The sequence below is a fragment of the Citrobacter sp. CRE-46 genome, from assembly GCF_059615875.1.
On sequence record NZ_JCAPUG010000002.1, the window covers coordinates 1 to 57,671 of the forward strand.

Sequence of the window (57,671 nt, forward strand, 5' to 3'; positions counted from 1 at the left end):
GTGGATAAGTCGTCCGGTGAGCTGGTGACACTGACACCAAACAATAACAACACCGTACAACCTGTGGCGCTGATGCGTCTGGGCGTCTTTGTACCGACCCTTAAATCACTGAAGAACAGTAAAAAAAATACACTGTCACGTACTGATGCCACGGAAGAGCTGACACGTCTTTCCCTGGCCCGTGCAGAGGGATTCGATAAGGTTGAGATCACCGGCCCCCGCCTAGATATGGATAACGATTTCAAGACCTGGGTGGGGATCATTCATTCCTTTGCCCGCCATAACGTGATTGGTGACAAAGTTGAACTGCCTTTTGTCGAGTTTGCAAAACTGTGTGGTATACCTTCAAGCCAGTCATCCCGCAGGCTGCGTGAGCGCATCAGCCCTTCCCTGAAGCGCATTGCCGGTACCGTGATTTCGTTTTCCCGTACCGATGAGAAGCACACCCGGGAATATATCACCCATCTGGTACAGTCAGCCTACTACGATACTGAGCGGGATATTGTGCAGTTACAGGCCGATCCCCGCCTGTTTGAACTGTACCAGTTTGACAGAAAAGTCCTTCTCCAGCTTAAGGCGATTAATGCCCTGAAGCGACGGGAGTCCGCCCAGGCACTCTACACCTTTATAGAGAGCCTGCCCCGGGATCCGGCACCGATATCGCTGGCGCGGCTGCGTGCACGCCTCAATCTGAAGTCTCCTGTATTTTCCCAGAACCAGACGGTCAGACGGGCAATGGAGCAGCTGCGCGGGATTGGATATCTTGATTACACGGAGATCCAGCGGGGGCGGACAAAATTCTTCTGTATTCACTACCGGCGTCCCCGGTTAAAAGCGCCGAATGATGAGAGTAAGGAAAATCCGTTGCCACCTTCACCTGCGGAAAAAGTCAGTCCGGAGATGGCGGAGAAGCTTGCCCTGCTTGAGAAACTGGGCATCACGATGGATGACCTGGAAAAACTCTTCAAATCCCGCTGAACATAAACTGTAGTCAGATAAGAGAGACTCTTTACTGACTGCAGTTTATATTAACAGGTGCAGTGAGTGATGTGCTCACTGTAGTTTATATTCAGTTTCCTGCTGTACTGTCTGTGGCTGAGCTGCCATCTGCCTGTTCCTTACATAAGTCGCCCCGTAACCCGATGCTGAGGCATTGCTTCCTTAATAAAACACGGCTTACTCACTACAGTTTATCTACCTGCTACAGCTTATGTTATGCCTGTTCTGCTTACCTCCGCTTATATAAGGAAGCGCGTATGCCGTCACTTCAGGGGGGGCAGTGTACGCAGGATCTCGGCAGCATCGCGCCCGTCACCTGTGAAAGGCACTGCCAGCGTGGCAGCCATATCCAGCGCACACACTCTGGTATAAACCTCCATCGAACGTGGATCCCTGTGACCAGCCAGTGCCTGGATGACTTTCCGGGGCTGGCGGTGATAGAGCATGTGATCCTACCCACGTAATATGGACACAGGCCTAAGCGAGGTTCTTGTTTTCAAATTGTTCCGGACTGAGGCCGCCACACCAACTGTGCCGCCGCCACCGATTGTAATCACATTCGATATAATTAAACACCGTTGCCCGCATTATTTCCCGGCTGATAAAGTGTTCTCCATGGATACATTCCACTTTCAGCGAATGAAAGAAGCTTTCCACGCAGGCATTATCGTAGCAGCAACCTTTTGCGCTCATACTTCCACGCAGATTATGCCGCTTCAGTTGCGCCTGATAATCTGCTGAACAGTACTGGCCTCCACGGTCCGTGTGAACGATAACGTTCCGGGGCCTCTTACGCCGCCACAGCGCCATCTGCAGGGCATCGCAGGCCAGTTGCGCCGTCATGCGTGGCGACATTGACCAGCCAATAACGGCACGTGACCACAGGTCAATGACCACTGCCAGATACAGCCAGCCTTCATCTGTACGTAAGTACGTGATGTCTCCTGCTCACTTCTGGTTCGGGCCACTGGCGTAAAAATCCTGCTCCAACAGATTTTCTGACACAGGCAGGCCGTGTGCGCGGTAGCTGACCGGGCTGAACTTCCGGGAGGCCTTTGCCCTCAGTCCCTGACGGCGCAGGCTTGCCGCCACGGTTTTTACGTTAAAGGGGTAACCCTGAGCACGCAGTTCATCCGTCAGGCGTGGGGCACCGTAACGCTGTTTTGACCGGGTAAAAGCCGCGAGGACAACGCTGTCGCAGTGTTGGCGGAACTGCTGACGCGTGCTTATCCTTGTCCGCCGCTGACACCACGTATACCAGCCGCTGCGGGCCACCCGGAGCACGCGGCACATTGCTTTGATGCTGAACTCAGCCTGATGTTTTTCAATAAAGACATACTTCATTTCAGGCGCTTCGCGAAGTATGTCGCGGCCTTTTGGAGGATAGCCAGCTCTTCATCCCGTTCTGCCAGCTGGCGTTTGAGACGTGCAATCTCGGTAGACATCTCCAGTTCACGTTCAGAAGACGTCTGCTGATTTTGCTGTTTACTGCGCCAGTTGTAGAGCTGTGATTCATACAGGCTGAGTTCACGGGCTGCGGCAGTAACACCGATGCGTTCAGCAAGCTTCAGGGCTTCACTGCGAAATTCAGGCGAATGCTGTTTACGGGGTTTTTTACTGGTTGATACTGTTTTTGTCATGTGAGTCACCTCTGACTGAGAGTTTACTCACTTAGCCGCGTGTCCACTATTGCTGGGTAAGATCAACTCTCCCGCAATTGCTCCATCAGCGCCCGGGCCTGCATGTGGCTGTAACTGGCCACACTGTATCGTCAGCGTACCGTTCAAACGGTACCTTTCCATGATGTCGTTGCATCCACATGTCAAAGGCATAGCGTGCACGATTTGATAAAAAAAACGCTCACGCTATACTATCATACACAGCAAATGATTATTTAGGATAATTTAATGGCTTATTTGTGACAATGCACACATTAAGTGATAAGTTTTTTGTGGAATAGTTATGGAGGGCGCTTACATGGAAGATGTTTTTATTAATAAAATAAATATAAAAATAAACCTATACAAATATACTATAGTATATGCAAAAAATAGTATCATTGTGCTAAATGACAAGATGAGAAATGAATCCGTCACAATCCCAAAAGGGAGTGTGGCCTTATTGGAACGTGGGCTGAAAATATATTTAAACATTAATAGGTTTTCAGAGAGTTCGCCATATGAAATCATTTCTTTAACGGATAATAAATTGCAGGATGTAATTAAGATATTTGATCTTTTTTATAGTGTAAGAGTAAATAAATGCAAGATGTCTCGGGGGCTTTATGATAAAGTATTTATAATAGATGGTAACTATATTAATAGACTATTATTTGATGAGGTAAGGTTTAAAGTAAAAGAAGGCGATGAACAGTATATATATGAGCTTGCTTGTCTTCTCTCTCGTGTAACTAACTTACAAAGTTTATATAATTCATTATATGTATCAGCCTCTAATTTTTTTACTGATAAAGTTAGAAAGATTATCGAAAAGGATTTATCAAAAAAGTGGAGGCTGTCTACAATATCTGATGAGCTTAATATATCTGAAGTTGCAATAAGAAAAAAATTAGACTCAGAGGGAATTAATTTTAATCAAGTATTACTGGATGCAAGAATGCAAGCAGCTGTACGTTTGATATTAAATGGGGAGTACCATGTCAATAAAATATCGACCCTAATAGGAATGTCGAGCACATCATACTTTATAAAAATATTTTCAAGTTACTACGGTACAACTCCAAAGCAGTTTTATTTATATCACAAAACTAAAAAATAATATAAGTATTATTGTTAAATCATATATGATTAATTGAGTTTATTTTTCTGACATTCTTTTGCAAAAATTAGCTCTCTTAGTTACCCAATAAATATTATCTGAATTTTGACTCAGCAGGCCTGCTTTTAACCATAGTTGGCCTGCTCGTTTATATTGAGTAAGTTTTTCTGCTTTTGATGCTAAAATAGCAACTTCTTTAAAGTTTTTCCCCATTTTATACCTTTTTCTTATGTGCTAGGTTTTTCTTATTTACCTAATAAAAATCATACTTGCTTAACTTCCACTTTGAACATTATATCTCAACAGTCAAAAAATGCTCCTTTTTCGATCTGTTAAATATGTCCCGATTTATAGACCAGTCATTATATATGACAGTTGTCCCGCCATAATTTTGAACATTAATTAGCACTCTATTAATTGATACTGAAAACTTTGAGAGTATGGAGCCGTTGAATACTGTTTTATAATAATCAGGGCCTTTATTTAATTGTGAGTAATCTGATTGAATAATTGTTAGATTGGATTGGTGTCGAATATTTTGTGGAAACAACGATTCATAACAAATAAAAGTTGAAATATCTAAATCTTTAATCGAAAAAAAAGAACTAAAGTGATGTTTTTTATCAATATTCAAATATTCTGATGTTGTTTTTTCAGGTTTGTCAAAAAAGCCTCTTTTTTCAACGAATGGTATTAGAATGTTTTTTTGTCTAATTTTAACTGAATTTTCATTTACAAAAACAGATGTAATATTATTTATATCCTTATAGCCATAAAAATTAAAAATGATAGGTTTTTTTATTTCTTTTTTTTCAAGTTGTTGAAGTAAATTTAGTGTATTTTCTTTTATGTAATCATTCTTATAACCAAAAAATATATTTTCAGAAAATACAACAAGGTCTACATTTTTTTTCATAAGGAAAGATTTGAGATCATTGTAGAATTTATCTGGTGTACCTCCATTTTTAAAGCTGCACGTTATCAGCAAGCGTTACACTCAGCGCATTGAGCGACATAATCTGAATCTGAGACAACATCTGGCAAGGCTGGGACGGAAGTCACTGTCGTTCTCAAAATCGGTGGAGCTGCATGACAAGGTCATCGGGCATTATCTGAACATAAAACACTATCAGTAAGTTGGAGTCATTACCAAATGCTCCTATCATGCTTGAGTCTTCATTCTTCTTAAAATATCAATATAATATGATTAATAGAAAGTTAACGCAAAAAACAGAAAATAAAGTCCTGCTTTTAAGTACATGCTGGTATGAGGCTTTGGGTATAAGTGAAATAATAAAAAGTCTTGGGTATGACGTTTTCTTTTCCGATAGCAATGAAAAGAAATTCGAATTTGGATTTCATTGTGATTTCTTTAAGTGCGGAAAGACTATCCGGATGGGCAAGGCATATTAAAATGATCGAGGAAATATGTAAAGATGTTTCAGGGAGTGTTCTTATACTCACCCCCGAGTACTTAAGTCAATACACTCTATTAAAAAAAGTAGGATCTCGGATACAGCCGAATGCTGTACATCGAATTCACTGACAATATGCGTTATGACACGCTGGGGACCTGCCATCGTAATGTGTTCCGCTTCTTTGGTGGTGTGCCGCGCGAAGTGTTGTATGACAATATGAAAACTGTGGTTCTGCAACGTGACGCATATCAGACCGGTCAGCACCGGTTCCATCCTTCACTGTGGCAGTTCGGCAAGGAGATGGGCTTCTCTCCCCGACTGTGTCGCCCCTTCAGGGCACAGACTAAAGGTAAGGTGGAACGGATGGTGCAGTACACCCGTAACAGTTTTTACATCCCACTAATGACTCGCCTGCGCCCGATGGGGATCACTGTCGATGTTGAAACAGCCAACCGCCACGGTCTGCGCTGGCTGCACGATGTCGCTAACCAACGAAAGCATGAAACAATCCAGGCACGTCCCTGCGATCGATGGCTCGAAGAGCAGCAGTCCATGCTGGCACTGCCTCCGGAGAAAAAAGAGTATGACGTGCATCTTGATGAAAATCTGGTGAACTTCGACAAACACCCCCTGCATCATCCACTCTCCATCTACGACTCATTCTGCAGAGGAGTGGCGTGATGATGGAACTGCAACATCAACGACTGATGGCGCTCGCCGGGCAGTTGCAACTGGAAAGCCTTATAAGCGCAGCGCCTGCGCTGTCACAACAGGCAGTAGACCAGGAATGGAGTTATATGGACTTCCTGGAGCATCTGCCTCATGAAGAAAAACTGGCACGTCATCAACGTAAACAGGCGATGTATACCCGAATGTCAGCCTTCCCGGCGGTGAAAACGTTCGAAGAGTATGACTTCACATTCGCCACCGGAGCACCGCAGAAGCAACTCCAGTCGTTACGCTCACTCAGCTTCATAGAACGTAATGAAAATATCGTATTACTGGGGTCATCAGGTGTGGGGAAAACCCATCTGGCAATAGCGATGGGCTATGAAGCAGTCCGTGCAGGTATCAAAGTTCGCTTCACAACAGCAGCAGATCTGTTACTTCAGTGATCTACGGCACAACGTCAGGGCCGTTATAAAACGACGCTTCAGCGTGGAGTAATGGCCCCCCGCCTACTCATCATTGATGAAATAGGCTATCTGCCGTTCAGTCAGGAAGAAGCAAAGCTGTTCTTCCAGGTCATCGCTAAACGTTACGAAAAGAGCGCAATGATCCTGACATCCAATCTGCCGTTCGGGCAGTGGGATCAAACGTTCGCCGATGATGCAGCGCTGACCTCAGCGATGCTGGACCGTATCTTACACCACTCACATATCGTTCAAATCAAAGGAGAAAGCTATCGACTCAGACAGAAACGAAAGGCCGGGGTTATAACAGAAGCTAATCCTGAGTAAAACGGTGGATCAATATTGGGCCGTTGGTGGAGATATAAGTGGATCACTTTTCATCCGTCGTTGACATATATTTTAAGAGAGAAAAAAATTGCAATATGTGGTGGCCCCATACACCCTCGACGAGCCTCCATCCTTTGCAGCCAAATACTCAGACTGTCAGTGCGCTTTTTCACACAGCGCATTACAGACTGCGCACCATGAATAATGAGAGTTCTCAGACTCCGATTGCCATTTTTCGTCACAGAAGACAGGCGCTGTTTTCCGCTCGAACAGTGCTGGCGGGAACCAGTCCACACCACGCCGATAATTCTCGCCCACTCGAGAACTGTGTAGCATCAACTTCGCTGAGAAACACTGCTGCAATCAGGGAACCGACGCCCGAGATTGTTAATAGATGGCGGTACGCGATTTGTTGTGATGACAGCGCTGCAATTTCGCTATCCAGACTGGTAATTCGTTCATTTAATGCCTGCATATCTTCCCGAAGCGAAGACAACAGTCGACGAAGGGTGCATGTCAGGCTGTTTGAGGCATCTTCAATCAGCTCCGGTAGCTGTTGTTAGAGACGCTGGATTCCTACAGGAATAGTGAAACCATATTCAGAGAGCAGAGAACGAACCTGGTTGGCCAGCTTCGCTCTCTGCTCAACTATCAGTTGGCGCGTGTTCCGAAGCTCCTTGATATCCTGCTGTTCTGTGGTTTTTACAGAAACAAAGTGAATATCCGGGCGAAATGCTGTCTCACAAATTGTCAACACATCATTGGCATCATTTTTCTGGCTACGGACAAAAGCTTTTACGTGTTGTGCGTGGATGAGTCTGACGCAATAAGCCCATAGATGTGAAGGTTCGTCCCCAAAGATGCGAAGTGACGCAGATTTCCATAGCAACAAGAGTTCCAGGTTCAAACTGTCGGATAGGATCCAGCAATTTAGAACGAGAGATTTTTTTGTTCTATGCGACGGAGCCATCGACCATCCAGATGCAGACCTAGGCAATATCAATACCAATAACTCTGACCGTGCTCATGTGATTTACTCCCGTAGCAAACACAGACAGTAAAAGTATGGCACTGTCTGCTTAGGGAAGGGCGTCCATCACATCACTACTGTGCGTAATCCCTCGCCACTGGCCATGCCGGCAGCGTTGAATCAGAGTGGGCTGTTGATTGTATGCATGATGCCCTGATCTGTGGTCGTCGTTATACTATCTATCGACAAATTAATGTGAGCCTAGATGCTTTTTTATTCTTTTCTGCTAAGTCAAATGGAGCATTACAATAACGTTGATTATCATCACCCCATTTTACTATTAATGTTCCTTTCTCAGGCAAACCACTCATCCAGACTAGTCCATTTTCAGAAACAATATTGCTAATAATATTTTCAGAGTCTCCTGATGAAACTGAAACAACTCCCCCAAAAGGAACAAAATCGCCATTATCACGAATCAAACTAATAAGAGCCTTATGTCCGGATACAACATTAAACTTAGATGTTACTAATGCCCCTCTTGAGGGAGTAACAACAGTATCAGAGCTGATAATTTCAGTTTTATCATCTACTCTATTAACATCTAAGGATATAGAGTTCTTTCTATATGGTGATAAATTTGGAACAATTGCCAAACCGTTACTATCAGTATATATGCCAACTCCTCTTTTGACTTTAATTTTTCCAACTCCACTTGTGTCTACTAATGCATTAGCTCCGTCAAGAGATAACAATTGAGAAAAAGTCACGCCCTTAGAATGTAGCACCAATCCACCATTTGCACTTAGCTGCAATTGATGCCCTTCATTTTGGTGTGACCAAGTTGATTGTATTTCACCCTTAGATGTTCGGTATCGTAAAGTAGCATTTCCTGCTTTTGCATTACTATTCCCTCTTTGTAAGCCCTCTGCGATACTATAATATATAGTTTGATCTGCAAGTGAACCATTTAAACCAACTTGAGATGTCGTGTTGCTCCCTGAATTATATATACTTGTATACATAGAGGTATTATTATATTTAGAAAAAACACTAAATGGAATCGATATAGAACCATAAACAGATTTATCTGCATTTTTATATTGTTGTTGCTTGTTGTAATTTAAGGACAGACTAGACGATATACCTTTAAAAGGTAAAGAGTAACTAGCTCTGTACTGATACCCTAGATCATCGTTTTTATATACTCCCCAATCTGCCATCAAATTGACTTGCCCTAAACTCCCGATATTTTGTAAGAGTTGAAGAGAGTACTTGCTACTTAACCCATACTGAAATGATTGATGATCATAAATTTTGTTCTGTTGATATTCATTAAATGAGTAATAATTATCTGAATTGTACCAACTGCCATTAAAATTGATGTATGTGTCTGTAGAGTCGAAATTTGTCGAATACATAAATCGAATTAAATTACCATCGATAATTTCAGATTTTTTTGAAAAATCATCTGCTCTAGAATAACTTGTATCAAAAGAAAATGCGCCTAATGAGCTTATATATTTACCGATACCAAAGGTCCCTGCATGATAATCTTCTGCAGCGATCAGCCCACCATATAATGTCGTATCCCAGCCAATCCCCCATGCAGTAGAGTAATATATAAACGACGGCATATCGGTGTTTGAAGTTCCAACTGTACGATACTGACCAAGAGCTGCGTGGTAACGAATACGGCCTTTTCGTTGAAGGACTGGTAATGTCGAAGACGATTGCGTGTATCTCCTGACATCTCCATTAGACTCATGTATCTCTACTTCCATATTTCCGCCATACAGAGGAAACACATCTTGCAACTCAAATGGACCTGCAGGAACATCTCCTTGCCATATGATTATATCATTTTGCCTGATAATTACCTGAGAAGGGGTATAAGCAACTCCCTGAACAACAGGACTATAGGTACTCATCCATGGTGCAATCATTCCGTCATCTGATGCTACAGAAATACCTTCGAATGGAAAAGAATCCAATATTCCATCATTTATAGATGTCTGACCAATTGTAAATTGCCCACCCTGTCCCGTACTGAAGTCATGCTGAGCAAATGTATTTAAATTTGTCCACCCATTTTCTTTAGAGTTCCAATAACCATTATGCCTTACTCGCCAACCACCAATATTAAATCCAGTGTTAATTGAAAGAGACTGATTATCATAATTTGAAAAATCATATTTTTGTTGCAAGTTAGAATAGCGATAGTTAATTAACAAAGCTGTTTCACCATCGTCCCATGATTGAGGCGGAATATCAGACCACTCAGGTCTATAAAGTGATGCTTGTGGTATATTCAAATAAAGAGATTGCTTGTTTTTATCAAACTTACTTTTAAACCCTATAATTTCACTTTCAAGTAAATCTGAACTTAACTTATCTTTTGATGTACCTATTTTTTCAATATTAACCCCCCATTTCTTAAGATAAGAAATGGGAAATACTGGAATTACCTTTTCGAGTTTATTAGGTATAAAGCTGAGTTTTTCTCTTCCCATAAAATCATTATTAATAAATATATCAACCTCATACTCACCAGGAAGAAAACCATCTGCTCGAGAAAAATACTTCAAGTTTGGAGCTGTTTTTTTGTCATTATTACTATCACCGAAATGGATAAATGCTGGATCAAAATCATATGTAGTTAATTGTTCTGAATGCACTGAATGTGTTGTAAAAAAAACAAACAAGGCTACTGGGGAAAATTTCATATTTATAGTCATTTTTATAAGCTCTATAATTAAAATATTACTTTTTTCTCATTACTCATTCCACCAAAGTCATTTATCAATGAGTACGATATTGAACTTGCATTTTTTTCAGTAATTGATTCATTAGAAAAAGGCTTAATCATTACCGTCTTGTTTGATGGAATGTTATTAATCACCATTCTACCTATCGTTGCAAAATAAGGTGTTGGATTATAAAATGTGATATCCTCCCCATTTTTTACTATTGATATCCTATCAATAATCCTTCCTACTTCTTTTTGATTATTAATTTCTTTTGGCCTATATATCAATTTTATTTTTGTATTAAGAGCCATTTGAATATATACACCCTTTTTCTTGGGGGGAATAGCAAGTACATTAATCGAAAAAATACTTTCCCGGTCTTTTGGTAGCAATTCAACCTCATCAAGCTTATTAATACGGAATTGAACGCTACTCTCAGGATCTATTCTATTCAAAGGAGGCGTTATAAAGAACGGTACTTTTTCTTCACTATCTGTATAATAGTTGCTAACATAGGCCTTTAATAACAAAACCATATCTTCTGAGGTATTTTTCGCGGTAATTGAAATACTATTGTTGGCTTCATCAAAAATAGCCCTAGAAACATCTAAGCTAATACCTTTGGAGTTTGAAAAGGCACTATTAGAAAAAATAAAAATGAAAATAAAAATAACGTTCCGTATCATCCTCCCCCTCCTTAAATTTATACAGGTACAATATTTATAAAAATATGATAAAGGCATATAAATATGCCTTTATCATCTACTATGATATCTCTGCTATATAATTAGTCGTAGCTAACGGTATATCTAATAATAGTATTAAATGCGCCACCATTCCATTGTTTCCCGTCCGCCATTAGAGGACCTCCTCGTTTAACTAACGCGACATAAGCGGGAACAGTTAAACCTCCTTGATCGTTGGTTGAACCTAAATTAGCTTCACGCCCATCCAAATACCACTCAGTGGCAAAATTCTCAGTGGCGGAGAAGCTAATCCCCATCCCTTGAATTAATTTACCATCGGCAGTGCGAGCCAAGGCTTGGAGTGGATTACCTTGTGCCAAGTCATCTGCTGTTACTGTATATTTCATTTGAGTTTGAGCTGGACAATTAGCTAATACAAAGTTCCCCTGTCCTTTTACTTGGTATTTTTGACTGTGACTATAACTGTTCCAATCTGACATACTAATAGGATCAAAATTGATATCTGATGGCCATTGTGTAACCGTACAAGTTGATGCTACGAATGAACCACTAATATTTGCTTGGGATGAACCTACCTGATTAGCTGCAGCCATGGATGAGGTTGATACACCCATCATGCATGCCAAGAAAACAACGCGAGCGATTGTTTTTTTATTCACAATAAACTCCTAGAATCTAGAACTAGATTAAATTTAATTATGCCGAAGCCATTTCATTTTATTTCCTTTTGTCTTTGTGTCAAATCCTCAACTTATAACTAACAAAACCATTTAGTGGACGATCGCCATACACAAAAAGCATTATTTGTTTAACAAAGCATTATTTAAACCAATGCAGAACTATAAATATATCTCATCCCTACACACACACATCTATCCCGCTCGAATAGAAGATATCACAATGTTATTTTTTTACCCCAAAATCATACCATTATTGAGTAAATCAAATATCGGGAAAATATCTCCGTAGTGGGTAATGCCAGTCAGTTAAGCAACTGACTGGCTATTTTTCGGAGCAGTGGGGTATTTCCAGGGCCTCTCCTTTACCACTCTCGGGAAGGCCCTTTCCCTTCTTGTCGGTAATTTCACAAGTTGTCCCATACTTGCAAGATCGCGCATCAGCTCCGGTATACGTCCCGGTGAAGCGCCCTGCAATGTCATCAGCATTCTCATCACCATTTCGCATGACTCTGAGAAACTCAGTTGATTCGGCCAGTAACCTTTCAGATGTGTAAGCGACTCGTCAGAACCGTATTGATATTTACTGAGAGCTCAGATCAACTTTCCAGGGCAACAGATCGCGTACCCGGTTTGCCGGCCAGTCCTGGATATGTTCAATGACGTAACGCAGCCACTTTTCTGGCTCCACATTGTTCAGACGGCATGTGCCGATCAGCGAGTACAACACCGCCGCATGTTCACCACCGCTGTCGGAACCCGCGAACATCCAGTTTTTCCGGCCTACGGCCACTCCCCGTAAGGCGTTCTCTGCGATGTTGTTGTCGATTTCCACCCAGCCATTACTGCAGTACACGTTCAGTGCATCCCACTGTTTCAGCAGGTATGCGAACGCTTTTGCCGTATCTGAGTGACGCGACAGTGTTTTCATCTGTTGCTGTATCCAGTCATACAGTGACTGCATCAGTGGCGCGGCTCTGGCTTTTCTTGCCGCCAGACGCTGTTCTGCTGAACAGCCCCGGACCTCTGCCTCGATGGCATACAGTTCACCGATACGCTGCAGGGCTTCCGTGGTGATGTAGGTGGGCGCTCTTGCATGCACATCGTGGATTTTTCTCCGGGCATGAGCCATACACGCGGCTTCCGTTATTCTGCCGGATTCGTATAACGCCCGGTAACCACCGTAAGCATCGGCCTGAAGCACACCGCTGTAACCGGCCAGGTGATTTTGTGGATGGATACCTTTCCGGTCCGGACTGTACGCGAACCAGACCGCCGGGGGCATCTGTGAACCGGCGTTACGGTCATCACGGACGTAGACCCACAGCCGGGCTGTCCGGGTTTTACCGCTGCCCGGCTCCTGGACCGGGACGGGGATATCATCAGCATGGACTTTACCGGGCATCAGCACATACTGGCGCAGGACGTCATACAGCGGCTCCAGCAGTTCAGCAACAGCACCTGTCCAGCGCCCCAGTGTGGCACGGCTCAGCTCCACTCCCTGACGACGGTATATTTCTGACTGGCGGTATAACGGCAGATGGTCTGCATATTTCCCGGTGACAACATGGGCCAGAAGCCCCGCTCCGGCATAACTGCGTGCAATGGGTTTTGAAGGTACTGGTGCCTGCACGATATGGTCGCACCGGCAACAGGCCTGTTTCGGACGTTGTGTTTCGATAACCTTAAAGGCGCTGCTGATAAGCTCCAGTTGCTCTGACACATCACATCCCAGAGAACTGAGTTCACCACCACAGGCAGGACAGCATTCCTCTTCCGGCCGGATAACCCGGGTTTCACGGGGAAGTGAGGCCGGTAACGGTTTACGGGCTGAAGACTGGCGCAGGGCGGATGGCAGTACCGGGTCATATTGCTCACCCAGCGTTTCCGCCATTTCTTCCTGAAGTGCGCTGATTCGCTCCTGTGCTTCCTGTATCTGCCGTTCGGTTTTTGCACGAAGTTTTTCTGAGCTTTTACCGAACTGCATACGTTGCAGTTTCGCAACCAGCGCCTTCAGCCGGTTGATTTCGGAAGCATAAGCCGCCACCCGCTGTGAGAGCAGGCGGTTGTATTCAGCCATCTGGCGGATGGTGTCCTGTTGCGTCTGCAACAGTGCCCGCAGGCGGGCGTTCTCATGAGCAAGTGAGGTGTCCATATCCTCACTTTACAACGGGTTATATGCGGATTCCAGCGCGTTCCGTTCGTTTCGGGTGCTTCCAGTTGATACCTTCAAGAAGCATGGATAACTGAGCCGGAGTAAGGTGCACCTTGCCGTCACGGGTGACTGGCCAGACGAAGCGGCCCCGCTCCAGGCGTTTGGTGAAGAGGCACAGTCCGTCACTGTCAGCCCACAACACTTTTATCTGGTCACCCCGGCGTCCGCGGAAGATGAACAGGTGTCCGGAGAACGGGTCATCCTTCAGGACGTTCTGAACTTTTGATGCCAGGCCGTTAAAGCCATTTCGCATATCGGTGATACCTGCAACCAGCCAGATACGCGAACCTGCAGGGAGAGATATCATCAGTGGCTGCTCCCTTTTATTTCGCGGATAAGTGTCTGTAATAACGCCGGCGTCAGTTTACCTTTAAGCCTGAGAGTTCCGGCCGGCAGAACCAGCTCACAACACAGACTGTCGGACGGTGTATTTATCTGCTCTGGTTCCTGTGCGGGGGCCGGGATTTTATTATCCGGCTCCGGCGTTAACGTCACGGGAAGCAGTGCCGGCATATTTTTTCCGGAAGGCAGCAGGCCACCTTTCCGGTATTGATGGCGCCAGTTGAAGAGCAGGTTATCGTTGATTCCGTTTTCCCGGGCGATCTGCGCCACACAGGCTCCGGGCTGCAGTGACTGCTCCACTAAGGCGATTTTAAACTCATAAGGGAAGTTGGGCCGCCGGGGACGTTTTTTTACCACGGGGGCTTCGGATATAACGGTGCTTTCAGGACGTACGACTGGTACCGTGGAAAATTGTCCGTAAAGGCAGGCATCAAGTTCCTGCTCCGACATGCCTGCGGGCAAAGGCCACGAAAGGCCAGCTCTCCGAAAGCGCACGAACATACTACAAACTGTTGATTTTGGTACACCCAGGCGACGCCCGGCCACAACCCGGGGTAAATGTTCTTCAAAGTGAAGACGTAAAGCTTCAGTGATCCAGGTCCGGTGTTTCATACGATAGTGTCCATTAAAAATGATGGACATTATTTTTGTAGAGCCGGAGGAAACAGACCAGACGGTTTAAATGAGCCGGTTACAGAGGTGAAACGGGTAAGAGAAAACGAGCGCAATAAGATACGCGAAAAACAACTTCAGGCATTAAATGATGCTCATTCAGTAAAGGAACGTTAATCCTGTTTTCCTGTTAAAAGCCTCCATCTCTTATTTGTGCTGTGGTTTTAAGAATGGCACTGCGTGATATATCCACGGCCCACAGACTGATATTTTCCTTTTTTAAACGCACTAAGGAATACTCATATGAGTAATAACCCACTTGAGACCGTCACTCAGGCGGTTAATTCACTGCTGACTGCGCTTAAATTACCAGATGAATCCTCTCAGGCTAATCAGATCCTCGGTGAGATGAGCTTCCCGCAGTTCAGCCGTCTGCTGCCGTACCGTGATTACAATCAGGAGTCCGGCCTGTTCATGAATGACACCACGATGGGCTTTATGCTGGAAGCCATTCCTATCGGCACTGTTGCAAAGTTAGCGATGAGGCAGCCTTTTGTCTTATTCAAAGGCCTTACATTTCAAAAACTCTGCTTACCAGGCGCATTTCGCCCAGGGGATCACCATAATAAAATGCTGAGGCCTGGCCTTTGCGTAGTGCACGCATCACCTCAATACCTTTGATGGTGGCGTAAGCCGTCTTCATGGATTTAAATCCCAGCGTGGCGCCGATTATCCGTTTCAGTTTGCCATGATCGCATTCAATCACGTTGTTCCGGTACTTAATCTGTCGGTGTTCAACGTCAGACGGGCACCGGCCTTCGCGTTTGAGCAGAGCAAGCGCGCGACCATAGGCGGGCGCTTTATCCGTGTTGATGAATCGCGGGATCTGCCACTTCTTCACGTTGTTGAGGATTTTACCCAGAAACCGGTATGCAGCTTTGCTGTTACGACGGGAGGAGAGATAAAAATCGACAGTGCGGCCCCGGCTGTCGACGGCCCGGTACAGATACGCCCAGCGGCCATTGACCTTCACGTAGGTTTCATCCATGTGCCACGGGCAAAGATCGGAAGGGTTACGCCAGTACCAGCGCAGCCGTTTTTCCATTTCAGGCGCATAACGCTGAACCCAGCGGTAAATCGTGGAGTGATCGACATTCACTCCGCGTTCAGCCAGCATCTCCTGCAGCTCACGGTAACTGATGCCGTATTTGCAGTACCAGCGTACGGCCCACAGAATGATGTCACGCTGAAAATGCCGGCCTTTGAATGGGTTCATGTGCAGCTCCATCAGCAAAAGGGGATGATAAGTTTATCACCACCGACTATTTGCAACAGTGCCGAAAAAACAACAAGAACGCCCATTCCGGTGACAAACAGCACGCAAGACAGTCAATTGCATAACGGTCTTAAAAAGACACTACACGATGCACTGACCGCAAAAATCCAGCTCACTAGCTTTGAGGCTAAATTTCTAAGCGATATGCAAAGCAAGCACGATCTCAACGACTCATTTACATAGCTGACCCAAAAACAACGAGCCACGCTAGAGAAAATTTTAGCTAAATACGGACGGTTCTGAGGTATCTATGGCACTGGTATCAATCAGCGAAGCCGCAAGACTGACAGGAAAAAGTCGCACAACAGTGCAGTCATACATTAAGCAGGGAAAACTGACCAAGTGCACAGATAGCAGTGGTTCTTCAAAGCTAGATACATCAGAGCTTCTGCGTGTTTTCGGATCATTTACTGGTCAGCAACTTGGCAGTGAACAATCAGGCAGCACTGTGCAGAGTTTGGCAGGAGAATCCGTACAGTTAACTGACCAGAATTTGCTGCATGAAAACTATGCTTTAAAAGCTGAAATAGAACTCGTAAAGGCATTGCTGCGTGAAAAAGAACTCCTACTCGCTGAAAAAGACAAGCGCAACGAGGATCTCAAGCAAGCCCTGTTACTGATAGAGTCCAAGCTACCGGCAACACCAGAACCTGTCACGCAGCCGATGGTGAAAAAATCATGGAAATTCTGGAAAAAATAGAGGTTTCAGCCCGTTTGCTGGCTGAAATCATATCCGTCGTTTTGATAACAAACCGGCAACACAAAAACAGCCAATTTTGGGGGCAGAAAACAGGCTGTTTTGCGCGTTTTGACGTGTTTTCGTCGTGAGTACCTGATCGGTGGTGCGCGTAAGATCCCTTATGTTAAATACCACCTGTTTTGGTGCATTTTTCCGCAATTGTATCAGCAGCATTACTGTCAGGTTCCAGCATTGGACGCGATACCTTACAATCATTTCAATCTCTAACAGTCATAAGGCCATGACATGCAGACCGAATTAATCAAAGAACTGAACAAGGTTTTAAAAGCGTTTCCGCAATTTTGGAGCGGAGAAGATTTAAGGGGCCGTTTGGGAAACGGACAATATTGTACGGTAAGCCTGTTTTTTGAACAGTCGAAATCATCGCAGTAGGGTGAACTCCCGCGCTATACGACGTTTTCCGCGGTTTTTGGCTAATCGGATAACCTAAATGCGATACTGATTAGGCGATAATTTAAAAGCGATAGCCACTGGCTCTAAATCAATCCGTTACGGGTATTAGTGGTTAAATATCGCGCTGAACGTACAATAATTTCCGATCTCTAAACTGATCCCTTCTACAACTTGCATACAGGGCACTCGAACCCATGAAACGACTATTAGCCGCCTCATTGGCGCTGGCATTAGCAGGATGCGCTACTCCCGCACCCAAAGCCCCGCATCCAGACAAAGCCGCGATAGAGGCAGCGGAGATTGCCAGATACAGCGATCAGCAACTTTGCCAGGCATCTGACGCGATACAGCCGAGCCTGAATGTTAACCCATCCAGCCATCCTGAATACAACGACAATCTTAGCCGCTCAAAAGCCCTAGAGGCAGCTGCCCGCTCGCGTAATCTGAGCTGCTATAAGCTGAAGGCTGCCAATAGTAAGGCAATCAAACCGATGACCGCGCGCCAGAAGCAGGCCCGTGCAACTGCTGTGTGCGAAGGCTACGCCCAGCGTACCCAGTTCGCTAATCCGTCTGTTGCGTACTCTATGTGCCTCAAAGGCGCGCAATCCACGCCAGAAAAATGCACCCGCGACAATACGCACTTCAGCAGTGAAGCCACTAAGCTCACGGGCGCAAGCCGTGCTGAATACACTGAAATCGGCAATGCCTTCCGCATTGGATGCAATCTGAACTAAGGGATCTCTCATGAAACTACGCCACACACTCATTATGTCCGCGGCGTTTCTTATGGCCTACCAGGCTAATGCTGGCACCCCATCAACCATAGATCCCGCAGCAAAAGAAATAGCGTCAATGATGTGCCGGTGGGTGCTGGACGGGGGTAAGTTGACCGACCCAGCGCAGCGGCTGACAATCTACGAGAACGGAAAATATGAGCGTTGGCTGGAGCTTCACCCGTCCGACAAAGGGGGCATGCCACCTATCGTGTATGAACGCCATCGAGAAGGCGGTTTCGTCGCAGATGACAAGTACAAAGAGTATTACTGGAAAGGCTCTAACTTCCGATTGACGATGCTGCGGGACGCCATCTTGCGCAAAAGCGAGGTAACGTTGGCACTTGAGGATATTTATAATGCGTCCATGCCCATCAGTGATGCAAAGTGTGAGAATGTAACGTATGCAAACAGCAACTAATTCCAGCGTGAAATTTCAGCCTTGGGTGGGTGACCATTATCACTCAAGCCGCTACGGCGTCCGCGTTATGGTGTTGGGTGAGTCCCACTATGGTGAACCGGAAGACTACGCCCCTGACTTTACCCAGCACGTTATTAACGAGCATGCTTTCCAGCCAGGGCTTCGTTTTTTCACGATAGCCACCAATCTGCTACGAGGCACAACTGACGAGCCGACCGCAGAGGAACGGCGTGAAGCCTGGCAGCATGTAGCCTTCTACAACTACGTTCAGGAGTTTGTGGGCGATGCTGGCCGTATACGTCCCACGCGTGCTATGTGGCGTGATGCAGCTACTGTGCTTGAAGAAGTGGTGGCCGAGCTGAGGCCCGATGTCATTTTGGTGTTGGGCTATCAGATGTGGGATCACTTACCGGAACTGCCGGTAACATGGGCTTGCGTCAAGCATCCCTGCGGCGGAATGTCTTACGATGAGGCGATCCCCGAGTTCAACCGAGCCATCGCAGAAGCCCTTTCCCTGGCTGGCTAAAGTTCTTTGGCCTTGGCACCGGCTGGGGTCATTCTTACTCTCCACTGCTACCCATAACTACAGGAATAAAAATGAGTATTCAGCGTCGTGAAGTGTACCTGGTCCTGAAAAAGCTGCCAGATGGGCGGGTGATCTATGTGGAAGGTATCAGATGTGCCCATAATTACTTTTTTGATGGGCATTCCAGAGTAGGCTTATCCGCAGGTAGTTCAGCGAGCTTTGTAGAATTCTCACCTAATGAGCGTCCAATGCAGCTTTTCCACATGCCGAATGAGAACAATGGCAAATGGCAGGCGGCTTTCCATAACTTTGGCTGCTCGCCTGAGTTCGGCGAACCTGAAATGGAATACATCATTTTTGTCGGTGCCTATTCTAACGACCGCGACTGTACTTTCGATCTGATGCGTGAAGGGTTAAATCGTGCGTGGGAAATTGTTGAAGGCAATCGCCAACTGCGAGATGGCGAGTTTAACGACTAACGACACTGCTCATGCTATGGGGCTTTATTTTAAGGACGCCCCATGGCACTAGCCCTACACCACGTCTTTGAGATCCTGCAATTTTCGGCCTCAAAACCGAGCACCGCGCGTGAAGTGCGCGGTATAGTTACCCACGCATACAAAAGCTCATTGCGGCAGTTCACGCTGTTCTCGGGCCTGGTATCGCTGGACGCTCTTTCTCACATCGAAGACGGCACCTACAAAGGGCGTACCCTACTGCGATGATTTGGCCTGTTCAAAAAACAGGCTTGCCGTACAATATTGTCCGTTTCCCAAACGGACCCCTTTTACGTGTTCCGGCGTGTTTTCGTGGTGAGTGGTGTTCGGGTGGTGCGCGTAAGAGAGTTTATGTTAAATACCACTTATTCTGGTGCATTTTCCCGCAACTGAATTCAACTCATCGCTGTCGGGTTCCAGCGCCGGACGCTATATCTTACAATCATTCAGATATTAAACAGTCATAAGGTCATGACATGCAGACAGAATTAATAAAAGAACTTAACAAGGTTTTAAAAGCATTCCCGCAGTTCTGGAACGGAGAGGAATTACAACGTTCAATGGTGAGTGACGCTATCAGTCAAAAGCAGCCAGACCTTATCAAGGCATTGGTGGCGAATGAAAAAATCCGCGCTGTTTACGGTACGGATATAGACGGAATTTTTATTTTTGATTTTGATAATTTATGCAAATTTCTTAAATACAAAGAATACTGGGCGAACAGCTTCACTAAATACCGGAACAAGGTGGGATTAACCAGTGAAGGGAAATACCTTGATTACAGCTCTGATGTGGTGCTGGACTTTCCTTTTAAGGATTGTGTTCTTGAAGGCGGAATGACCAAAGAAAATCAGGGGAAAGATGAGATTTATTACAATGAAATCATTGCTCGTGATGAGATTGATCGACTTTTCTCTCCAAAGGTATTCACTAATGTTAAACGACATACAAAAAATGGTGCACAAAACAATATATCTTACTTTGATCAAAGTGATAATTTAATCATCAAAGGAAATAACTTAATTGCCCTTAATTCATTAATAACCCCCCATAAAGGCGAGGTAAAGTTAATATATATTGACCCTCCATATAACACTGGTTCCGATAGCTTTAAATATAATGATAGATTTAACCACTCCACGTGGTTAACATTCATGAAAAATAGGCTTGAAACATCACTTAAATTATTATCAGATGATGGGTTTATTTTTATACAATGTGATGATAACGAGTTATTCCATTTGAAGGTGTTAATGGATAACATATTTGGTGTAGAAAACTTCATCAATATTATAACAATAAAAACAAAGATAGGTGGTGTATCTGGAAGCTCGGAAGGAAAAAGCTTAAGAGATGCAACTGAATTTATAATTTTATATTCGAAAAGAAAAGAACTTGCCATGCTTAACCCTGTTTTCAAAAAAACAGAGGTAATTCAGTATGTAAATGAATACAAGGATAGCGGTAAGAGCTGGAAATACACTCAAATACTCTTAGATTTAGGTGCAAAAACGCCCATAAAAAGTGAAGATGGAGTTACTTACAATCACTACCCCTATGCCAAAACCACCTCCATATCTAGATTTTCAAAAGAAAAAGGCATAAGTGAAAACGACGTATATAAAGACTATGCAGGGATTGTTTATAGAACAACAAATGCACAATCCAGTGTCAGAGGCCGAGTTCTAAAAGAACTAGAAGAAATAAATAATGGCATTGTTAGCGTAGAGTACACACCATTAAAAGGGAAAAACAAAGGAACGCCAGTTGAAATATTCTACAACGCCAGCAATAAAGATATGTTTATGTTCCTATCCGACATGCTGGAGAAAAATGGTGAAAGTTATAACTACATGCAGAAAATAAATACCTTATGGGATGACATCCAATATAACAATTTAAATAAAGAAGGTGGATATGTAAGTTTCGAAAACGGAAAGAAACCAGAGTTGTTAATTAAAAGGGTCATAGAGCTATCTACAAAGGCAGGCGATTTAATCTTAGACTTTCATTTAGGTAGCGGAACAACCGCAGCAGTAGCCCATAAGATGGGGCGTCGCTACATTGGTATTGAACAGATGGATTACATCAACGACATAACGGTACCACGCCTGCAAAAAGTCATCGGAGGTGAACAGGGGGGGATCTCAAAAGACATCAACTGGCAGGGTGGCGGCAGCTTTGTCTACGCTGAACTGATGGAGCTGAACGCCTACTTTGTGCATGAAATACAGAAAGCGCAGTCCACTGAAGAACTCGAAAAGCTCTTTGCCGTGATGAAAACAGAGGCACATCTCAACTATCAGGTGGCACTGGAGAACGTGCTGTCGGCTGAGTACGAAGTGGATGGTATTTTCCGTAAAGTCGCCTTCAGCGAACTGGAACTGCATGAGCAGAAGCAACTGCTGATTGAAATCCTCGATAAAAATCAGCTCTATGTGAACGCTTCCGATATGGATGACAGTGACCTGAACATTTCAGAGAGCGATAAAGCCTTTACCCGCAGCTTCTACGGAATGGAGTGACGGCATGGCGAAGAAACCGACCTCAGCCGGCAGCGAGAAGCTGCTGTTTAACAAGCTGAAGCAATTTGATGAACCGGGGCTGTTCCACGATAACTACCAGACGCCGGACTACATTCAGGCGAATCTGAAGGATGCCCTGCGTCCGTATCAGCACGGTGCACTGCGTTACCTGCATTACACGCAGCGTAAACGTGAAGAGGCGCTGCTGCATTACCGTCATCTGCTGTTTCACATGGCAACCGGTGCAGGGAAAACGATGGTGATGGCGGGGACGATACTCTATCTGTTTAAAGAGTACGGGTATCAGAATTTCATCTTCTTCGTGCATACCGACGCGATTATCCAGAAAACCCGTGAGAACCTGCTGAATCCGCAGTCGCCGAAGTACCTGTTCAGTCAGGAGCTGGAAATCGACGGGGAAAAAATCACCATCGCACCGGTGGAGACGTTCCCGTCCGTACCGGAACGCAACACGATTTACCTTAAGCTCTCAACCATCCATAAGATGCACGATGAGCTGAACAGCTATCGTGAGAACAGCATCACCTACGAGGATTTGAAGGAAATTCCGCTTGTGCTGCTTGGTGACGAGGCGCATCACTTCAACGCCGGCACCAAAGCCAGAGGAAAGTCGAAAACCTCACCGGAGAACGAGGAGCAGACCTGGGAACGCACGATTGAGAACATCCTCGACCTGCGACCGGATAACCGGCTGTTCGAGTTCACCGCCACCATTGACCTGGCAAATAAAGATATCGGGCAAAAATACCGTGACAAAGTGGTTTATCAGTATGACCTGAAGCAGTTCATGTCAGACGGCTATTCGAAGAAAGTCATGCTGCTGGAAGCCAACCAGAATGACGGTGACAAGATGCTCGATGCGGTACTGTTAAGCCAGTACCGTAAACTGACAGCAGCAGATAACGGCATCACCGGCTTCAAGCCGGTCATTCTGTTCAAGTCGAACAAGATTGCGATATCAAAGGCGAAGCAGGAGGAGTTTTCGCAACTGATTGCGGCAATGACGCCTGAGAGCGTCAGACGCCACCTGGCGAACAAAAGAGTACAGCTCAGCTCTGACACCAGTATCTGGCACAAAGTGATTCAGCGTTACGCTGACAGCGATTTAGTGACGGTTATCCAACAGATTCAGGAAGACTTTAACGACTTCAACCTGCTGAACGTCAACAAGTCAGACCTGCTGGAAGAAAACCCCGTCCTGCTGAACACACTGGAAAACATCGATAATCCGGTGAGAGCCGTCTTTGCCGTGGCGAAGGTCAACGAAGGCTGGGACGTGCTCAACCTCTACGACATTGTCCGCATCAGCGAGCAGGCGAGCAGCAGCAAAACCGGCACGGACAGCGAGGCGCAGCTTATCGGGCGTGGTGCGCGTTACTACCCGTTCGTTTATGACGGTAAGCGCAGCTTCACCCGCCGGTTTGATAACAGCGCGAAAGATTTGAGTGTGCTGGAGCAACTGCACTATCACACCATCAATGAACCAGCTTATATAAAAACGCTGCACGCATCATTAGAGCAGGCGGACATTGACGTGCATCAGGATGGCAGCGGCACGATTGAACACGCCAGACTGAAAGAAGACTTCAAGAAATCCACGGTCTATCAGACGGGTAAGCTGTATTTCAACAAAGTGGAAGAGATTGAGAGCAGCAGCCGGCGCTGGGAAACCTACTCGCTGGAAACACGCTTTGAGATACCGTATCAGACCGCCGGTGAGGAGTCGCTGGACAACCTGACGGGCGCAACGGCAGTCATAACAAAACCGGAACCCCTGGTACTGGACGAGCGTTTTTACCGCAAGGCGATGCAGAGGATCAGCTTCTACGCGCTGGATAACCTGCAACGCTTCTTCCCGAAACTGACCGGCATCCGTGAGTTTATTCGCAGTGACGCCTATCTTGGCAAGCTAAAAATCACCGTCACCGTACCGCAGTCACTGGATTTCTCCTCTGTACCGGCAAAAGAGAAACTGCACCTGCTGGAAACTGTGCTGCTGCGCATCTCAGAGAACATACGCCGCAATGACCAGAAGGTGAAAGGCACGTACCGCTTTATCAGCCAGCCGGTGAAGGAGGTGATTAAAGACTACAGCCTGCACATTGACCCGTCGGTGGTCATTAACCAGAAAATCACCACCGCACCGACCATCGGTAAAAAATGGTACGTGTACGATAACGCGATACTGAACCAGCTTGAGCATCGCCTTGTGAAAACGCTGGAAGCATTCATGCCGAAGCTGAAAGCGCGTTACGACGACATTTACGTACTGCGTAACGACGAGCAGTCAACGCGCTTTAAACTCACGGAGTTCGGCGGCGTGCGCGGGTTTATGCCGGATTTCATCATGATACTGACGCGCCATTCGGACAACACTTACTGGCAGGTGTTCCTTGAGCCAAAGGGGGATGACCGGCTGCTGGATGACGCATGGAAAGAGCAGATGCTGGAAACGCTGAATGACAGGGAGCGCATTGTGATTGATGAAAATGAGGACGTCAGGCTGGTCGGGATTAAATTCTTTGCCAACAGTCAGATGGATGCCTTCGTCAGCGACATGCAGAACAGGCTGAATGAGGGAGAATCGCTCGAAACCGCCTCGTTCTCCCTGCCGTTGTAGGTCGCAACAACACCCAATAGCGGAGCGTAATGCTCCGTTATTTTATTTCTTAATAATCATCCAGGTATTCTCTTTATCCCCATACGTGGTGCGGGTGTCCACCTTAACGCAGGGCTTTCCGTCACACGTAGAGATATCAGCCAGCGGCGCTTTTTTCTGCCAGACAGCTTCCATACGCTGCATTTCAGCAATCCGGCTGTACCCGTCATTCATAAACCATGTCAGTGCCGTCACACAGCAAGCCAGGACGAAGAATATCGTCAGCACAAGATAAATCGCCGATTTCCACGTATAGCGATACATTTCACGGCGCATGGCGTTAACGGAGTCATTAGCTGCTTTCACGACCTGATTAAGGGCATTCACGGCGGGCTTCTGCTGCTCAGTGCCGGCTTGTGTTAACGCCTGCGTAACCTGATTCATAGCGGAGCTGACAGACTTTCTGACTGTATCGGTCATATTACCGGACGCACTGTCCAGCTCCCGGATAACCTTGCTCAGTGTTTCGCTCTGCCGCTGTAACTGCACGGAGGCAGCCTGAAACTCCTCAGTCAGCGTGCTCACTCGTTTTTCCAGCGCCTGATGATGCCCGATAAGGGCAGCAATCTGTTTAATTTCGTCGCTCATATCAAATCCTGCTTATCGTGAGAATGACCAGCCTTTATCGGGCTTCTGTCGTTTCTGTTCGGCAATGCGCTGCCGCTCTTTCTCCTGCTGACGCTGTTTTTCCGCCAGTCTCGCCCGCTCTTTCTGCCGTTCCATTTCCTGATGTATCTCCTGAAACTCCGCCATCGCATCGTTAACAAGGGACTGAAGGTCAATTTCTTCCTGTATGTCCTTCATGGCATCGCTGACCAGTGCATTCAGCTTCTCCGGCTCTTTTTCAAAATCGAATACCCTGCCGGAAACGGCGTCCTGTTCGGGATCAGATTTCTGCGTCTGTTTTAGCGGCACTGTTGCAAATAGTCGGTGGTGATAAACTTATCATCCCCTTTTGCTGATGGAGCTGCACATGAACCCATTCAAAGGCCGGCATTTTCAGCGTGACATCATTCTGTGGGCCGTACGCTGGTACTGCAAATACGGCATCAGTTACCGTGAGCTGCAGGAGATGCTGGCTGAACGCGGAGTGAATGTCGATCACTCCACGATTTACCGCTGGGTTCAGCGTTATGCGCCTGAAATGGAAAAACGGCTGCGCTGGTACTGGCGTAACCCTTCCGATCTTTGCCCGTGGCACATGGATGAAACCTACGTGAAGGTCAATGGCCGCTGGGCGTATCTGTACCGGGCCGTCGACAGCCGGGGCCGCACTGTCGATTTTTATCTCTCCTCCCGTCGTAACAGCAAAGCTGCATACCGGTTTCTGGGTAAAATCCTCAACAACGTGAAGAAGTGGCAGATCCCGCGATTCATCAACACGGATAAAGCGCCCGCCTATGGTCGCGCGCTTGCTCTGCTCAAACGCGAAGGCCGGTGCCCGTCTGACGTTGAACACCGACAGATTAAGTACCGGAACAACGTGATTGAATGCGATCATGGCAAACTGAAACGGATAATCGGCGCCACGCTGGGATTTAAATCCATGAAGACGGCTTACGCCACCATCAAAGGTATTGAGGTGATGCGTGCACTACGCAAAGGCCAGGCCTCAGCATTTTATTATGGTGATCCCCTGGGCGAAATGCGCCTGGTAAGCAGAGTTTTTGAAATGTAAGGCCTTTGAATAAGACAAAAGGCTGCCTCATCGCTAACTTTGCAACAGTGCCCGTTTTTCCGATGTGCCGAAATGCCCGCTTACCAGGGTGTGCAGCTCATTCAGAATATAATCATACATCTGATAATGCGCTTTCCACGGCTCCTGTGTGGCATTGACATAAAACCCGGCACCCTGGCCGAGATCGTACTCTTTATCATCCGCCACCTGACTGCCGCGCGGACTGGTATCCGGCGCGACAATCACCAGGCCGTGTTCCGCTGCGTAACGCTGTGCCCCGGCTTTGGTGATAAAATTCTGCTCGTTGCAGGTCAGCCCGGAAAGCCAGTACAGCACAGGACATTTCTCTGTTTTTGCCTGCGGCGGCAGAAACACGGAAAAAGTCATCGGCGTGCCGGTCACCGCAGAGTGGTGACGCCAGACTTCCTGGCTGCCGCCGAAACAGACGTGATGTTCAATCCGTTCCATAGTATCTCCCTGAATACGTTATCAGTAATGAATGACTGTGCGGATGGATTTGCCGTCGTGCATCAAATCAAAAGCTTCATTGATTTTATCCAGTTCCATGGTGTGCGTGACAAACGGCGCCAGCTCGATTTTGCCGCTCATGGCATCTTCCACCATTCCCGGCAACTGGGTACGCCCTTTCACGCCGCCGAACGCCGTGCCTTTCCAGACCCGGCCGGTCACCAGCTGGAACGGACGGGTTGAAATCTCTTTTCCGGCACCCGCCACCCCGATAATTACCGACTGCCCCCAGCCACGGTGCGCACTTTCCAGCGCCGACCGCATCACATTGACATTGCCGATACATTCAAAGGTATGATCCACACCCCATTTGGTCATTTCGACCAGCACCTGCTGAACAGGTTTGTCATAATCATTGGGATTAATGCAGTCTGTGGCGCCGAACTGTTTTGCCAGCTCAAACTTGGATGGATTGGTATCGATGGCAAAGATGCGCCCCGCTTTTGCCTGACGTGCGCCCTGCACCACGGCCAGCCCGATACCGCCGAGGCCGAATACCGCCACAGAATCCCCTTCCTGTACCTTCGCGGTATTGTGTACCGCGCCGATCCCGGTGGTCACGCCGCAGCCGAGCAGGCAAACCTGCTCCGCATTGGCCTGCGGATTGATTTTCGCCAGTGATACTTCCGCCACAACGGTATATTCGCTGAATGTCGAGCAGCCCATATAGTGATAGAGCGGCTGACCGTTATACGAAAAACGGCTGGTGCCGTCCGGCATCACGCCTTTGCCCTGGGTTTCGCGGACGGCAACACAGAGGTTGGTTTTACCGGAGGTACAGAAATCACACTCGCCGCACTCGGCGGTGTACAGCGGGATCACATGGTCGCCCGGTTTCACACTGGTCACGCCCTCACCGACCTCAACCACCACCCCGGCACCTTCATGGCCGAGCACCACCGGGAACAGACCTTCCGGATCATCACCGGAAAGCGTGTAGGCATCGGTATGGCATACCCCGGTGTGACTGATTTTCACCAGCACTTCACCTTTCTTCGGCGGTGCCACATCAATTTCAACAATTTCAAGGGGTAAACCCGGCCCGAAGGCGACTGCTGCGCGTGATTTCATAACGGTTCCTCTGTGTCTGAGGCTTATCATGGCAGGCGATAAGCACGAATGCCGTCCACCATACCGCACAACAGCGCTGCCTGTATAGCGCCGGTCAGCAGGTGGCCGCCACCGGTGCCGGTTTTCTGATCAGCAGACAGATTGCCAGCAGCAGACCGTACAGTGCCGTGCCAATCAGCCACACCGTACCGTCCGCACTCTGCTGTGTCTGACTGAAAATAAAAGCAAACAGCAGCGGGCCCGCCACGCCGGTCAGATTGGTCAGGCTGACCAGCACACCCTGTAGTTTTCCCTGATTTGCCGCCGATGCCCCGGCAGAGATAATGCCCTGCAATGCAGGCAGTGCAATTCCGCCGCCTGCCAGCAGGATCAGGACCGGATACACCATCCATCCGGAAGTGATAGCAGACATCAGTAAAAACGCGGTGGCATCGGCAATAAATCCGGCGAAAATAATGGTTTTCTCACTCAGCCGTTTTGCCAGCGCCCCGGCAACCACCGCCTGAAACAGTGCATGCATCGCCCCGAGTCCCGCCAGTGAAAAACCGACCGCCGCGCTGTCCCAGGCAAAGCGGCTCTCCGTAAACAATACCCAGACAGTGGCCGGGATCTGCCCGATAAGCTGCGCGGTAAAAAAGACAAACAGCAACAGCGCCAGAGGTTTAAGCAGTGTGATAAAGCTGATACCTGCGCTTTCTTGTTTCTGCTCCGCCGGTTTTTCTTCTGTCTGTACCGCCGGTTTAAAGATAAAAAAGACCATCAGAAAGGTGCAGGCATTCAGTATTGCCGCAATGACAAACGGCAGATGCGGTGAGATATCCCCCGCCAGTCCGCCGATAGCCGGCCCGGCAATCAGCCCGGCACCAAAGGCCGCACCGAGACGGCCGAACCAGGCGGTACGCTCGCTGACCGCCGTGCTGTCCGCCACTACCGAAGCCGCAACCGCGCCGGTGGCACCAGTGATCCCGGAGATAATCCGCCCGAGATACAACATCCACAGCACATTGGACAGTGCCAGCAGTGTGTAATCAAACGCGGCACCCGCCAGGGATAACAGCAGCACCGGTCTGCGCCCCAGCTTATCTGACCATCTGCCCAGCAGCGGAGCAAAACAGACCTGCATCACCGCATACAGCGCCAGCAGAATGCCGTAATGGTTTGCCACATCCGCTTCCGGGAGATATTCCCGCAGCAGTGACGGTAATACCGGCATGATCAGACCAATTCCCATCGCGTCCAGCAGTGTAATCACCAGCGCGATGACAGCGGGTTTATTCATTTTTCAGATCCTGTGTTAATTCCCTATCATTGATAGAGTTGGAATATATCCCTATCAATGATAGAGTGTCAATCTGAAAATCGGAGGAGACGGTCATGGCACGGCTGAACAGAGAATCGGTTATTGATGCGGCACTGGAACTGCTGAATGAGACAGGGATTGACGGGCTGACGACCCGCAAGCTGGCGCAGAAGCTGGGAATAGAACAGCCGACACTTTACTGGCATGTGAAAAATAAACGGGCGTTACTGGATGCGCTGGCGGTGGAGATCCTGGCGCGTCATCATGATTATTCACTGCCTGCGGCGGGGGAATCCTGGCAGTCATTTCTGCGCAATAATGCAATGAGTTTCCGCCGGGCGCTGCTGCGTTACCGTGACGGGGCAAAAGTGCACCTCGGCACCCGCCCTGATGAAAAACAGTATGATACGGTGGAAACCCAGTTACGCTTTATGACAGAAAACGGCTTTTCACTGCGCGACGGGTTATATGCGATTTCAGCGGTCAGTCATTTTACCCTTGGTGCCGTACTGGAGCAGCAGGAGCATACTGCCGCCCTGACCGACCGCCCTGCAGCACCGGACGAAAACCTGCCGCCGCTATTGCGGGAAGCGCTGCAGATTATGGACAGTGATGATGGTGAGCAGGCCTTTCTGCATGGCCTGGAGAGCCTGATCCGGGGGTTTGGGCACTGTTGCAAATAGTCGGTGGTGATAAACTTATCATCCCCTTTTGCTGATGGAGCTGCACATGAACCCATTCAAAGGCCGGCATTTTCAGCGTGACATCATTCTGTGGGCCGTACGCTGGTACTGCAAATACGGCATCAGTTACCGTGAGCTGCAGGAGATGCTGGCTGAACGCGGAGTGAATGTCGATCACTCCACGATTTACCGCTGGGTTCAGCGTTATGCGCCTGAAATGGAAAAACGGCTGCGCTGGTACTGGCGTAACCCTTCCGATCTTTGCCCGTGGCACATGGATGAAACCTACGTGAAGGTCAATGGCCGCTGGGCGTATCTGTACCGGGCCGTCGACAGCCGGGGCCGCACTGTCGATTTTTATCTCTCCTCCCGTCGTAACAGCAAAGCTGCATACCGGTTTCTGGGTAAAATCCTCAACAACGTGAAGAAGTGGCAGATCCCGCGATTCATCAACACGGATAAAGCGCCCGCCTATGGTCGCGCGCTTGCTCTGCTCAAACGCGAAGGCCGGTGCCCGTCTGACGTTGAACACCGACAGATTAAGTACCGGAACAACGTGATTGAATGCGATCATGGCAAACTGAAACGGATAATCGGCGCCACGCTGGGATTTAAATCCATGAAGACGGCTTACGCCACCATCAAAGGTATTGAGGTGATGCGTGCACTACGCAAAGGCCAGGCCTCAGCATTTTATTATGGTGATCCCCTGGGCGAAATGCGCCTGGTAAGCAGAGTTTTTGAAATGTAAGGCCTTTGAATAAGACAAAAGGCTGCCTCATCGCTAACTTTGCAACAGTGCCAAAATATCGTGCCAGCTGAAGCTCATCCGGTTCACCGGTGAATCTGCCATAGCTTTCAGTCTGCTCAGTGGTCAGAAAGTCAACGGGCATATCGGCCTCCCTGCCTGACGGGCATTTAGTAACATTTTTCCAACCGTACGAAATGTTATAAATTATCGGACATCGTAAAACTGTTACATTAATATGTCTATTAAATCGTAAATTTGTAATAATAGACATGAGTTGTCCGATATTCGATTTAAGGTACATTTTTATGCGACTTTTTGGTTACGCTCGGGTCTCAACCAGTCAGCAGTCTCTTGATCTTCAGGTCAGAGCACTCAAAGACGCAGGTGTGAAAGCAAACCGTATATTTACCGATAAGGCATCCGGCAGTTCAACAGACCGGGAAGGGCTGGATTTGCTGAGGATGAAGGTGGAGGAAGGTGATGTCATTCTGGTTAAGAAGCTCGACCGTCTTGGCCGCGACACTGCCGATATGATCCAACTGATAAAGGAATTTGACGCTCAGGGCGTGGCAGTCCGGTTCATTGATGACGGGATCAGTACCGACGGTGATATGGGGCAAATGGTGGTCACCATCCTGTCGGCTGTGGCACAGGCTGAACGCCGGAGGATCCTAGAACGCACGAATGAGGGCCGACAGGAAGCAAAGCTGAAAGGAATCAAATTTGGCCGCAGGCGTACCGTGGACAGGAACGTCGTGCTGACGCTTCATCAGAAGGGCACTGGTGCAACGGAAATTGCTCATCAGCTCAGTATTGCCCGCTCCACGGTTTATAAAATTCTTGAAGACGAAAGGGCCTCGTGATACGCCTATTTTTATAGGTTAATGTCATGATAATAATGGTTTCTTAGACGTCAGGTGGCACTTTTCGGGGAAATGTGCGCGGAACCCCTATTTGTTTATTTTTCTAAATACATTCAAATATGTATCCGCTCATGAGACAATAACCCTGGTAAATGCTTCAATAATATTGAAAAAGGAAGAGTATGAGTATTCAACATTTTCGTGTCGCCCTTATTCCCTTTTTTGCGGCATTTTGCCTTCCTGTTTTTGCTCACCCAGAAACGCTGGTGAAAGTAAAAGATGCTGAAGATCAGTTGGGTGCACGAGTGGGTTACATCGAACTGGATCTCAACAGCGGTAAGATCCTTGAGAGTTTTCGCCCCGAAGAACGTTTTCCAATGATGAGCACTTTTAAAGTTCTGCTATGTGGTGCGGTATTATCCCGTGTTGACGCCGGGCAAGAGCAACTCGGTCGCCGCATACACTATTCTCAGAATGACTTGGTTGAGTACTCACCAGTCACAGAAAAGCATCTTACGGATGGCATGACAGTAAGAGAATTATGCAGTGCTGCCATAACCATGAGTGATAACACTGCTGCCAACTTACTTCTGACAACGATCGGAGGACCGAAGGAGCTAACCGCTTTTTTGCACAACATGGGGGATCATGTAACTCGCCTTGATCGTTGGGAACCGGAGCTGAATGAAGCCATACCAAACGACGAGCGTGACACCACGATGCCTGCAGCAATGGCAACAACGTTGCGCAAACTATTAACTGGCGAACTACTTACTCTAGCTTCCCGGCAACAATTAATAGACTGGATGGAGGCGGATAAAGTTGCAGGACCACTTCTGCGCTCGGCCCTTCCGGCTGGCTGGTTTATTGCTGATAAATCTGGAGCCGGTGAGCGTGGGTCTCGCGGTATCATTGCAGCACTGGGGCCAGATGGTAAGCCCTCCCGTATCGTAGTTATCTACACGACGGGGAGTCAGGCAACTATGGATGAACGAAATAGACAGATCGCTGAGATAGGTGCCTCACTGATTAAGCATTGGTAACTGTCAGACCAAGTTTACTCATATATACTTTAGATTGATTTAAAACTTCATTTTTAATTTAAAAGGATCTAGGTGAAGATCCTTTTTGATAATCTCATGACCAAAATCCCTTAACGTGAGTTTTCGTTCCACTGAGCGTCAGACCCCTAAAAGAACTTTCCGCTAAGCGATAGACTGTATGTAAACACAGTATTGCAAGGACGCGGAACATGCCTCATGTGGCGGCCAGGACGGCCAGCCGGGATCGGGATACTGGTCGTTACCAGAGCCACCGACCCGAGCAAACCCTTCTCTATCAGGGGTCAGTTTGGATATCGAAAATTATTGTACGTTAAGCTTGTTTTTTGTACACATGAGATATGGAATAGCTTTTCCTCCTAAAAGGCCGCTTGTTTTATCTCATCATCAGATGCCCCTGAAGCATTGAATGGGCATTCTGCATAAACGCTAACTTTACCTCTCCGACATTAAAGAAAACCGAACTCGGTTGATATTGATCAAGAAATCATCTTTTAACTTTATGAAAGTAATAATAATTCTTGTGTGTTGACAAAACACTGCGATAGTAGTGTTGATTATTAGACGATCGGTCAATATTATTTGTCTTCAACTCATTAGCTGAACGCCATACGACCAGACAGACGAGGTTAAAGTGTTTAAATCTTTATTAATCAACAAAACAGACGAACGCTATAGTGCGCAACTTGCTGAAATCGCCGACAGTGAGCTGCCGCAGGGGGATGTGGAGGTCAACATTGATTATTCATCCATCAATTACAAAGATGCACTGGCCATTACGGGCCGTGGCCCAATCGTCCGACACTTTCCAATGGTGCCTGGCATTGATTTTGCTGGTACGGTGTCCGCCAGTTCACATCCCGAATATCAGGCCGGAGATAAGGTCCTCCTGACCGGCTGGGGTGTAGGGGAAAAACACTGGGGCGGGCTGTCCGAAAAAGCACGGGTAAAAGGAGACTGGCTGACGCCGCTACCGGCTGGCGCTAACAGCAAACACGTAATGGCAATCGGAACAGCTGGCTTTACCGCGATGCTGTGTGTAGACGCACTCCTGAATCATGGTGTTAAACCTGAAGATGGTCCGATACTTGTTACCGGTGCCAGCGGAGGTGTCGGAAGTATTGCTGCCATGATCCTTGCATCGATGGGTTACCGCGTAACGGCGTCTACTGGTCGCCCGGAAGAAGCCGCCTGGCTCTATAAAACGGTCGGTGTGGACGAGATTATCAATCGTTCCGAGCTTTCCAGCCCCGGAAAACCGTTACAGAAAGAACGCTGGGCTGCCGCCATTGATACTGTCGGTAGCCATACGCTCTGCAATGCATGCGCCGGGGTGCGTTATGGCAGTATTGTTGCAGCCTGCGGCATGGCACAGGGGATGGAACTCATGGGGAATGTGGCTCCGTTTATCCTGCGTGGCGTCACGCTGAAAGGGATTGACAGTGTCATGTTCGCTAAAGAAAAAAGAGCGGCGATCTGGCTGCAGGCAGTACAGTATTTACCAGAGTCCAGACTGGATAGCCTGACCTCTGTTTATCCGCTCAGTGATGCCATCAATGTGGCCGAAAAACTTCTGAGTGGCGGGATCCGCGGCCGGGCAGTGATTCAATGTAGCTAATTCGATGGATGCCAGGGTCAGCCCGGGGATTAATGTTGAATTTTTAAGGGGCCGGTTCAGGCCCCTTTTTTTACTATTCAGCCGTCACTTCCGGCGACGGCTGATAGCGCACAGAAGTTTTGAAATAGCCCCAGAAATCGTACACCGGCTGGGTTGAACAATAAAGTTTGGCACGCATAACTGCACCTTCCCAGCCACTCCAGAAAATGGCTGCCAGTTGTCTGTTATTCAAATCTGAGCATATTTCGCCCGAAGATAAAGCTTCAGACAGACAGATGGCCACAAGTGCCTGCCAGCTCTCAAGTATATCCTGTAACTGTTTTATAAAAGATAGCGGAAGCCCCGGACTCTCCTGCATCATATTGCCAACCAGGCAGCCCCGGGTGAAGTTGTACTTTTTAATCCCGTCACAGGCATCGTCAATGAAATTTTCCAGACGTACCATTGGCGCGCTGGGTGATTCATGAAGATGTTTTTTGAGTTTATGCGCGAAAAAACGGTCATAGGCATCCAGAACGGTATGTGCATATTCCTCTTTACTCTTAAAGTAGTAATAAAATGAGCCTTTGGGAACACTGGCATTTTTGACAATGGCGTCCACGCCGGTCGAAAGAAAACCGTTCTGAGTGAGCAACTCCAGACCGCTGCGGATAAGATCATTTCGCGTATCTGCATAGGTACCTTCTGTTTTTCGAGGTCTTCCTCGTCCGCGAATTTCACCAGCCATGGCTTATCCCCTGCATTTTATTAATAGAAAAGAATAAGTAATTTTGCACGACAGCTTCAATAAGCTTATCCTCCCTCGCGTTTACATTATGGTGGCTTCTGGAAACTGGACAATGACCTGTACTGCCCCCATCACGCCATAGCAGCTTCTCTGGCAGTCAAAAAGGTTTATGGCCACCTAACTATTACACCATGGCTGCGAATAAACACCGTTATTACTGCTTTTCAGACTGATTCATTATCTTTATAGAGTGCCTGTATCCGGCAAACCTGTGAAGCACTGTAGCCCGTTGCATCTGCGGTTTCGCGAATACTCAGTTTCTTGACCTGCCGGTAATACAGTACTTTCTGGTGCCGCTCCTGATCGGCCTGTTTGCCCCGATATCTCCCCAGCGTATGTGCGCGCTCAATTCCCTGTTTTTGCCGCTGGCGGCGACTCAGCCAGTCCTTATGTGACATTGCGGCCATCAGATCTATCAGCATATTATTGATGGCAGTTATCACGGCGCGGGTAATCGGATCAGCCTGTGAAGGGGCTTTATCTGACAGCGCCTGCCATGACGTAGGAACATCCAGGCTGACAATCCGCAGTTCGTGTTGTTCAATCTGCTTTTTCAGCGTCATCCAGTCGCTATTACTGAGGCGGGTCAGGCGGTCTATCTGCTCAACCAGCAAAATATCATTGCGGTGACTGTCCATCAGTAAGCGTCCCAGCTCAGGACGATCAAGTTTTGTCCCACTGATGTTTTCACGATAATAGCTGGCGATTTTATGTCCCCGCTCCTGAATGAACTGCTCCAGCATCTCTTTTGCCCGATCCGCGAACTGATCTTCCGTTGATGCTCTCAAATAAGCTCTGATGAACATTTTTTCACCGCATTGTCGCATTTAGGTTATTGCATTAACTCTATCGCATATAGGTTATGTCATTCATCGTGTGAGGTCACGTTTTAGTTATGGCATCAGGGTGTACCCTTATGCGATAACCATTTTTGCTAAAAATACCGCATCGGATAATTTATGAGGGAAACTATATGGCAAGGAGGCAGATTCTTTCTCTGTCGGAAAGAGAATCATTACTGGCATTACCGGACGATGAGTTAACGCTGACACGAATGGCCTATTTCAGTGAGCATGATCTGGCGCTTATCAGTGCTCACCGTAAACCTGCCAGCCGTTTTGGTTTTGCCGTCCTTCTTTGCTATCTGAAAAATGTCGGCTTTGCACCGGATAAAAAAATCCCACCCTCTGATGCGCTGCTGAAGCATATCGCCAGCAGGCTAAAACTTACCGGGGATCTCTGGCCTGCTTACCTTTCCGGCAGGGATACCACCCGGCGCGAGCATTTAACCGAACTGTACCGCTATCTTGGCGTAAAAGCGTTCACCGGCAAAATACAGCAGGACTGTATTACACACCTGCTGCCGATGGCGACGCGCACCGATAAAGGTATTCTCCTGGCCGAAGAACTGCTGGTCTGGCTCCGGAAGAACAACGTGATAATCCCCGCGATTGATGTCGTGGAGCGTACCTGTGCGGAGGCCATGGCTGGCGGCGATAAAATCGTATTTCAGACCCTGAATGCCCCGTTAACTCCGGCTCACAGGGATGCCCTTGATCGTTTACTTGAGTCCTCAGATAATCAGTTTTCCAGACTGACATGGCTTCTGCAACCGCCAGGTAAAATCAATGGTAAGAACGTGCTACAACACCTTGATCGGCTCAGTAGCATTGAATCGCTGGCGTTACCGGAAGGTATAGATCGTACCATTCACCAGAACCGGTTGCTGAAACTGGCGCGGGAAGGCCGGAAGATGAGTAGCCGGGATTTGACCCGATTTTCAGCAGCCCGGCGTCATGCGATCTTGGTGTGCGTGCTGGAAGAAGCCCGAGCCACACTGACAGATGAAGTGATTGAGCTGCATGAACGCATGCTGAACAGCCTGTTCAGCAAAGCCAAAAGAACACAGGCTGAGCGCCTTCAGCAGACCGGAAAGCTGATCCAGTCAAAACTGAGGCAGTACATCGATGTCGGCCAGGCACTGTCTGAAGCCCGTGATTCCGGTGGCGATCCATGGCTCGCAATAGAAAACATACTGCCATGGCCTGAATTTGTCGCCAGTCTGGAGGAAACACGCCATCTCGCCAGGAAAAATAATTTTGATCCGCTGCATATTATTACTGAGAAATACAGCACATTACGGAAATATGCCCCGCGCATGTTATCCGCTTTACAGTTAGTCGCCACCCCGGCAGCGCAACCTCTGGCTGATGCGCTGGTTGTGATCAAGGATATGTACCGGAAGCAGTCACGTAAAGTTCCGGCGACAGCGCCGCTTGAGTTTGTCCCTGAAAGCTGGCGCAAGGTGGTGATTACACCTGCGGGTGTTGACCGGCAGTACTATGAATTTTGTGCGCTCAGCGAGCTTAAGGGGGCATTGCGCTCCGGGGACATCTGGGTTAAAGGCTCACGCCGCTACAAAAACTTTGATGATTACCTCATTCCCGAAAAGGACTTTGACAAACTCACACCGGCGCTACCCCTGCCCGTATCTGCTGATTATCATGAGTACATTACCAGCCGTATGACCCTGCTTCAGTCCAGACTTGAAGAGGTCAATGCCATGGCTGCCCTTGGTGAGCTGCCCGATGTGGAAATATCTGACAGGGGAGTAAAAGTATCTCCGCTGGATAATTGCGTCCCGGTGCAGGTTTCACCGCTGGCAGAGCTGGTTTACAGCATGCTACCGCGTCCTAAAATCACGGAAATTCTCGATGAGGTAAACAGCTGGACGACGTTTACCCGACATTTTTCGCATATAAAAAATGACATTACCCGTCCCGATACCCGCCTGCTCCTCACCACCATCCTTGCGGATGGCATCAATCTTGGTCTGACCAAAATGGCGGAAGCCTGCCCCGGAAGCACCAAATCATCACTGGAAGATATCCAGGCATGGTACATCCGCGACGAAACCTATTCAGCCGCCCTTGCAGAGCTGGTAAACGCGCAGGGGAAAAGACCACTTGCGGCATTCTGGGGAGACGGGACAACGTCATCATCAGACGGACAAAATTTCAGAACAGGCAGCTCAGGCCGCTACGCAGGGCAGGTTAACCCGAAATACGGGCAGGAGCCCGGACGTCAGTTTTATACCCATATTTCGGATCAATACAGCCCGTTTTATACCTGCATAATCAGTCGAGTCAGGGATTCAACCCATGTTCTCGATGGCTTGCTGTACCACGAAAGCGACCTGGAAATCAGGGAGCATTACACCGATACAGCGGGTTTCACCGATCATGTCTTTGCCCTGATGCATCTGCTGGGATTTGCGTTCTGTCCGCGAATCAGGGATCTCCACGACAAGAAGCTGTTTATCCAAGGGAAAGCAGACCGGTACCCGGCGCTTCAGTCACTGATATCAACGACCAGCCTGAATCTGAAAGAGATCGAAATTCACTGGCGTGAAGTGCTGCGTCTGGCGACCTCGATAAAGCAGGGAACCGTGACAGCATCTCTGATGCTGAAAAAGCTGGCCAGCTACCCCAAGCAAAACGGACTTGCCAAAGCACTGAGAGAAATTGGCCGCATTGAGCGAACGCTGTTTATGCTCGACTGGTTCCGCGATCCTACACTGCGTCGGCGAGTACAGGCGGGGCTGAATAAAGGAGAAGCCCGTAACGCGCTGGCGCGGGCGGTATTCCTGCACCGGCTGGGTGAAATCAGGGACCGAAAACCGGAAAATCAGAGTTATCGCGCCAGTGGGCTTACGCTGCTGACGGCTGCTATCTCACTGTGGAATACCGTCTATATGGAAAGGGCGATCGATGCCCTGAAGCGTAAAGGGGTGAAGATCAACGAGCAACTGCTGTCACATTTGTCGCCGTTAGGCTGGGAGCACATTAATCTGACAGGGGATTATATCTGGAAAAGCAACAGGATACCGGCTTCCGGTAAGTTTCGTCGGTTGAGACCCGCTAAAGTCGAAAGGTCAAAAAATAGCCTTAACGAATGGAAGGGACTTCCCCTGATTATGCGCCTGATTAACTCTTGTGCAATCATGGGGTACACATCGTCCCGGAGGAATTCGTTATGACTATCACGACTGTCGGTATCGATCTTGCTAAAAATGTGTTTGCTGTTCACGGTGTTGATCAAAATGGTAGAACTGTTCTGGTTAAGCCTAAAGTATCGCGTGCTGCACTTCCTGAGTTAATTGCAAGTTTGCCTCCCTGTGTTATCGGGATGGAAGCATGCTCCGGGGCTCACTACTGGGCAAGATTGTTTCGGCAGTATGGTCATGAGCCACGTCTGATGGCTGCTAAGTTTGTATCGCCTTATCGTATGGCCGGAAAATCAGGAAAAAATGATGCAGCTGATGCTCAGGCTATCTGTGAAGCTGTTCGTCGTCCGCATATGCGGTTCGTACCAGTGAAAGACGAAAGCCAGCAGGCCATGCAGTGTTTACATCGTACCCGTCAGGGTTTTATCGAAGAGAAAACAGCAACGTATAATCGTCTGCGAGGATTGATATCTGAATTCGGTGTCATCGCGCCACAAAGTGCTGATGCCCTGCGCCACATGGTTTCTGTGCAGAAGAGCTCTTTACCGCTTCAGGTTCAGCAATGTGTTGATGATTTGATGGAACACGTTGATCGCATTGAAGCTAACATCACTGAATATGACCGAATTTTGTCCCACATAGCCAAAACAGATCATCGCAGTCAGCGGCTGATGGAGCTAAAGGGCGTTGGTCCCACAACGGCCTGTGCACTGGTCGCCAGTATCGGTAATGCACATGATTTTAAAAATGGACGTCAACTGGCAGCCTGGCTGGGGCTGACGCCATCACAATACAGCAGCGGGGGAAAGTCGAAACTCGGCAGGATCACAAAAGCCGGTGATTCGTATCTGCGAACGCTTCTGGTTCAGGGGGCTCGTTCAGTGCTTATTGGCGCCGGGAAAAGGACTGACTCATTCAGCCGTTGGGTTTGTATGTTGGTTGAGCGCAGAGGGTACTGGCGGGCTGTTGTGGCCATCGCCGCCAAAAATGCGCGGCTGTGTTGGGCATCACTACATTACGGTGATGATTTCCGGCTGTACTCAGTCAACTAAAGCTCGAAGCTGTATAACCATCTGACCTGCAATTCGTTGATGATAAAGGGTTAGACCCCGTGAGGCCTATCTGGCTATTGTACAGGATATACGTATCCGCTTAACGAACAAGAACCTCACGCGCGTCTTTCATCAGGGCCCGAATCGATGACGATTCATCATGGCCGTTTATAGTACCGCAGTCTCTCCCCTTTATTTTTACTGAAGAGCAGACAGAAACCATAAATACCGGCTTTGACATGCCGGGGAAGTCCTTATAGTACAATAATTTTCGATATCCAAACTGACCCCAACATCAGGGATAAGGCTCTCTCAATGACGCCCTGAATCCGAACGTTGCCGACAGCAGGGGAAACCGATTACCTGTGCCTGTGTGAAAATGCCTGCATCCTGTGCTACGAGTTCTCACGATGCCAGGCGGCCGATTTGACTGCCAGTGCCAGTGCGCGTCCTTCTCCTTTCTTTTCCTGTTATACATAGCAACACGCAGATATATATTGACGGAAATAAAATGCACTTAAGTTAAAACTAATGGACATATCAGAACATAACCTATAAATTTATATATGTGCAGTAGAAACAAGTCTAATTAAATATATATCATTAACAATTTCCTCAGGAGTTCTAAAATGAATAAGAAGAGTGACAGAACCTTTCCTAAACCATTTTATTTTGCAGTCCTGTATGTAATAACGTTTTCCTTTTCTTACGCATGTTTATCTGAAATTCAACTAATTGTGTCAAATAATAATTCGCAAATTGATGCGGTGTGGCCATTAAACTGGATTACAGATCCGAACCAACGCATCTATGGTGCAGCTTTTTTAGGAGTGCTTATCTGCTGGGTTATTAATATTGTTTTCAACAAAGTTATTTTTACAAAGTATAAGAATTCGAGAAAACAATCCATCTGAAGCCCATACCTTTTAGGGATGGCGGACGCTTGTTCGCCACCTGAGCTATGCCACACGTTGTACTCCCTCAAAACCCTATCCCAAACTTTCCCTCGTTCAGCGCGTAGTTCTTTTCCTCATCATCCAGTACTCTGAGAGGAACTTTGTTTAGTTTGCACATGATACCCCCCATTTTGGTGGTTTGAACGTAAGATTACGGGTATTGATACCTTATTCAACTATTACTTTTATCCAGCTATTTGATACATAGTCGATACCGTTAATAATATCCACTGCATCGGTATCACATATTACTGTAGTTGTCCCGTAAAAAACACTAACCCATAAATATCACCCCTGAATATTTACGCTACAAACAGCTATTACTTTGTTGTCTTGTTGACGAGGTCTTTTGTACACATGCTGTCGAACGCTAAAATTTATGCTCAACGGAAATTTCGGCAGTTCCAGCGGCTACCGGTATAAACGGAGAATAATTATGCCGCGTGGCGGCATAAAGGCGCCAACAGATGTTAAATATTACACTGAAAGTGAGTGGCGCCGTTGCCCGGCGTAGCCGGTTACAGTTCTGATAGGTTCCACCAATCCATCCCTTCCCCCTGTTAAGCCATAATCCGCAAACAGGCTGTACAGAAAGCTATGTGCGCCGTCGGAGTGGTCACGACAAGGCTTAGCCGCAGTCGGGGCGTATCTCCGCGTTAGCGGGCCGTTAGGACCGCTTACGGGCGTGTTATCCTGGACCTGTCGACAGTATAAATTAAAGCAGCTCAGAATCTAGTTACAACATCCATCATTAAAAGCGATGTCTTCCGGCCCTTTGGGCCGGGTGGCGGCGCTTTTCAGTGGTGAGTTTGTGTGATGAGTTGAAGATTTGGAAGGTCAGTTACCAGATGTTGGCAGTTTATAAAGTTTTGCACCCTGCCCGCCATTTTTGGCGGGAGCTACTTTAAGGCGCAAAGCGCCTGAACCGAACCGGCGCGGACAGCGTCCGCTGCAAGGGCGGGCGTTATACACATGTCCACAGGACAGGTGCTGAATAGGTTTTATTTTTAAAAGTAAGTAATAACTGAAGTTTAAAAGAAAGAAGATCGGGTGTTTAAAAGGATCATCGTAGTTTGTAAAGAAACCATTTAGTGGTTTGAACGATATCCTTCCAGTGGATTGAAGCAATAGCCTCTTGTAGTTTGTGTGGATAAGTAGAAGAACAACGAAAAGCGGCGAAACATTGGGCGATCGGTCACAGAAATGTGTGACCAACCAAGGTCGGATTTTGTTTAAGTTTATTCACCCCGAGGTCTACAGGACGAGTATGTCATTCAGAGACCTGAAACAGGGACTTGGACAGGTGAAAACTGCAATACAAGCTGTAAAGCAGGCAGGCGTAAACCGGCGCCAGGGCACCAGGTCATATAGATTGTGTATTAGCAGGCGTTAAGTTGTGACGAGCAAGGCATCACCGAGTCGAGCATAATGGCCACGCGAGAGCTTCATTCGCTCAGTGACACGACGTTCTATCTCGTCGCGCACCGAATCAAGAGTACCGAAGAAGCGGCCCTTACTGATTTCTTTCTGGAGCTGCAGACGAACCAGTTGCTCAATCTCTTTACGCGTTCGGGGAGCATCCTTACGCGCCCTGTGCCGTTTCATGCCGTGTTCATAACGTGACTTATGATACTGTCGGAAGCGTTCACGCACGAATGACCAGGCTGCACTGATAAGTTCATCTGCACCGGCGCGAGGTAGCCCTTTCTTCTCACGTTGCTTGTTCTCCCACTCGATACGGCTGCGACGGGCTGCAGCAACTGCTTCCTCAGACACTCCCAGTACCTGCCACATCAGCGGCGTGAAAGTTATGTCTGTGGGGATATTGCAGCCAATTTCTTTGTCGTATTCGGTGTTATAGGTAATGAGATTGAGCTGAGCGAGAAACTTCAGAGCCCCCGTCAGGCGGGTGATCGACAGACGTTTTTTTTCCGTGGCCAGCCCGCAGCGAATGCTCATGGTAGTAAGCGATGAACCAACGCGATTAGCCAGGGGATTAAAATAATGGCACATTGCCTGAACAGCTGCTTCCAGAGCCCGTATGCGCAACACTGGAGGGCGCTTTTTGCGCTCACCACGGGCGATCAGCATAGCAACCAGAGCCTGAAACTCTGCACGCTGAGTGAAGCCAACAGCTTTCTCGCGAATTTTTTCACAGAATGGCAGGGTTTTCTTTCCCTTTTCAGGAATGAACTCTGGATTCGGATTTTTTACCTGGCGGTAAAGTGTAGTAGCTTCAGAATTCTGCTTACTCACTACTTCCTGCGCTTATGTTGCACAGAAGGAGTAAGCACGGAATCTCTTGTCTTTTTTCGCGCACGGGTTATACTCCCATACAGAAGCAACAACTTCTGCATGATTTGTTAAGGACCCCGTTAATCTCGCGATGCCGCCAAGTATCTAAGATTATCGGGGTTTTTGCTTTTCTGGGCTTAGTTAACTAACCTGCCAGAACCTGTCACCTTCTAAGGCGTGACAACCTAATAAATTCATTTATAACAATAAGTTCACCGACTTTATCACCACAACAATGCAGGATCAATTTTTAGGATCTCTCCAGCACCAGGATTAAGCTTCACTTCTGGAACGATGCGCTTCTGCGTCTCGTTTTAAGCTCTCGAAAAGCTCTAGTGGTACAAGATAAAACGCCGGCGCGCTACGATTCAGAATAGCAATAGCATCACCCTCTGCTGACTCGACAGTCCCTAACGGATCCCTTTTGAACTCCGTGATACCAGCGACTTTCGTGCAATGTATCGGATGTGCCATAACTCCTCCTGGTTTACAGATAGCACCTACGAATTATTGTATCGTAGCATACAATCAGACACTTAAAAGCATCATTAACTAATATTATGATCGCTGATCAAACTCAGTTAAGTGTAGTTTTACATGATATAGTACATCCGCACACAGAATATACCTCTAAAATTCAAATAGATACGGCCATTAGCGGATGATGTCTAAAATCATTTCTTCAAAAAAAAATTCCAACTTGCTCCTCAGGTCTTAAACCTGATTTCCAACAGCAGGGAACCTATGACAATCAAGAATGGTAGCCTGCAGTATGTAGCAGTAAACCAAGCCTTTCTTAGGTTATTAAAACTCCCTTATGATTATCCTATTGTAGGTAAAACATTAGACCAACTTCCTACATCCTTAGCTTACCTTTCACAGCGAATACACAATCAGGAAGAACTTGTTATGGAGCATGAAGACCAGTTCTCTTCAATCGTTACGCATCCAATAGGTGAGAGCAACTCTATACATGCTTTGTACTTCGAGTCCCGGCCCTATTATGACGATGAAGGGATCTGTTCCGGTACTATGCTTCAGGTAAGACCTGTTGATATTTTTGGACCAGATAGCTTACTGTCGGGAGACGTTCCCAAATCGTTGGTATATAGGGTACCGTCCGAGATATTTACTAATGCTGAATGGGAAGTCATTTTTTTAATATCTCTTAAATACAGCAGGAAAATTATGTCTCGGATATTAGGGACTTCTTTAAAAGCGGTAGAACACAGAATCAGCAGATGTCTGCAGAAAACCGGGACCGCGTCAGGGGCCGAGCTAATAGAAGTTTGCAAGAAGAATAACTGGGATGCCTATATCCCCCCTCGATTTTTAAAGCCGAGATTTCGATTATTCAGAGCTGATCCTGATGCGTATCTAGTTGACTCATCACTAAGCAAACAGTAGTCTTCAACAGTCATAGTAAATCCTGTGACCGGGCGTGAGAACCCGTATCTACACGTGCACATAGACACGCATAGCGTGTTTTTTTGTGTACTGAACCAGCACATCTGTGTAATGGCGGTTCAGGTAGGGCAACCGTAAGGTTGGCCGGTACCGTGTAGGCCGGTTTCTCACCCCTGCCTGGGCTGCCACCAGAGCGTGAGAACTCCGTGGTAGCCGATATCATATCTACACGGGAGCTTCATCTACAATGCTCAAGAACTTATCAAAGAATTCTCAATCCCCCTTAGCAAATAAACTTGGCTTTCAATGCCTTGTAGCTGATGTGTTCTCTAAACAGAACGCCCTAATCCATACCACATATCACAACATGTTCAATGGGGTTTCTCCCCATTAAGGGAGATGCATTTTACGCGTAAATTTATTACGTACTGATTTGCCAGGGGACTTCACAATGATTAATGAGAACACTATTAACGCCCTGCATAGCGTTTTTCCTGAACTTTCCAAAAAACAGTTAGAAATTGTGACTCTGTATGCACACGGAAATACATATGAATCCATTGCTGACATTTGCAATATCTCTGTTGAAACGGTCCGATCACATCTTAAGCGAAGCACTAAGGCTCTGAACTTAAAAAGCAACGATGCAATGCGGGCAGTAATATTGTCACGCTCATATTTTTTTATGATTTCATTAATGATCACAAATTAATCAAAAAATGCACCCCTTAAGGGTGCATTTTTAAGACTTGGACTATTTACACTTTACTTTGGTTTACTGGGATAGAATTATACGCGCAGACCTTTAAGTATTGCCGCCAATTTTACTTGAGGGTCTACCCTACAAGAGCATTCTGAGCTATGAGACCCCCAATACAGCAGGCAAACTTAAGTGTTTGTTAGTAAGACTGTTAGTCGTCATGGTTGAGTATGTTCGTCCCCGTTGAACATTGAATTATCCCGTCATGGATCAATTCTGCGCGAAGCGTTCAAAAATGAATATTGAGACTGTATGTAACCAACAATGGTATCTTGCTCTCTATATTACGGGGGGCAAAAATCGCGAGAAATTATTCGGCTGGCTACACGACAGGAGAATTACTCCCTGGACGCCATTATCCTTAACGAAAATACGTCGTGCTGATGCACCGCATGTTTTCAGAAAAAGGGTATCTGCAGTTTTTCCTGGATATTTTTTCCTAAAAGCCAATTTTGATGTTCAAAAGATAGATACTATTAGGGCGCACTCAGCCTTCTGCGATTTTGTGAAGTTCGGTAGCCAAATCACCCCAGTGAACACAAGGGTGGTTGAAGCATTAATGAAAAAATATCCCGACCCTACCCATCACCCTGCAGCAAGGGATGAACTGGAAGTTGCATCAAATATTTGGCTTACAAAAAGTCAGTACAAACGCCTGACACAGCTAGAAAAAATGGAACACCCAATATCCAGGACAGCGATGTTGTTCGATATGATCACCCATGCTGATGCATGGGGGTTTTGAAATGTAATTTACCGTAGCCTCTTAAACTGGCCTTAACCAGTTATCACTCCATCCCTTTTAGTTTCCCCCGTCTATGGGGGCTTTTTTTTGCACCGTTTTCCGGCAATGACGTCTGGGCTGGTCCTACCCGATGAACAACCTCTGTTCCTTTAACCAGCCAGCACTCAGGCTTCCTTCATTCTGGCGGAATGAAGGTACAGACGTCATTGCCAGAAACCGGAACCTAAGAGAGACAAACCATGCAATCCACCCAGGAACAGGTCAGCCATCTCTTGTGGTGCATTCTCGTTGCCTTACGTACGGCAGTCGAAAACCATCACATAACCTCAGAGCGTGGCAAACGTAGATTCATCACTGAATGGTTAAGCGGAGCAAGAAGAATACCGACATTCAAAGGAATGGGAAGCGAGTTCATGACTATCCGGCAGTTACTCGAAACCGAAAAAAAACGCTCCATTGATGCCGTACTGACTACGCTCTGGACGAACTCTGTATCAACCGGGAACTGCGATCTTTTTCGATTCCGGGCAGTACTTAATTCACTTCTAGGACTTGGTTGGAAACACTGCCTCTGCCCCTGGCCTGAACAAGTTGTCACCGAAATCATGGAGCGCCAGCGCACCCGGAAGAATCACATCCTGCAGCTCACTCGTATGGAAGAAGCATTTACCGCAACAGGCTCAATGATTTCACCTGTCACATTTCAACTCCTGCTGAAAAAAAACGAGGACGAAGAAGTTGAAAAGTCTTTCTATCTCGATCGTTTCTCTGTTGTTCGAGGCCGGGACACCTCGTTGTCTAAAGCTACTTTACGCACTCTCTATATCGGACATAGTACCCTGCCGGAAACCGCATGGGGAGCATGGGGAGATCGAGAAAATGTCGGCAGCGGTAATCTCTGGCGGCCAGACCTTCACTGACCGATAACAAAAGGAACAAACCATGAAGTTTCGACCATTCACCCGGGACGTCAGCGTGCATAAAATTGCCCTGCCCCTGTTAATACCGTCACTGTTGAGCAGCTGCACGGGATTTCAAAACCGTAATGTCGCACCAGACACCCCTGCACTCGTGTTTGTAGACGGTCAGATCAGCGACAGCGCTGATATAATCAAACAAACACAACGACGGATAGCGCCTCCGGCCGCTACACCTGTTCCCGTACGACAGTCGGCAACTGCAGCGCAGTTATCGAAGACCTCGCCTTTACCTCAACCAACAATGCTGGCTTCCTCCACAAGTAAATCCAGCGCACCTGGTTCAGTCGCGAACCCATCACTGTCAACACTTACATTTATCGGCACACCGGGTCCCGTTGAAGTTCTGTCATTATCACCGGCGCGCAACCTCACACTCGAACAGTGGGTCAAACGTATCATTCCCACTGGCTGGGCACTCAACTACGAGAATGCACTGCGCCCTGTCCTGAATACCCGTATCGTCTCGGTATACACCAATGACCAGTGGACTAGGGTGCTCAACCGTTTGCTGGAAGAGCAATCAATCCAGGCGCAGGTGGACTGGAATCGTCATGCCGTCACACTGCAGCGAAAGGGTCAATCTGCTCAGTTAAAAACCTCTGCGTCGTCCACTGAAAACCGAACAACTCCTGCCCAGGCAGCCGGCGTACCGAAAAACCCATTCAGCGGCCCGGATTCAGCCCAACCAGTAACGCAGGCAACTGTTAAATCTCCGGCCCCTGTAACGACAAAATCGGCGCAGACACCGGTAGCGGTGAAACCGCAGCCAGTCACAGGACAACCGATCGCACCTGTGATTCAGGGCAAAACCTGGACGGCACCGGCTGGTACAACTCTGCGGGAAATGCTGATGAAATGGGCACAGGACACCCGCTGTGAATCTGGCGCTTCACCACACTGGACGGTTATATGGCCTGTCGCCGTGACGGATTATCGGCTTGATGCTCCGCTGACATTCCGCGGTTCATTTGAAACCATGCTCGGCCAAATGTTCGACCTTTACCGTACCGCACAGAAACCGCTTTATGCAGAAGCTTCCCGCATGCAGTGCGTGGTATCAGTCACAGACACTCCGGCAGGTCGATGATGGGCTGGGTCATACTGGCCATCGGTATGATATTTTTCCTTATCGCCGGTGATATAGATTCCCAGCGCAATCAGAACAGTCGGACAGCTATACAAACACAGAGCGGCCAGTTTTATGCATCCCAGTTCCTGACCATCGCTAATCGTGTTAATGACTGGCGTTACAAGACAGGTCAGAAGGAGGGCGCCATTCCAACCGATCAACTGGGTCTTCCCTTCACGCCCGACAGCCGAATCCAGTACCGGTTACTTCAGAGCAGATTGTGGATCTGGATGCCGGAACAACCTGGGCTCGTTGATGCATTACGGGCACAGAGTCGCGGTTCGGCACTTATCGGCACCATGAGAAGTGGCCAGCTAATCTGGCTCTCCGGTCTTGCCACCGGACTCACGGCACCACAGGGCGTTTCTGAAGGCGCCGTGGTTTACCTCAACTAATCCGGATTTTCCCCATGAAGAAAACCCTTTTGCGGCGCCTGCTGATGGCGTCCTGCTTTGCCATGCTCGCAGGCTGTACCTTCTCTGAAATCAACAAAATGCAGACGAAGGCTCAATCTGATGCCACGGTAGCCCGCGCGCAGGCGCAGCTGCCACGAACCCAACACCAACAACCACTGACCTGGACGGACCGGCAGTGGATTAACCCCAGCCCCATTCCTGTCGCCGTACGGGAAAGAAACCGCCAGGCTCCGTCCTGTAACATAACTCAGGCAAAAAAGAACATTACGCTGCAGGAACTGGCACAACGCATCACAGCTTTGTGCGGCACACCAGTCATATTTACTCCTGATGCCATTGATATCAGCCAGAGTAGCGTCAGCACCGGCGTCACACGCCAGATGAGTGGCTCACTCCCCCCCCCTGATGACAGTGGGCGGACACCACTGGCAAGCCTGGGTGGCGTAACCTCTCCGGCAACAGGCGGAACCAGCCAGCCCCTGAATCTCACCGGATTGATGTGGCAGGGCGATCTGGGCGGGCTTCTGGATCTGATGGCCAGCCGTAGCGGTCTCTACTGGCGAATGGATAATGGCACCATCGTTTTCTACCTGATGGAAACCCGGACCTATTCGTTGGCCATGCTGAATACCAAAACGTCCAGCACGTCGAGCGTCAGTTCAGGAACGACCAGCAGTATGGGGGCCACCAGTGGCACGGATAACTCCGCATCCGGGGAATCCACCACCTCCCAGAGCACAACTACCGGTCAGGAATACGATCTGTATGCTGATCTGCGCAAAGCTGTTGAGTCCATGCTGACTCCAAATAAAGGCCGCTACTGGCTGTCCTCGTCCAGCTCATCACTGATTGTGACGGATACACCTTCAGTACAGGCTGCCGTGGCCCGTTACGTGAACGAGCAGAATCTCATCATGAACCGGCAGGTAGCGCTGAATGTTGAAGTACTGAGCGTCGGTAATTCACGAAATGAAGATTTCCGGATTGACTGGAATCTGGTCTACAAGTCACTGCATTCAGCTGGCGCAACGCTTAATAACGCTACCGGGGATCTCTCTGGCGGTATATCTGCCGGCGCATCCATTCTTGATACCGCTACCGGTAATGCCGCGAAGTTTGCTGGCTCCAGCCTGCTGCTAAAAGCACTGTCCGAACAGGGTGATGTCAGCGTCGTCACCTCTCAGTCCAGCACCGTGACAAACCTGACGCCCGTGCCTATCCAGATGGCAGATCAGACGGTTTATGTGGCACAGTCGGCTACAACAACCACCACTGATGTTGGCGCCACCACAACTCTGACTCCGGGGATGATCACTACCGGGTTCAACATGACCCTCCTGCCGTTAATTCAGGAAACAGGTAATGTTCAGCTGCAGGTGAACTTCAATCTGTCTGATCCACCTACTATTCGTAACTTCACGTCAAAAGACGGCAACTCCTATATAGAGATGCCATATACCAAACTGCGCTCCCTGAGCCAGAAGGCAAACCTCCGGGCCGGGCAGTCGCTGATCCTCACCGGCTTTGATCAGAACAATACCTCCGTCAATAAGTCCGGTACCTTCACGCCAGGGAATCCGCTCCTGGGTGGAAGTCAGTCAGGTAAAAACGAGCGAACCACTTTGGTCATAGTGATCACGCCGACGTTCCCGCAGAACTCCGGAGGCTGAAATGAATGATGAGGCTTACCTGTTTACAATCCGGGATGGAAAATCTCGCAGCCGTTACTGGCTGGCGGGAATGGACTGGGCACCAAAGGAAAGGCAGAAATTCCGGCTACCGTCATTTCAACTGAGAAAAGCACGGCCCGCCAGTACAGCAGGTATCGGTGTTAATGCTTCCAGTGAACGAATAAATGGACGGGACAGGCAGCAACAGGTAGTTGGGGGCGGCCGATTGCCAGCCCGTCATCGCCGGCATCAGCTTTACTCACTGGCGCTCGCTTTTTGTGCCAGTACACGAAACGGATATGGTATTTACCGACTGAATAGTACTGATTTCGTGTTTCTGGCCAGCATCAATGGTTTGCCTGCCGTCACCGCCGATAAAACGGGGGGCGCAGACAAAATGCAAACGCTGCTGACACTGTTCCTGAGCATGAATGAACCGCCGTCAGAAGGATGGAAGTGTCTGGCCACAGTGGACACCCCGCTTGAAGCCAACAGTCTCTTTACCGGACTCTCTGCGCGTAGACGACAGCAATGCCGTGTACATGTTGATGGACTGCAAAGACAACGCTGGTTTTTAGCCAGCGCGATATTGCTGATGGGTACATTTGGCATTACCTGGTGGCAGGCTGCCACACCACCAGAGGAGCCGACGCTCACCGCCGAGGAAATCCAGGCCAGGGCCCGCGCGATGTTTGCCACCCAGGTAAAACCTCAATCTCTGCCTCACCCCTGGGCACACGAAGTCACGGCTACGGATCTTCTCAACGATTGTCAGAGACGGACCGATCCGGCGAAGTATGTTCTGGAAAGCTGGAAGCTGACATCCGGAACCTGTTCACCTGATGGGATAACACTTCTGTACCAGATTATGCCGGGCGGTACAGTAGAGGGATTCCTGGCCCGCGCCCGGGAAGTTTTCGGTGTCACACCTGTATTCAATCTGAAAGAGGGGGGGCGGGAAGCCAGGGTTACACTGGCTCCCCCTGACAGCCCACTCAAAGATGAAGCCGTGCCGAGCAGCTCAACGCAGTTCATCCGTATCCTCTCCTGGTTCCAGCGACAGCAGGTCATGCTCAACATCACTGATGTAGCTGCACCTCCAGTCCTGCCAGGGGCGAACGGAGAGCCGCCTCCCGTGCAGGACTGGCAGGAATACGTGTTTAGTTTCTCCGCTCCCCTCCCCTCCATCATGTTATTCGACGGTCTGGATGAAACTGGTATCCGACTAACCCGAATCTCTTTCGAGCTGAATGGCAGTGCGTTCAGCTATACCACTGAAGGTAAAATTTATGCGTCAGCAAAGTAACTTTCTGCGACAGGCGACACTCTGGCTCCTGCTGCCAGTATTCAGTCCATTACCTGTTCAGGCCTCTCAGTCAACTAACCAGCAGGTATCACAACCAGCCGAAGTGACAAAAGGTCAGCTTGAGCAACTGCATATCCGAAACATCATCCTCCAGGCAGAAGTGCAGGGGGCGCAACTTCAGCGCCAGCTGGAGGAAAACCAAGCCGGTGCCGGTACCGTCGCCCCTTCCCTTCCTGGAGCTATCGTCGGTGAGACTTCACTGCCCGGCCAACCTGCACGCACAGTTCCCGCAAATAATCGTCCTGTCGTGCTGGAAATCAACGGTCGCGACCAAAAACTCCGCGCCACACTACAACTACCATCAGGACAGTCACTGGTTGTATCGCCGGGGAGCCGTATTCCTGGTCTGGAGAGCACTGTCAGGAGTATTACGCTTGCCGGTGTCACACTCAGCGATGGCACTCTGCTTGCTTTCGGAGACTAACCATGAACGCTATTACTGCAGAATCCCTCCTGCTGTTTGATGACGGAGAAAAGAAAGAAATCCTTATCGACACCAACCAGCGAGGCGACCCAGGTGTACAGGCCGCGCTGATGGATTTAATGAATAAGCATCCAGGGATCAAACATCGTTTTGTTACTCTCTCGGACTTACGTGAGGCGAAAAAAAACCAGGCTGCTCAACCTCAGGCCAGCGATAAGGCTGGTTTGACGCTGGCAGATCTGGGTGGCGACAGCAGCCACAGTGAGCAACGGATCCTGAACTATTTCTCAGTGGCCAGAAAGCTCGGCTCCTCAGATATTCACTTCCTGATTTCAGACTCGCTCTTCCAGGTCAAAATGCGGGTTCACGGCTATTTACATGTGGTGGATGAACGTCAGAGAGAGGAAGGAATGTCCCTCTGTGCCACCTGTATTCTCTCTATGTCGGATGTGTCAGAAACCAGTTTCTACCCACACCGTGAGCAGGATGCACGACTCTCTCCAGCCATGATGCGGAAAATAGGCCTGTTTGGTGCCCGCTACAGCCACCGTCCAACTGGCGATGGTCTGATTGCGGTAATGCGCCTTATCCCGGATGACGGCAATAACGTACCTGACTTTCTACAACTGGGGTATTTGCCCGAACAAATCAAGCTACTGATACGCATGATTGACCGCCCTGAAGGGAAAATCATTCTCTCGGGACCTACCGGTTCTGGTAAGTCCACTACGCTGCGTACCGCCTGTCGGGTATACCTCGATACCAACCCCGGGCAACACCTTCTGACCATTGAAGATCCGCTTGAGGGACAGGTCGTGGGTGCTGTTCAGACCCCGATCATCTGCGACAAATCTGATGAAGAAGCAGTACATATCGCCTGGGGAAAAGCCATCTCGTCAGCTTTGCGACTGGACCCTGACTCAATCATGATGCAGGAAATGCGCGACCTTATCTCGATGCTGGCCACCATTTATGCCGCCCAGACCGGACACCTGGTGATGACTACGCTACACACAAACTCTGCACTCGGTATCCCGGAACGCATGGTTACGCTCGGCATTAACGAAAATCTGCTGTGTGATGCCCAGTTATTGATTGGACTTATCAGCCAGCGCCTGGTGCCCACGCTATGTCCTGAATGTCGTATATCCTGGCAGGATAAGGTCGCCAGCCTGACTCTCGAGGAAAAGGACTGGCTGGAGAAATACTGCAACATTGAAGGTATCTGTTCGACCGATAAGCTCTATTTCCACAACCCAGAGGGATGTGAAGCATGTACACAAGTGGTGGAGATAAACGGTCAGGTTCGCGGTAAAGTCGGTCAGGGGATCAGGGGGCGTACCGTCATTGCCGAGGTTATCGAGACCAATAACCGTCTTTTTAAGCTGCTGAAAACAGACGGCAAAGTCGCGGCGCGCCAATACTGGATAAATCACATGCAGGGGATCAGCCGTGTCCGGCACGTCCTGCATAAAATCAACGAAGGACTGGTCGACCCGCTGATGGCCAACCGTATCATTCCGCTCGATGAAGATGAACGTCTGGAGGTGGATGATGCGTGAAATGCACGTCCTGAAACGACTCCGATATACCCTGGTTCGCAAGACGTTCAGCGGTCGATACCGTGTTCAGTTCTATGATGCCCTGCGATTTCTGATTGAAAACCAGCAACAACTTAAGCCTTCACTGGAGAAAATGCGCAATGCTTGGACAAACTTCGGCCAGAACTGGCATCCCTACGTTGAGCTGACGGATGACTGTGTTGATGCCTTAAGGGAAAACAGCGGGGAAAAAACGCTGGAGCGTACGCTCTCCCGATGGCTACCGGCCGCAGAAGCGTCCGTCATAAGCGCAGGCATACGCAGTGAGTCACTACCACGCGCGCTAAGATACGCCTGTGCTCTGACCAGCGCCGGTAAGCGTATTCGTGCTGCAGTATGGCAGATGGCCATCTATCCGATCGGCTTTGCCATCATGATGGCCAGCACCATTTATGTGCTGAATACTGAGTTACTTCCCACGTTGACAGAAATCAGCCCGCCAGAGAACTGGACCGGTGCACTCGGCTTTCTTTATGGTATCTCGCTGTATTTCAGTGAATATGGCGTAATAACTGCCATCGCTACTATCGCATCAACTATCTGGACTATCTGGTCACTCCCCCGCTGGCACCGCCCCGACAAACTTCGCCGTGCATTCGACGGTCTGATGCCATGGTCGGTTTATAAGGATATTCAGGGTGCAACTTTCCTGTTGAACATCGGTGCACTACTGCAGTCCGGTGTCAAAACTAAAGACGCGCTGGAGATTCTGCAGGAAACGGCATCCCCCTGGCTTGCTGTGCGTATCGAAGCAATTACCGAACACGTTCGTGAAGGTAAACATTTCGGGCTGGCCCTGAAAGATTGCGGTTATGACTTTCCGTCGCAGGAAGCTGCCAACTTTCTCTCCCTTCTACAGGGGGACGGCGATGATGAAATCATAATTAACTACGGCCAGCGCTGGCTTGAACAAACTCTGGAGCGAGTAGCAAAACGTGCAGTCGTTATCCGCGGTCTCATGTTCCTGGCAATGATCCTGATGCTTTTGCTTCTGGTCCTTGTCGTTATGGATATCAATGCCCTTAACAGCTCGTCGGGCGCTTTTTAAACGAGGAAAAATCATGCAATTTAATTCCGAATCAACTTCTCAGACATACAAACCGGTTAAGACAGTGTTGCACCATCGAGGCTGGGGGTTTCTGGAACAGGGGAGTATTGCCCTGATCGTCCTGGTCGTCATCGGCCTTGTGCTGGCGGGATACTTCGCCCTCAAAAATAACGTCAACGTGGGTAAGGAATCATCGAATATTCAATCTCTCATCACCAGTACACAAAACCTGCTGAAAGGGGGAGATGGTTACACATTCACTTCCGGAGCCAAAATGATGGGCGCGCTTATCCAGATGAAAGTCCAGCCTAAAAGTATGACTGTACGGGGTACAGCCTCTTCAGGGACTGCCACACTTTACAATGGATGGGGTGGTGCAGTGACACTGTCACCTGTAACCGTGTCTGGATTCTCAAACGGATTCTCATTGACCTACGAAATGGTTCCTCAGGATGCCTGCGTCTCGCTCGCCACACAGCTCAGCCGAGCCAAAATTGCTGATGCCATTACCGTCAACTCCACGGCACACAGTGATGGAATCGTGACAACCGAAGAAGCCAGCGCACAATGCACAGCTGACAATGGGAGTACCGGTACTAACAAGCTGATCTTCACGCTTAACAGCTAAGGAGACGATATGCGGAGGGAACGCATTCTCTCCTGCTACCTGGCAATGATGCTGCTCATTTTTTCCCTTTCCCCAGGTCCATTGATGGCCAGTTCGAACTCCCCTCCTGATACGTTTGATGCCTGCTTTAATAGTGCCGGTGCCCGATACCAGATAGAGCCACTGCTGCTTAAGGCAATGGCCAAAGGGGAGTCCTGGCTCCGACCATGGGTCACAAACACTAACAGGGATAAAAAGGGCAATCCGGTCAGCACGGACTATGGGTTGATGCAGATAAATTCAACCCATGTGCCAAAGCTCATCCGAATGGGCATCATCCAGAGTGCAGAAGACCTGCTGAAACGACCCTGTCTGAATATTCAGATCGGGGCGTGGATACTGGCCAGCCACTTTCAGGTATGTGGTGTGACATGGAATTGCCTCGGGTCTTACAACGCTGGATTTCGTAAGGACAGGCACGAAACTCGCGAACAGTATGCCAACCGTATCTGGGGGTTCTATCTGGAACTGAAAGGCCTTCGAGTCTGTCGGCAGGAGAAAGGAAAGCGAATATGCGAACCATCATAGTCACCAGCCTGGCAACAGCATGGAGCCTGCCGTTACTGCTGGGTTTTGCGCTAATTGGCAGATGCCTGATGTGGAGAGTACTCGACTTTCTGGAAGATACCACTGCTCATAGTAAGGAGCGGAACTCGCTTCTAACTGCTGGGATTTGGCTTTTCGCCACGTTCAGTATGATCGCTGCCCTGTCACCGACTCCAATTGCCGATCGGGCTGCTGCCATCATGATGATGGGCTTCCTGCTTCAGTCCGGTATCACCGACGCAGTCAGTGGATATTTGCCACGTACTTTCACAGCACGTCTGTTACTTGGAGGACTTATTTGGGGAGTAACAAAAGACGTTTCGATTGCAGGTGTATATACGCAATTGGTGGAAATCGCTGTGGTGGGCGGCCTGATGACGTTGCTGAGTATCCTGATAAACCGGGGCGATCAGCGTCTTGGTCGGGGAGATTTATGGCTGATAACAGGTCTGACGGCCTGGATGGGGGGGAAAGATGCAGCACTGGCCACTCTGTTTGGTGCTGCAGCCTTTATGCTCTGGCTGCTAACCTGGCATTTGTCCGGAAAAAAAGAGGGGCCCCTTGGCCCCTGGTTGTGTCTTAGCGGGAGTCTCTTCCAGTTATCCAATCTGTATCAACCTGTATGGATATCAATCTTATGAAAAAGCACGATCGTGGCTGGGCGAATCTTGATGTTGCTCTGGCGCTCATAGTTGTGATGGCAATGACCGTCTTTGGACTCACTAAATACAAAGACTGGCAGCAGGAGAAAAACTGGCAGGTTGAAGCCTCCCATATCAGTACATACGCAGCTGCTGCACGGGGATACGTCGGTCGTAACTACGCCACTTTGTTAAGCGCAACCAGTACCACCGCGCCGACAGTGATAACTACGGCCATGCTTAAAAACACGGGTTTCCTGCCGTCCGGTTTCACCGAAACAAACAGTCAGGGTCAGCGTTTGAACACTTATCTGGTCAGGAATGGGCAAAACACGGAGTTACTACAGGGCATGGTAGTATCCAGCGGTGGCAGTGTATACCCGGACAAGGCATTGAGGCTGATATCAAGGGATATCAAAACCGGTTTCGGGGGCTACATTGATGATGGTAAAACCGCCACAGGTGCCCTGCGTTCTTGGAAAATCCTGCTGAGCAGTTACGGTGCCACCTCTGGTAATGGACATATTGCAGTACTCCTCTCAACAGATGAGCTGTCTGGTGCGCAGGAGGACAACGACAGGCTGTACCGTTTTCAGGTAAATGGGCGTCCCGATCTGAATAAAATGCACACTGCTATCGACATGGGTGGTAACAACCTGAACAGTGTCGGCACCATTAATGGCCAGACTGGAACATTTAGCGGAAACGTCAGTGGGTCAAACGGTATTTTTACCAGTAATGTCAGCGGTGCAAACGGTAGTTTCACCCAAAACATTACAGCCG

Annotated in this window: 50 protein-coding genes and 11 pseudogenes (1 of these 61 running past the window's edge); 39 read left to right on the forward strand and 22 right to left on the reverse strand. The window is 48.3% G+C overall.

Features of this window, described 5'->3' with window-relative positions:
* Nucleotides 1–978 (forward strand): RepB family plasmid replication initiator protein (locus tag AC534G_RS25410; RefSeq protein WP_496594613.1); only part of this gene is annotated, 978 nt, incomplete at its 5' end.
* Between the two features lie 284 nt (nucleotides 979–1,262).
* On the opposite strand, the pseudogene AC534G_RS25415 reads toward AC534G_RS25410, so the two are convergent.
* Nucleotides 1,263–1,448: pseudogene (locus AC534G_RS25415) on the reverse strand (tyrosine-type recombinase/integrase); the annotation flags it as partial.
* 28 nt (nucleotides 1,449–1,476) lie between these two features.
* A pseudogene (locus AC534G_RS25420) lies at nucleotides 1,477–2,639 on the reverse strand (IS3-like element IS3 family transposase).
* Nucleotides 2,640–2,976: 337 nt separating this feature from the next.
* On the opposite strand from AC534G_RS25420, the gene AC534G_RS25425 reads away from it, so the two are divergent.
* Nucleotides 2,977–3,777 carry a helix-turn-helix domain-containing protein gene (locus AC534G_RS25425; protein ID WP_496594614.1) on the forward strand — a complete coding sequence of 267 codons (801 nt, stop codon included), beginning with the start codon at nucleotides 2,977–2,979 and terminating at the stop codon, nucleotides 3,775–3,777.
* 39 nt (nucleotides 3,778–3,816) lie between these two features.
* On the opposite strand, the gene AC534G_RS25430 is transcribed toward AC534G_RS25425, so the two are convergent.
* On the reverse strand, nucleotides 3,817–3,990 hold the full coding sequence (locus AC534G_RS25430) for an ANR family transcriptional regulator (RefSeq protein WP_126681163.1): 174 nt from the start codon (nucleotides 3,988–3,990) through the stop codon (nucleotides 3,817–3,819).
* 79 nt (nucleotides 3,991–4,069) lie between these two features.
* Complete coding sequence (locus tag AC534G_RS25435; protein ID WP_261452505.1) at nucleotides 4,070–4,693, reverse strand: carbon-nitrogen hydrolase family protein; 624 nt, start codon at nucleotides 4,691–4,693, stop codon at nucleotides 4,070–4,072.
* 52 nt (nucleotides 4,694–4,745) lie between these two features.
* On the opposite strand from AC534G_RS25435, the pseudogene AC534G_RS25440 reads away from it, so the two are divergent.
* The 3 pseudogenes from AC534G_RS25440 to istB all read left to right on the forward strand — a co-directional run.
* A pseudogene (locus AC534G_RS25440) lies at nucleotides 4,746–4,913 on the forward strand (IS1 family transposase); the annotation flags it as partial.
* A 372-nt stretch (nucleotides 4,914–5,285) separates the two neighbouring features.
* A pseudogene (gene istA / locus AC534G_RS25445) lies at nucleotides 5,286–5,876 on the forward strand (IS21-like element IS100 family transposase); the annotation flags it as partial.
* Nucleotides 5,873–6,655: pseudogene (gene istB, locus AC534G_RS25450) on the forward strand (IS21-like element helper ATPase IstB). The pseudogenes istA and istB, both read left to right, overlap by 4 nt.
* Before the next feature lie 50 nt (nucleotides 6,656–6,705).
* Here istB and AC534G_RS25455 read toward each other — a convergent pair.
* Together AC534G_RS25455 and AC534G_RS25460 are read right to left on the reverse strand one after the other, a co-directional pair.
* A pseudogene (locus AC534G_RS25455) lies at nucleotides 6,706–7,130 on the reverse strand (transposase).
* Nucleotides 7,131–7,214: 84 nt separating this feature from the next.
* Complete coding sequence (locus tag AC534G_RS25460) at nucleotides 7,215–7,625, reverse strand: IS110 family transposase (RefSeq protein WP_250186648.1); 411 nt, start codon at nucleotides 7,623–7,625, stop codon at nucleotides 7,215–7,217.
* Between the two features lie 139 nt (nucleotides 7,626–7,764).
* Between AC534G_RS25460 and AC534G_RS25465 the strand changes: the two are divergent.
* Nucleotides 7,765–7,880: pseudogene (locus AC534G_RS25465) on the forward strand (IS3 family transposase); the annotation flags it as partial.
* Here the strand turns inward: AC534G_RS25465 and AC534G_RS25470 are convergent.
* The 7 genes and pseudogenes from AC534G_RS25470 to tnpA form a co-directional block, all read right to left on the reverse strand.
* On the reverse strand, nucleotides 7,865–10,363 hold the full coding sequence (locus tag AC534G_RS25470) for a fimbria/pilus outer membrane usher protein (protein ID WP_126681172.1): 2,499 nt from the start codon (nucleotides 10,361–10,363) through the stop codon (nucleotides 7,865–7,867). The pseudogene AC534G_RS25465 and the gene AC534G_RS25470 overlap by 16 nt on opposite strands.
* Before the next feature lie 17 nt (nucleotides 10,364–10,380).
* The gene (locus AC534G_RS25475) at nucleotides 10,381–11,061 is read right to left on the reverse strand and encodes a fimbrial biogenesis chaperone (RefSeq protein WP_164722535.1); all 681 of its coding nucleotides are present in this window, start codon (nucleotides 11,059–11,061) and stop codon (nucleotides 10,381–10,383) included.
* A 101-nt stretch (nucleotides 11,062–11,162) separates the two neighbouring features.
* Nucleotides 11,163–11,741, reverse strand: a complete 579-nt coding sequence (locus AC534G_RS25480) for a fimbrial protein (protein ID WP_496594615.1) — start codon at nucleotides 11,739–11,741, stop codon at nucleotides 11,163–11,165.
* A 327-nt stretch (nucleotides 11,742–12,068) separates the two neighbouring features.
* A pseudogene (locus AC534G_RS25485) lies at nucleotides 12,069–12,314 on the reverse strand (IS4 family transposase); the annotation flags it as partial.
* A 28-nt stretch (nucleotides 12,315–12,342) separates the two neighbouring features.
* Entirely contained in the window at nucleotides 12,343–13,914 is a 1,572-nt protein-coding gene (locus AC534G_RS25490; RefSeq protein WP_000381395.1) for an IS66-like element ISCro1 family transposase, read from the reverse strand.
* A 19-nt stretch (nucleotides 13,915–13,933) separates the two neighbouring features.
* Nucleotides 13,934–14,281, reverse strand: a complete 348-nt coding sequence (tnpB, locus tag AC534G_RS25495; protein WP_000624622.1) for an IS66 family insertion sequence element accessory protein TnpB — start codon at nucleotides 14,279–14,281, stop codon at nucleotides 13,934–13,936.
* A complete protein-coding gene (gene tnpA / locus AC534G_RS25500; RefSeq protein WP_001339397.1) occupies nucleotides 14,281–14,958 on the reverse strand; it encodes an IS66-like element accessory protein TnpA in 678 nt (225 codons plus the stop codon). The genes tnpB and tnpA overlap by 1 nt, the downstream gene beginning before the upstream one ends.
* A 273-nt stretch (nucleotides 14,959–15,231) precedes the next feature.
* Between tnpA and AC534G_RS25505 the strand changes: the two are divergent.
* Nucleotides 15,232–15,447 (forward strand): annotated as a pseudogene (locus AC534G_RS25505) (TraC family protein); the annotation flags it as partial.
* Nucleotides 15,448–15,499: 52 nt separating this feature from the next.
* On the opposite strand, the gene AC534G_RS25510 reads toward AC534G_RS25505, so the two are convergent.
* On the reverse strand, nucleotides 15,500–16,204 hold the full coding sequence (locus tag AC534G_RS25510) for an IS6-like element IS26 family transposase (RefSeq protein ID WP_001067855.1): 705 nt from the start codon (nucleotides 16,202–16,204) through the stop codon (nucleotides 15,500–15,502).
* A gap of 310 nt (nucleotides 16,205–16,514) precedes the next feature.
* On the opposite strand from AC534G_RS25510, the gene AC534G_RS25515 reads away from it, so the two are divergent.
* The 8 genes from AC534G_RS25515 (at nucleotide 16,515) to AC534G_RS25550 (ending at nucleotide 24,800) form a co-directional block, all read left to right on the forward strand.
* Entirely contained in the window at nucleotides 16,515–16,964 is a 450-nt protein-coding gene (locus AC534G_RS25515; protein ID WP_023281052.1) for a MerR family transcriptional regulator, read from the forward strand.
* Between the two features lie 647 nt (nucleotides 16,965–17,611).
* The gene (locus tag AC534G_RS25520; RefSeq protein WP_039021305.1) at nucleotides 17,612–18,151 is read left to right on the forward strand and encodes a hypothetical protein; all 540 of its coding nucleotides are present in this window, start codon (nucleotides 17,612–17,614) and stop codon (nucleotides 18,149–18,151) included.
* 10 nt (nucleotides 18,152–18,161) lie between these two features.
* On the forward strand, nucleotides 18,162–18,611 hold the full coding sequence (locus tag AC534G_RS25525; RefSeq protein WP_039021304.1) for a hypothetical protein: 450 nt from the start codon (nucleotides 18,162–18,164) through the stop codon (nucleotides 18,609–18,611).
* On the forward strand, nucleotides 18,595–19,137 hold the full coding sequence (locus tag AC534G_RS25530; protein WP_039021303.1) for a hypothetical protein: 543 nt from the start codon (nucleotides 18,595–18,597) through the stop codon (nucleotides 19,135–19,137). Before AC534G_RS25525 ends, AC534G_RS25530 begins: the two co-directional genes overlap by 17 nt.
* 71 nt (nucleotides 19,138–19,208) lie before the next feature.
* Complete coding sequence (locus tag AC534G_RS25535) at nucleotides 19,209–19,616, forward strand: hypothetical protein (RefSeq protein WP_001567331.1); 408 nt, start codon at nucleotides 19,209–19,211, stop codon at nucleotides 19,614–19,616.
* 42 nt (nucleotides 19,617–19,658) lie between these two features.
* On the forward strand, nucleotides 19,659–19,862 hold the full coding sequence (locus tag AC534G_RS25540) for a hypothetical protein (RefSeq protein ID WP_001567330.1): 204 nt from the start codon (nucleotides 19,659–19,661) through the stop codon (nucleotides 19,860–19,862).
* A gap of 248 nt (nucleotides 19,863–20,110) precedes the next feature.
* Nucleotides 20,111–22,159: a DNA methyltransferase gene (locus AC534G_RS25545; RefSeq protein ID WP_023281053.1), complete on the forward strand. Its 2,049-nt coding sequence runs from the start codon at nucleotides 20,111–20,113 to the stop codon at nucleotides 22,157–22,159.
* A gap of 4 nt (nucleotides 22,160–22,163) precedes the next feature.
* Nucleotides 22,164–24,800: a DEAD/DEAH box helicase family protein gene (locus AC534G_RS25550; RefSeq protein WP_023281054.1), complete on the forward strand. Its 2,637-nt coding sequence runs from the start codon at nucleotides 22,164–22,166 to the stop codon at nucleotides 24,798–24,800.
* Nucleotides 24,801–24,842: 42 nt separating this feature from the next.
* On the opposite strand, the gene AC534G_RS25555 is transcribed toward AC534G_RS25550, so the two are convergent.
* Together AC534G_RS25555 and mobA are read right to left on the reverse strand one after the other, a co-directional pair.
* Nucleotides 24,843–25,427, reverse strand: coding sequence for a mobilization protein MobX (locus tag AC534G_RS25555; protein ID WP_023281055.1), 585 nt, complete (start codon nucleotides 25,425–25,427; stop codon nucleotides 24,843–24,845).
* A 12-nt stretch (nucleotides 25,428–25,439) separates the two neighbouring features.
* Nucleotides 25,440–25,757, reverse strand: a pseudogene (gene mobA / locus AC534G_RS25560) (mobilization protein MobA); the annotation flags it as partial.
* Between the two features lie 55 nt (nucleotides 25,758–25,812).
* Here mobA and AC534G_RS25565 point away from each other — a divergent pair.
* Nucleotides 25,813–26,517, forward strand: a complete 705-nt coding sequence (locus AC534G_RS25565) for an IS6-like element IS26 family transposase (protein WP_001067855.1) — start codon at nucleotides 25,813–25,815, stop codon at nucleotides 26,515–26,517.
* Nucleotides 26,518–26,562: 45 nt separating this feature from the next.
* On the opposite strand, the pseudogene AC534G_RS25570 reads toward AC534G_RS25565, so the two are convergent.
* The 3 genes and pseudogenes from AC534G_RS25570 to tet(D) all read right to left on the reverse strand — a co-directional run.
* A pseudogene (locus AC534G_RS25570) lies at nucleotides 26,563–26,985 on the reverse strand (alpha/beta hydrolase-fold protein); the annotation flags it as partial.
* A gap of 21 nt (nucleotides 26,986–27,006) precedes the next feature.
* Nucleotides 27,007–28,116 carry an S-(hydroxymethyl)glutathione dehydrogenase/class III alcohol dehydrogenase gene (locus AC534G_RS25575; RefSeq protein WP_000842134.1) on the reverse strand — a complete coding sequence of 370 codons (1,110 nt, stop codon included), beginning with the start codon at nucleotides 28,114–28,116 and terminating at the stop codon, nucleotides 27,007–27,009.
* A gap of 94 nt (nucleotides 28,117–28,210) precedes the next feature.
* Entirely contained in the window at nucleotides 28,211–29,395 is a 1,185-nt protein-coding gene (tet(D), locus tag AC534G_RS25580; protein WP_001039466.1) for a tetracycline efflux MFS transporter Tet(D), read from the reverse strand.
* Nucleotides 29,396–29,490: 95 nt separating this feature from the next.
* Here tet(D) and tetR(D) point away from each other — a divergent pair, with 95 nt between their 5' ends.
* The 5 genes from tetR(D) (at nucleotide 29,491) to acuI (ending at nucleotide 34,392) form a co-directional block, all read left to right on the forward strand.
* On the forward strand, nucleotides 29,491–30,099 hold the full coding sequence (gene tetR(D) / locus AC534G_RS25585; RefSeq protein WP_023352616.1) for a tetracycline resistance transcriptional repressor TetR(D): 609 nt from the start codon (nucleotides 29,491–29,493) through the stop codon (nucleotides 30,097–30,099).
* A gap of 46 nt (nucleotides 30,100–30,145) precedes the next feature.
* Complete coding sequence (locus tag AC534G_RS25590; protein ID WP_001067855.1) at nucleotides 30,146–30,850, forward strand: IS6-like element IS26 family transposase; 705 nt, start codon at nucleotides 30,146–30,148, stop codon at nucleotides 30,848–30,850.
* 305 nt (nucleotides 30,851–31,155) lie between these two features.
* The gene (locus tag AC534G_RS25595) at nucleotides 31,156–31,713 is read left to right on the forward strand and encodes a recombinase family protein (protein ID WP_001235713.1); all 558 of its coding nucleotides are present in this window, start codon (nucleotides 31,156–31,158) and stop codon (nucleotides 31,711–31,713) included.
* Nucleotides 31,714–31,895: 182 nt separating this feature from the next.
* Nucleotides 31,896–32,756, forward strand: coding sequence for a broad-spectrum class A beta-lactamase TEM-1 (locus AC534G_RS25600; RefSeq protein ID WP_000027057.1), 861 nt, complete (start codon nucleotides 31,896–31,898; stop codon nucleotides 32,754–32,756).
* Between the two features lie 652 nt (nucleotides 32,757–33,408).
* The gene (gene acuI / locus AC534G_RS25605) at nucleotides 33,409–34,392 is read left to right on the forward strand and encodes an acrylyl-CoA reductase (NADPH) (protein WP_261452508.1); all 984 of its coding nucleotides are present in this window, start codon (nucleotides 33,409–33,411) and stop codon (nucleotides 34,390–34,392) included.
* A 73-nt stretch (nucleotides 34,393–34,465) separates the two neighbouring features.
* Here acuI and acuR read toward each other — a convergent pair whose 3' ends face one another.
* Entirely contained in the window at nucleotides 34,466–35,119 is a 654-nt protein-coding gene (gene acuR / locus AC534G_RS25610) for an acrylate utilization transcriptional regulator AcuR (RefSeq protein ID WP_261452509.1), read from the reverse strand.
* A gap of 224 nt (nucleotides 35,120–35,343) precedes the next feature.
* Nucleotides 35,344–35,985 (reverse strand): recombinase family protein, encoded by a 642-nt coding sequence (locus tag AC534G_RS25615; protein WP_261452511.1) that lies wholly within the window; start codon nucleotides 35,983–35,985, stop codon nucleotides 35,344–35,346.
* 167 nt (nucleotides 35,986–36,152) lie between these two features.
* On the opposite strand from AC534G_RS25615, the gene AC534G_RS25620 reads away from it, so the two are divergent.
* The 3 genes from AC534G_RS25620 (at nucleotide 36,153) to AC534G_RS25630 (ending at nucleotide 41,151) form a co-directional block, all read left to right on the forward strand.
* The gene (locus AC534G_RS25620; RefSeq protein WP_261452510.1) at nucleotides 36,153–39,218 is read left to right on the forward strand and encodes a Tn3 family transposase; all 3,066 of its coding nucleotides are present in this window, start codon (nucleotides 36,153–36,155) and stop codon (nucleotides 39,216–39,218) included.
* Nucleotides 39,215–40,237, forward strand: coding sequence for an IS110 family RNA-guided transposase (locus AC534G_RS25625; RefSeq protein ID WP_000156887.1), 1,023 nt, complete (start codon nucleotides 39,215–39,217; stop codon nucleotides 40,235–40,237). The genes AC534G_RS25620 and AC534G_RS25625 overlap by 4 nt, the downstream gene beginning before the upstream one ends.
* Nucleotides 40,238–40,866: 629 nt before the next feature.
* Complete coding sequence (locus tag AC534G_RS25630) at nucleotides 40,867–41,151, forward strand: hypothetical protein (protein WP_053389728.1); 285 nt, start codon at nucleotides 40,867–40,869, stop codon at nucleotides 41,149–41,151.
* Between the two features lie 1,431 nt (nucleotides 41,152–42,582).
* On the opposite strand, the gene repA is transcribed toward AC534G_RS25630, so the two are convergent.
* Complete coding sequence (gene repA / locus AC534G_RS25635; protein ID WP_048227619.1) at nucleotides 42,583–43,449, reverse strand: plasmid replication initiator RepA; 867 nt, start codon at nucleotides 43,447–43,449, stop codon at nucleotides 42,583–42,585.
* A gap of 762 nt (nucleotides 43,450–44,211) precedes the next feature.
* On the opposite strand from repA, the gene AC534G_RS25640 reads away from it, so the two are divergent.
* From AC534G_RS25640 to pilV, 15 genes are all read left to right on the forward strand, one after another.
* Nucleotides 44,212–44,895: a helix-turn-helix transcriptional regulator gene (locus AC534G_RS25640; RefSeq protein ID WP_255366017.1), complete on the forward strand. Its 684-nt coding sequence runs from the start codon at nucleotides 44,212–44,214 to the stop codon at nucleotides 44,893–44,895.
* A gap of 451 nt (nucleotides 44,896–45,346) precedes the next feature.
* On the forward strand, nucleotides 45,347–45,607 hold the full coding sequence (locus AC534G_RS25645; protein ID WP_048227622.1) for a helix-turn-helix transcriptional regulator: 261 nt from the start codon (nucleotides 45,347–45,349) through the stop codon (nucleotides 45,605–45,607).
* A gap of 283 nt (nucleotides 45,608–45,890) precedes the next feature.
* Nucleotides 45,891–46,400, forward strand: coding sequence for a transcription termination/antitermination NusG family protein (locus AC534G_RS25650; protein WP_048227623.1), 510 nt, complete (start codon nucleotides 45,891–45,893; stop codon nucleotides 46,398–46,400).
* A gap of 239 nt (nucleotides 46,401–46,639) precedes the next feature.
* Entirely contained in the window at nucleotides 46,640–47,320 is a 681-nt protein-coding gene (locus AC534G_RS25655; RefSeq protein ID WP_048227624.1) for a hypothetical protein, read from the forward strand.
* Between the two features lie 22 nt (nucleotides 47,321–47,342).
* Nucleotides 47,343–48,467 carry a TcpQ domain-containing protein gene (locus AC534G_RS25660; RefSeq protein ID WP_053389054.1) on the forward strand — a complete coding sequence of 375 codons (1,125 nt, stop codon included), beginning with the start codon at nucleotides 47,343–47,345 and terminating at the stop codon, nucleotides 48,465–48,467.
* Complete coding sequence (gene pilM / locus AC534G_RS25665; RefSeq protein WP_224773767.1) at nucleotides 48,464–48,904, forward strand: type IV pilus biogenesis protein PilM; 441 nt, start codon at nucleotides 48,464–48,466, stop codon at nucleotides 48,902–48,904. Before AC534G_RS25660 ends, pilM begins: the two co-directional genes overlap by 4 nt.
* 14 nt (nucleotides 48,905–48,918) lie before the next feature.
* Nucleotides 48,919–50,595, forward strand: coding sequence for a PilN family type IVB pilus formation outer membrane protein (gene pilN / locus AC534G_RS25670; protein ID WP_048227625.1), 1,677 nt, complete (start codon nucleotides 48,919–48,921; stop codon nucleotides 50,593–50,595).
* A 1-nt stretch (nucleotide 50,596) separates the two neighbouring features.
* Complete coding sequence (gene pilO2, locus AC534G_RS25675; protein ID WP_048227626.1) at nucleotides 50,597–51,901, forward strand: type 4b pilus protein PilO2; 1,305 nt, start codon at nucleotides 50,597–50,599, stop codon at nucleotides 51,899–51,901.
* Nucleotides 51,885–52,385, forward strand: coding sequence for a type IV pilus biogenesis protein PilP (gene pilP / locus AC534G_RS25680; protein WP_053069306.1), 501 nt, complete (start codon nucleotides 51,885–51,887; stop codon nucleotides 52,383–52,385). The genes pilO2 and pilP overlap by 17 nt, the downstream gene beginning before the upstream one ends.
* A gap of 2 nt (nucleotides 52,386–52,387) precedes the next feature.
* On the forward strand, nucleotides 52,388–53,947 hold the full coding sequence (locus AC534G_RS25685; protein ID WP_048227627.1) for a GspE/PulE family protein: 1,560 nt from the start codon (nucleotides 52,388–52,390) through the stop codon (nucleotides 53,945–53,947).
* Entirely contained in the window at nucleotides 53,940–55,034 is a 1,095-nt protein-coding gene (locus tag AC534G_RS25690) for a type II secretion system F family protein (protein WP_040231337.1), read from the forward strand. Before AC534G_RS25685 ends, AC534G_RS25690 begins: the two co-directional genes overlap by 8 nt.
* Nucleotides 55,035–55,047: 13 nt before the next feature.
* On the forward strand, nucleotides 55,048–55,662 hold the full coding sequence (locus AC534G_RS25695; protein ID WP_052463753.1) for a type 4 pilus major pilin: 615 nt from the start codon (nucleotides 55,048–55,050) through the stop codon (nucleotides 55,660–55,662).
* 84 nt (nucleotides 55,663–55,746) lie between these two features.
* Nucleotides 55,747–56,229, forward strand: coding sequence for a lytic transglycosylase domain-containing protein (locus AC534G_RS25700; RefSeq protein ID WP_069325157.1), 483 nt, complete (start codon nucleotides 55,747–55,749; stop codon nucleotides 56,227–56,229).
* Entirely contained in the window at nucleotides 56,214–56,888 is a 675-nt protein-coding gene (locus AC534G_RS25705; RefSeq protein ID WP_053389052.1) for a prepilin peptidase, read from the forward strand. Before AC534G_RS25700 ends, AC534G_RS25705 begins: the two co-directional genes overlap by 16 nt.
* Nucleotides 56,885–57,671, forward strand: partial view of a shufflon system plasmid conjugative transfer pilus tip adhesin PilV gene (gene pilV / locus AC534G_RS25710; protein WP_058687259.1) — the 5' portion only. Its footprint extends 500 nt past the window's final position; only the first 787 of its 1,287 coding nucleotides appear in the window; the start codon lies at nucleotides 56,885–56,887; its stop codon lies off the right edge, out of view. Before AC534G_RS25705 ends, pilV begins: the two co-directional genes overlap by 4 nt.

Bases quoted from the DNA above. Each gene is read 5' to 3' on its own strand.
- AC534G_RS25425 (WP_496594614.1), top strand. From the start codon at position 2,977: ATGGAAGATGTTTTTATTAATAAAATAAATATAAAAATAAACCTATAC.
- AC534G_RS25430 (WP_126681163.1), bottom strand. From the start codon at position 3,990: ATGGGGAAAAACTTTAAAGAAGTTGCTATTTTAGCATCAAAAGCAGAA.
- AC534G_RS25435 (WP_261452505.1), bottom strand. From the start codon at position 4,693: ATGAAAAAAAATGTAGACCTTGTTGTATTTTCTGAAAATATATTTTTT.
- AC534G_RS25460 (WP_250186648.1), bottom strand. From the start codon at position 7,625: ATGGCTCCGTCGCATAGAACAAAAAAATCTCTCGTTCTAAATTGCTGG.
- AC534G_RS25470 (WP_126681172.1), bottom strand. From the start codon at position 10,363: ATGACTATAAATATGAAATTTTCCCCAGTAGCCTTGTTTGTTTTTTTT.
- AC534G_RS25475 (WP_164722535.1), bottom strand. From the start codon at position 11,061: ATGATACGGAACGTTATTTTTATTTTCATTTTTATTTTTTCTAATAGT.
- AC534G_RS25490 (WP_000381395.1), bottom strand. From the start codon at position 13,914: ATGGACACCTCACTTGCTCATGAGAACGCCCGCCTGCGGGCACTGTTG.
- tnpB (WP_000624622.1), bottom strand. From the start codon at position 14,281: ATGATATCTCTCCCTGCAGGTTCGCGTATCTGGCTGGTTGCAGGTATC.
- tnpA (WP_001339397.1), bottom strand. From the start codon at position 14,958: ATGTCCATCATTTTTAATGGACACTATCGTATGAAACACCGGACCTGG.
- AC534G_RS25510 (WP_001067855.1), bottom strand. From the start codon at position 16,204: ATGAACCCATTCAAAGGCCGGCATTTTCAGCGTGACATCATTCTGTGG.
- AC534G_RS25515 (WP_023281052.1), top strand. From the start codon at position 16,515: ATGGCACTGGTATCAATCAGCGAAGCCGCAAGACTGACAGGAAAAAGT.
- AC534G_RS25520 (WP_039021305.1), top strand. From the start codon at position 17,612: ATGAAACGACTATTAGCCGCCTCATTGGCGCTGGCATTAGCAGGATGC.
- AC534G_RS25525 (WP_039021304.1), top strand. From the start codon at position 18,162: ATGAAACTACGCCACACACTCATTATGTCCGCGGCGTTTCTTATGGCC.
- AC534G_RS25530 (WP_039021303.1), top strand. From the start codon at position 18,595: ATGCAAACAGCAACTAATTCCAGCGTGAAATTTCAGCCTTGGGTGGGT.
- AC534G_RS25535 (WP_001567331.1), top strand. From the start codon at position 19,209: ATGAGTATTCAGCGTCGTGAAGTGTACCTGGTCCTGAAAAAGCTGCCA.
- AC534G_RS25540 (WP_001567330.1), top strand. From the start codon at position 19,659: ATGGCACTAGCCCTACACCACGTCTTTGAGATCCTGCAATTTTCGGCC.
- AC534G_RS25545 (WP_023281053.1), top strand. From the start codon at position 20,111: ATGCAGACAGAATTAATAAAAGAACTTAACAAGGTTTTAAAAGCATTC.
- AC534G_RS25550 (WP_023281054.1), top strand. From the start codon at position 22,164: ATGGCGAAGAAACCGACCTCAGCCGGCAGCGAGAAGCTGCTGTTTAAC.
- AC534G_RS25555 (WP_023281055.1), bottom strand. From the start codon at position 25,427: ATGAGCGACGAAATTAAACAGATTGCTGCCCTTATCGGGCATCATCAG.
- AC534G_RS25565 (WP_001067855.1), top strand. From the start codon at position 25,813: ATGAACCCATTCAAAGGCCGGCATTTTCAGCGTGACATCATTCTGTGG.
- AC534G_RS25575 (WP_000842134.1), bottom strand. From the start codon at position 28,116: ATGAAATCACGCGCAGCAGTCGCCTTCGGGCCGGGTTTACCCCTTGAA.
- AC534G_RS25590 (WP_001067855.1), top strand. From the start codon at position 30,146: ATGAACCCATTCAAAGGCCGGCATTTTCAGCGTGACATCATTCTGTGG.
- AC534G_RS25595 (WP_001235713.1), top strand. From the start codon at position 31,156: ATGCGACTTTTTGGTTACGCTCGGGTCTCAACCAGTCAGCAGTCTCTT.
- AC534G_RS25600 (WP_000027057.1), top strand. From the start codon at position 31,896: ATGAGTATTCAACATTTTCGTGTCGCCCTTATTCCCTTTTTTGCGGCA.
- acuR (WP_261452509.1), bottom strand. From the start codon at position 35,119: ATGGCTGGTGAAATTCGCGGACGAGGAAGACCTCGAAAAACAGAAGGT.
- AC534G_RS25615 (WP_261452511.1), bottom strand. From the start codon at position 35,985: ATGTTCATCAGAGCTTATTTGAGAGCATCAACGGAAGATCAGTTCGCG.
- AC534G_RS25620 (WP_261452510.1), top strand. From the start codon at position 36,153: ATGGCAAGGAGGCAGATTCTTTCTCTGTCGGAAAGAGAATCATTACTG.
- AC534G_RS25625 (WP_000156887.1), top strand. From the start codon at position 39,215: ATGACTATCACGACTGTCGGTATCGATCTTGCTAAAAATGTGTTTGCT.
- AC534G_RS25630 (WP_053389728.1), top strand. From the start codon at position 40,867: ATGAATAAGAAGAGTGACAGAACCTTTCCTAAACCATTTTATTTTGCA.
- AC534G_RS25645 (WP_048227622.1), top strand. From the start codon at position 45,347: ATGATTAATGAGAACACTATTAACGCCCTGCATAGCGTTTTTCCTGAA.
- AC534G_RS25650 (WP_048227623.1), top strand. From the start codon at position 45,891: ATGAATATTGAGACTGTATGTAACCAACAATGGTATCTTGCTCTCTAT.
- AC534G_RS25655 (WP_048227624.1), top strand. From the start codon at position 46,640: ATGCAATCCACCCAGGAACAGGTCAGCCATCTCTTGTGGTGCATTCTC.
- AC534G_RS25660 (WP_053389054.1), top strand. From the start codon at position 47,343: ATGAAGTTTCGACCATTCACCCGGGACGTCAGCGTGCATAAAATTGCC.
- pilM (WP_224773767.1), top strand. From the start codon at position 48,464: ATGATGGGCTGGGTCATACTGGCCATCGGTATGATATTTTTCCTTATC.
- pilN (WP_048227625.1), top strand. From the start codon at position 48,919: ATGAAGAAAACCCTTTTGCGGCGCCTGCTGATGGCGTCCTGCTTTGCC.
- pilO2 (WP_048227626.1), top strand. From the start codon at position 50,597: ATGAATGATGAGGCTTACCTGTTTACAATCCGGGATGGAAAATCTCGC.
- pilP (WP_053069306.1), top strand. From the start codon at position 51,885: ATGCGTCAGCAAAGTAACTTTCTGCGACAGGCGACACTCTGGCTCCTG.
- AC534G_RS25685 (WP_048227627.1), top strand. From the start codon at position 52,388: ATGAACGCTATTACTGCAGAATCCCTCCTGCTGTTTGATGACGGAGAA.
- AC534G_RS25690 (WP_040231337.1), top strand. From the start codon at position 53,940: ATGCGTGAAATGCACGTCCTGAAACGACTCCGATATACCCTGGTTCGC.
- AC534G_RS25695 (WP_052463753.1), top strand. From the start codon at position 55,048: ATGCAATTTAATTCCGAATCAACTTCTCAGACATACAAACCGGTTAAG.
- AC534G_RS25700 (WP_069325157.1), top strand. From the start codon at position 55,747: ATGGCCAGTTCGAACTCCCCTCCTGATACGTTTGATGCCTGCTTTAAT.
- AC534G_RS25705 (WP_053389052.1), top strand. From the start codon at position 56,214: ATGCGAACCATCATAGTCACCAGCCTGGCAACAGCATGGAGCCTGCCG.